A 48,200-nucleotide genomic window follows, 5' to 3' on the forward strand; every position below is an offset into this window, starting at 1 on the left:
AGCTAAATTTTAAAAAAAAATAATTATGATGCTTATATACAAGTACGTGTATGTATATGAATGCATATACAGATTATTTTCAATATATTGTGTATAACGTGCAACGTGTTGCACATTGCACATTGCACATTGCATGTTGTACGTTGGACGCTGGTGCAATATTTATATTTATATGCGGTAAAGATCAAATTTTTATAGGTGGGGGTTTAAGAATATCCCGATAAATCGGGATGCCTGCCTAGCTGAGTTTAGAAAGATAGGAATAGTTGATTTTAAGAGGAAATGGTGGGTCCGCTGGGAATCGAACCCAGGACCCTCGGCTTAAAAGGCCGATGCTCTGCCTAACTGAGCTACGGACCCACAATTTCCCCTCAATATTACTCCCATGGAAGCTTACCGTGTTCTACCAGATATTTCAAAGCGCTTCTACTCCTCAAACTTTTCAAATACTTTTTTTCCTTTGAAGACTACTTGCCTTATTTTAACACAAATCCCCTATAGCTACCAACAATATATTTATTCTTTTGCAAATTTAATCTTTTTTGTTAAGCTATAAAAGCTGTTTGGAATGCTTGATTCAAGGTATAGGTTAGTGATGAGGAGGCGCTATGTCTAAAGCAAGAATTCGGCGCAACACATCTTCCTTTATACCAGCTCCATGGAAGGAAGAAGAGCAAAAAGTTTATGGGACTAAGAATTACACCGGTTGCGGCAACTATTGGACGTATATTCCGAACTCCAAGTATAACCCAGTTAAAGAGAAGGAAAATACACAGCGTAAGAATGCCGTTGTGCTGGTTAGGATTAAGTTACCAAATCTCAATACAAGCTTACGTGCAGCAAGGAACTTAATTCAAAACACATTTCGGCAGCCCAATCTAAGCTTCTTTTGATTTTGCAAAAATGGTGAACATGTGCCAGCAACAATCGGGAGAAGCTTTTTCTCTTGGCTACTGTGCTTCTAGTATGTTAGAATAGGGGTGTGTTGGAGCCATTATTTATGGGGGTATAGCTCAGTTGGCTAGAGCGTTTGCGTGGCACGCAAAAGGCCGCCGGTTCGAGTCCGGCTACCTCCACCACCTATAATTATGGCCCCATCGTCTAGCCCGGTCCAGGACGCCAGGTTTTCATCCTGGTAACACCGGTTCAAATCCGGTTGGGGTCACCAAGTGAGAAAAAATTACAGTGTTTGAATTTCAAAGAATAATATTGTATATTGAGTCTGTATTATTAATAATTGCTTGTAATTAAGGGATATTTCTAAGTGAACAAATTTTTAAGAATTCTTCGTTGGTTTTTCTCTAGTATTCTAGGTATTTTCCTAACACTTCTAATTTTTGTTGGGCTTTTTGCTTCTTCTGTTTCCACCACACTAAAAAATCCAGATAATTTAAAGAATTGGCTTAGTAAGGGCGAGGTTTACCAAAACCTTCCTGCTACTGTAGGTAAATTAATCCAATCTCAGGATGACATGGGAGGAAATGAAATACCTCTGGGAGAAGAGATGGTAGATACTACAACTACTGAGGTCTTAGAACCGCACTGGCTTGAATAAAATGTTGAGAATATTCTTGATGCTTCTTATCTGTTTTTAGAGGGTGAGACCCAAGTTCCAGATTTTGAAATAGATATAGCTGATAGAAAAGATATAATTGTGGAAGCGTTTAGCCAAAATATAAAAAACAACATTCGAAACCTTCCTCAGTGCACTCCTTTACAAGAGGCAGCAATTCAACCACAAACTTTTAATCCAATGGAAGCTGAATGCCGCCCAAGTTTTTTTACCGAGCAGGTATTAGCTCAGATGGATACAGAAATTGAAAGAGGGTTAGAAGCTGAGCTAATGCAAAATGATGTGATGCAAGAAGGCAAACTTAAGTCTAGGAATTTAATAAATATAGATGAAAAAGAAGTTGAGTTAATCCAAAAAAGTTACAAGCATTTTGCAAACGCACCCCTTTATTTTGTTATTGCACTCTTAGTAATCTCCCTAATTATATTTTTACTTGTTCCACAGCTTAAAAATAAACTTCTAACATTGGGTGCTTTTTGGTCGTTTTCTGGTTTAATTGCGTTGATCAGCGTACCAATTGCTAGGACTTTAACTCCAACTTTTTTGCAAAAAATTCTTGAATCTTCAGACTTTGAGAGCCCACAGTTGTTGTTGGAAGTAATAAATAAACCTCTAACATTAGCCATCAATGCTATTACTACTCACCTACTATTGTTTGGCGGTATTATATTAATTCTCGGAATAGCGTTGCTTGTTGGAGGCTTTGTTGTTAAATCTTCGGAGAAACAAACTACCACGTAATTGGTTCAAGTTTAAACTGCTATCCCTCATTAGATTAGAATTTTATATATAATTATAGTTGAATAGCGCCTAAAATACTGTAGAATAAACTGACAGCAATTAAAACCATTCTTATTTTTAGGACAAATAAGCTTGAATAAAAAAGGAAGAAAGGGAAATGAGAAAGATTAAACGGTCAAAAAGGAAAAGCATTGGTCTTGATGCTTTAGAAAAGGAGCAGGCCCAACTCGTACAAATAGTTGGTTACCTGGGTGCTACTTGGATTATAAGCGTTGACGGCGGCCCTCCTGTAAATGATCGTACTGGAAAAGAAGTTAGCAATTTCGAACCAGTTACAGGTGATTATTACTTTATGCTTAATGGTGTTCTCTGGTGTAGTGCACGTCCTTACGATAAACCAACTTAAACTGGTAAGGCTGCCAACTTCGGGTTTGCCTGTGAAAATAAACATTACGTTAAAAAGGGCATTGATTTGCATTATTTCTTAGTTGTTAGGAGGCAAATCATGCCCTCTTTCTTTTCTATAAACCTAGGAAAAGACAACTAGATATGCAGTGGTAAAGTGTTTAAACTTAAACTTACTTGTAGTGTATTATTGAACTATGTACAAGACTGTAATTTTTGATTTTGATGGAACAATTGCAGATACCTTTTCAATTTTTTGCAACACGCTGAGAAAACTTAGTGAAGATTTTGGACAAAAAGAATTAACTGAAGAAGATATAAAAGCGTACCGAGCGAAAGGTGCAAAGGCGCTAATTAAGGATTTTAAAATTTTGCCGTGGCGAATACCCTTTTTGATAAAGAAGGGTCAAGTTTTGTTTCAAGAGAAAATCCAAGAAGCAGAACCGTTTCCCCAAATTCCAGAGATTCTTTACAAACTGGCTGAAAGCAATAATAAGCTTGGGGTTTTAACTACAAATTCAAGGAAGAATGTCCAAATTTTTCTCAAAAAGCATAATTTGGAAGTATTTGCTTTTATTGTATCTGTTCCCAGCCTCTTTAGTAAAAGCAGAACAATAAGAAGTACTTTTAAAAAGTATAATCTTAAGTGCAAGGAAGTTATTTATGTTGGAGATGAATTACGAGATATTGAAAATGCAAAAAAAGCAGGTGTTGATGTAGTAGCTGTAACTTGGGGGTACAATAATAAAGAGCTTCTTGTTCGAGGCAATCCCGATTTTATTATTGAAAAACCAAAAGAGCTGTTAAATATACTTCAAGATTAAATTTAGTTTAAACTAGACCCGACTTTTAATAAACTGTAAAATTACATAAGCCCCAAAAATAATTCCCACTAAGTTTAGAGATAAATTTACAGTTGCATTTAGTAGCACTTCCCTACTTTGATCAGCAACAGCAATTCCCATAATTGCCATTGGCGGGACCAAAGCAACAGAAACAGCAACCCCCGTTAGTTTCTCGGAAACACCAGGCCAAAAAAGACTCAGTGCCGCAGCAGAACCTGCAATTGTTGCCACAAGGAAATAAGAAAGGGGGTTTTGTCCCAAATTTGTTATAAAGTCAATTCCTTGTGTATCAACCCCTAAAACGTACGACAACGCCACACAAAAAACAAAACCAATTATTAGTTCCAAAAATAAGCTCCAGAGGCTGCTAAAGAAGCCTTCTTTATCTTTCCAAACAACAGCTGCCGGTAAAACCAAAATAGAATAAATTAAGGGGGCAATAATCATTGCACTAGAGTTTATAGAAAGGCCTAAAATACAAATGGATAAGCCCGCGAGGGACAGAAAGGCAAAATCAAAATCAAGTTTAGATTTTTCAAACAATTCTTGGTAAGAATTTTCTATTTTTATCTTTCTAACTATTTCAAAATTATCCCAAAACATTTTGTTAAGAATTAAATTAAATGCTTAATACTAAGACCAAAACTAGACAAAGCTATTTATCTGAAATTTATATTAGCAAGAAAAATATACAAAAATCCAGACCCTTAATTGGTGAGTATTGATAAGAAATTTTAACAAATTTTGATTTGTTTAGTAATTTATTTTGGTATAAAATATTGGGTGCCCGTGAAATTTTCTAAATCAGCTCTCTTCAAAAACAAAAAAAATTTTCCTAGTAATTCCTGTTTTTTTATTCTTTTCGGGGTTGGCGTTTTTTAAATTTAAATCTAACAAAAACAGTGAGAACCGATCGGAAAATTCTACAACCGTTGATATTAATTTGACAGATAATAAAGAAGATTCGGACTCTTTCTCACCAATACCCTTTGCAGAATTAACAATTCCCTATTTACGCCAACGCAAGTATGAAAGTGAACTTACAAGTTTGGAAGAAGTTTCACAAGATAGTAGTTACATTACGTATATAACTAGCTATGATTCTGATCAATTGAGGATAAACGCTTTATTAACCAAACCCACAGGCAGAGAGCCGGAAGAGGGGTGGCCGGCTATTGTTTTCATTCACGGTTATATTCCGCCTAGCCAATACCAAACTGGGGAGAGATACAGTGACTATGTGGATTACTTAGCAAGAAATAATTTCGTAGTGTTTAAAATTGATTTGCGGGGTCACGGAGCTTCCGAAGGTGAACCCAGTAGTGCTTATTACTCTTCTGACTATGTCATAGATACATTAAATGCTTATGCAGCATTGCAAAACTTGGATTTTGTAAATCCAAATCAAATTGGATTATGGGGTCACAGTATGGGTGGAAACATTATCTTACGCAGTTTAGTAGTAAAACCAGATATTCCAGTAGCAGTTATTTGGGCTGGATCTGTTTTTACATACCAAGATTTTATTGATTATGGTATTGATGATGATTCTTACCAACCCCCAAGTCCAACTGCTCCCCGACGTCAATATCGCCAAGATTTATTTGATACCTATGGTAGTTTTAGTTTAGATAGTAATTTTTGGAGTTAGGTATCACCGGTTAATTATTTAACAGATATCAAAGCTTCAATCCAACTTCATCACGCTACTAACGATACCGTAGTTGGAGCTGAGTATAGCAAAAACATTAGAAACTATTTGGAGCACGCAGGGGTCCCCGTTGAGCTTTACGAATACCCGCAAGGTGGGCACAATATAAGTAGTACAGATTTTCCGATTGCTATGCAAAGAACAGTAGAGTTTTTCAAACAACAATTCAATTAGGAATCTTTTCCCAGCAAGTTCTTAGTCTAAATTTCAAACAAATGCCTGATATTGATCATCTCATAAAATTGAGGTTTTGGTTAATTTAGTTTATAATCAAGGCGTCCATAGGTTTGTTATGCGAGTGCAGGTAAATTGGTAAGGAGGTAAGGGAAAATGAGAAAGCTAGATTTTTCCGGTGGACATCTGCATGTGAAAAGGGGAAGCTTGACACTTCCTTCTATTATTGGGAGCCTGCTCATCGGAACGCCTATATCCGTGTGGATAGGCAATAAGATGTTTGAATCGCTAGTGAGATTGCAAATTTCCGGAGTCTTTACTAAAGACGAGAGGAAAGCCATGTTTTTCACTGGTGTTATTCAAACAAACGGTAATGAACAAGAAATTTACGGTAAGCTGGATACACTAAGGAGAAAGGGGTGGCTCAAAGAAGGTACGGTTCAGATTGAACAACTCAACATATAAGGCCATTAAAAAGCGGGGCAGGAACTCCACTAAGCAAATCTTTGGGGTTTCACCTCGCTTTACCATTTTATGAAAAAGCCCTGAGGCTTTTGAACAGCGCTCAGGGCTTAGAGGTCAATTTATCAGGTGCCTACTGAAGTTGGATCTCGTATTCATGTCGATGTATAGGGCAATGCGCTCCAAGCAAAAAGCCGTGCGAGCTAAGACGAGGAACTAGCAAACTGCTACACCCTCTTATTTGACAGCGTGGGGCCTGCCCTTTTCGAGTAAAGATAATGGAAAAGTTGCAATCGCTTGCGGTACACCGATAACCAAGAATTTCTCCCTGTTTAATATGCGTACCATCAAGCAATGTCTCATTCCTTTTGGCAAAGGTATAGAAGACGGGCTTATTGCATTTAGGACAGGTTGGCCGCTCCCCGTCAACTCTGCAAGCAATGACTTTCCCACAGTCTGAGCATCTATACCCAATTATTTCTCCCTTTCCAACTCCCAATTTGTACCTAGCACTAAAGGTCCCATTAGGAAAAACAGAAATCGAAAATTTTGCAATATAAGGCTCTAACCCAACTTCACAACAGGGAGAGGTAGGCTGCTCACCATTTCTATTGCAAATTCCCCTTAAATCGCAGGTACTGCAAATGTTCCCACCTTCTTCGTAGTACTCAAGACAAACTAAACAAGACACAATCCTTACTCCTTTTCTCTGTTGTTAGCTTTTTGATATCTGGTTGTTGGAACAGCAAACAGTAAAAGGCTAAGAACGTGTCTACCAAATCAATTTGAGGTGCATTTTTGTGTCTCCTTTCTTTACCTAGCTTTATAGTCTTTCTACTTTCAGTGGAGATTAAGAATAGCTTGTGGGTACAATATCTGTCAAGAGCTAGAAGTCAAAATCACTTTCGGAAAAAGTTTCTGTACTGTAGGTATAAATTTCCGTTTCCGGGTCTTTCCAGGCGTCTTTATAAAGTCCTGCCTTACTAGCACAAAGTTGGCATAAGAAGGTTTCTAAGTCCCAGCTTGTTTCCTTTGCAACCTGAGGAAGAAACGTTCCACTTTTTTGCCCTCTTCTTATCATCACACCGTCTTCACCAAGCTTAATCTGGTTGGGATCTTCTATTTGTTTTGGAGGGGCAATAATAGAAATTTCAATTTCAATATCCGCAAGCTCTTCCGGCTGAACAGGTGGAAAGCGCGGATCTTTTAAAGCTGAGACTTCAGTTTGGTCTTGCACAACATTCCAAAGCGGTTTATTAGGTTCAAATATACCCATACACCCGCGTAGTTGATTATTCTTTTTTAAAGTGACAAAGACTCCTAACTCCTGTTCAAGTAGCGAATCTTCTACTTCAAACAAAGGTTTGTTTCCGGTATTGACTACACTTTCTAAAGTTTCTCTGGCAATAGATAAGAGCTGCTTCTTTTGCACCGTGTTTAGACAAAGGGGATCATTGGTTGTTTCTTTTCTTGAGGTGTTTTCCCCTTTTTCCTCAAAAAAACCGATAGCAGCATAACCAACAACTTTTCTTCTTTCTCCGCTTACATCTCCAGAATTGGCGTATTTTAGGAGGCGAATATCATTGGCACCAACACCTTTTGCTATGTGCATTCCAACAAGAATAGCGTCTTTTCCACAAGCACAGGTAGCAAGATTGGAAATACCCTTGGACATTGACTGGTCTATTGCTCGAGTAACGTCTCGGGGATTACCGGTCAAAATTGCGTCGGTTGTTTTTCTGTCCACTTCCTGAGCAGCTTCGTATGGAGGATAATGAGAAAGGTCGCTACTAACAATTATTAAAGTTTGGGAATCTATTAGTTCAACTAACGACTGGGAAACCTCTGTTACTATCTTGTCTTCTTCAGAACCAATGAGGATTGGCACAATTTTAAAGCTAGGCTTGCCTTTTTTATCTGATATTCCTAATGTTTTTTGGAGAAATGGAAGTTGGACCTCCAGAGAGTGTTCATTTTTGTGAGGCCTGTGGTTTTTTTCAATGAAAGAACTAGTACGGCTTAAGTTCTCAGTAAAACCTTTGTCCAGAGGCACCTCCCCTAGAGGTGTTTTCCAGGCGTCCGAGTCGTCAATGGTAGCTTTTGACAGGGGAACTTGGTGACTAGAACCTAACAATACAACGCGTTTATAATTTTCTGTTTCGAGCTGTTTATAACCTTCCGCAGCGACGGAACCGGAAAATCTGTATCCGGCGTGGGGCACAACAAGCATCCGTAGCTTACCGTCAAGAACTACGGGCTGAGCATTGCTTAAAAAAACATCTATAGTGTGGGACAAATCTTCCGGATTTTGGGGATAAAATGAACCTGCTACAGCAGGAGAACGTGATTTCATTGGGTAATCGGTACCTTTTTGCTTCTTAAAATAAATTTTAACACATTGATAAAAGCAATCTTTAAAAAGCAAAAGTCCTGAGCAGGGGCAAGATACTAAAAACTGCTCAGGACTATGAGAAACTATGCATGGTTATCCTCCTCTTTTTTGGGGAGCAGTATAGATACAGCAGACACAAAAAGGTCTGGTGATACCTTTAGGTCCTTCGCACAGATTCCCAGATAGGAAGATGTAATAGCCAGAGCGAACAAAGCTACGGCTTGTCTAACATCCTCTTCAGGTGTACCCAGTTTTCCAGCTACCCTTTTAAAAGATGGTCGGCAGCTGAACGTTATAGATTCCTGGTCCAGCCAGTGCAATTGAAGCTTCAACATCTCCTTACCGTTGATTAACACTTCTCCTTGGCACATTTGACTCCTCCTTATTTTGTCTTAATCGTTTTTCTAGACTTATCTTCCTTGTGTAATGTTTTTAAACAGCTTAATGTTAGGGCTAGTTATAGAATTAGGGTAAGTTACGGCAACAAGATCAATTCGTAGCGGTTCTTTTTCTTTACTTTGAACTTTCTGGTAAATTTGGGCAGTTCTTTTTAAAACATGGAGCTTTTCGCTAGTAACAGATTCTTGAGGAGTTTGGTAACTGTTAGGTCCCCGTACGCGAACCTCTACAAAAACCAAGGTATCTTTATCTCGCGCAATTATATCTATTTCTCCTCTTCCTTTGTATTGCCAATTCCGTTCTATAATTTGGTACCCGCGTTTTTTTAGGTATTTTTCAGCAAGGTTTTCACCCCTTGCCCCTATCTGAGACTTTTCAAAAGGCATAAGCTACTTTTGTTCTTTAACTTTTAGTGCTCTCTTGCCCACACGTCCACGAAGATAGTAAAGCTTTGAACGACGTGCTTTACCTTTCTTTAATACCTCTAAATCCTTTAATTTAGGTGAAAACAAGGGGAAAATCCTCTCCACACCAATATTGCCAGTACTAATCTTGCGCACCGTAAAGGTTTTGTAATCCTCTTTGCCCTTTATAGCGATAACTACTCCCGTAAAGTCTTGAACCCGAGTTTTGTCATCTTCAGTAATTTCCCAACTTACTTTGACCAGATCCCCGGGACCAAAGGAAGGAATCTCTTTTTTTTCGGGCTTGTTCTCAGACACAGATTTTTTATCTTTCTTCTCTTCGTTTTCCATTGTGGGCGTTATTCTAGCATTAAAAGGGGAATTATGGCAAATGGGATGGCGAATAAGGAATACTGAATAATAAATAAGGAAGAGAAATTAACTAGAGAATTCTTTAAGGTTTCAGAACCGAATCCCTAAAGGTTTCGGTAGAAGGACTAAAGGATAAGAGATGAGAACTTGCTTATTCTATAAAACTTCTTTAAACCAGGAGTATCTAGAGGCAGCCTCTAGATAAACCTGTGATAAAAGCAAATAAGAGTACTGTTTGTGCTACAAATTGGCTACGAATAAATAAACTTTCTTTGCTGTTGCAAAATAGTTGTAAACAGAGTACCCTTTGGGTAGGTTCTAAAATTTTTCCCTAAAGGAAACTAACAAAAAAAGGAGAGCAGTGACCACGGAACCAATCTTTAAGCGTATGCACCCTGCCGAGGACGAAGACACTTTTCAAATTAATTTTGGAAGTGTACAAGAATGTGTCCGTATAATAAAGAAAAGATCAAATCAATGGGAGTTAAAAGATACAGAACTAGCAATACGGAGGACGCTCATCCACTTGGAAGAATATAGCAACTTGACCCTGTGGCGGGAAGTTTACATTCTTGTTTGTTTGTATCCCGAATACCTGGGCCGGGAACTGGATCTCCCAACTCCTGCAACTTTACGTAATGCAATTCGTATAACCTTAGCCCGAGCAATCGCTGCGCAGATGTAAATTACACAGCCGCTAGATCTAAGCGCAACTTAGCCTAGCGGCTATTTTTGTAGAAACCACCAACCCGTTTGACATATATAGGACAGTATTATATAATTAAATTGTAGCTTAGAGAACGCAATTTAGCGGCCGAAAGCCTGTGGGGGAGAGATGACAAGTAGAGGTAGGATACTTGTCTTACAGAGCTTTTTTGCTCAATTCCCCACAGACTTTTGTTCACTAGAAAGTATCTTTAAATTGACTAATATAAGATACTGTGATATACTATAAGTGTGTTGAAGAGAAAAGCACAGAAGAAGGATGATCGCGGGAAAAGAGAAGGTCACAGAACAAAAGGAAGATGATCACGGAAAAGTGTGCACAATTTAAAAACTTAGCTTAATTCTAACCCCTCACCATACAGCGCAGGGTGTACCCTAACTAGGAGAGAGGCGGTTCGCGGACTTCACCGTGAACTTTAGAGCTTAAAGAGGCTCTGCTTTAGAGAAGATGCGACCCCTACCCGTCACGCTTAGCGTGAAGCGTTATCTCCTTTGGAGTGGAGCCTTTTTTGATTGTTTCTTAGGGAGTTTCTGAACGAGCTTAGAAACAATCAATTTCGATCCCGACTATTGGTCGGGAGAGAAATCAGAAAGCTTGAGGTTTCTCGGAAGACCTCGAAACGGGCCTTAACTTAACGGAAAGGATTTGTGCTGATTTGGAAAGGATTTACGCGAAAAAGACATGCACATTTACATTAATTCTTGCCGCAAGCAGATTGGGAACAACAACTTGTTCTCAGCCCGCTTGCGGTGAGGTAGGTAAGCTAAGAAGCATACCTACTTTGGGGAAGACCACAAGGCGGAAACATGCATTGAAAAAAGGGGATGGAAAATTCTGCTCACCACAGGCCATCGTAAGGGCAATAGGGTGAGTGGAGAAGGAGTAAGAAAAATGTTTATGCGGTTCGTGAAAGTCACACTGATAGTTGCGTGGCTTTGCGCCACGTTCCACAGCATTTTGTACCTGGCGGACCCAGTGGAATTGGGTCCGCTAACCGTCGCCCTTATGAGCCTCGGCTCGCCGCTTCTGGCGGCAGCAGCCGCTGCACTGATCGTCCACGACAAGTGGGCGAAAAGGGCTCACAGAGCAGAAGATGCGGTAGCCGCCCTGTTTTGGGATGCGCGCCAGAACGCACTCCTGCGCAATATCTTTTCGCGCAAGAAGCGCGGCATTGATGCGGCGGAGAGGGATTGGTCCCTCCTCCGCCGGATTATTCTGGCGATAAGTGCTCTTCGCGGAGAAGACAGCCCGCTCCGTGAGGAGTTTCAGCGTTGGAAGGAACTCGAACGCGAGTTCCCTCTAGGATAGGACAGCGTTCCGAGGTCCTTCCCCCCTCGGAACCACAAGGTTTAGAAGCTATTTGGGTATATCCCAAATATGTTGTACCTTGCCCAATGGCAAAAACAACAATTCCGATTCACCGGAATGCTTCCTCTCTCCGAGCAACTTTCGGTGTATCAATAATTTAGTTTATTGGTATACCAGAAGAAGGTGGTTCGGATCGGAGGAAGACACAAGCAATAACCAATCTTAAATTATTCGCGTAAATTCGTGTTTATAAAAGACAAAATACCGTATTAATTCGCGTTAATGAGCAATATAAATTTTCGCGTTTTTTCGCGTTATCAAAAGAAGAATACATTATTTTTTCGCGTATTTTAGCGTTTTGCTCTTTAACAACTTAATATCTTTAAGCTCATCATCCTTCGACAAGCTCAGGATGGTGGGTTTGAAGATACTGCTAGTCTTACATTAGCAGTAAATATCTTCGAAGGAGGCAAAATCGGCTATCAGCGTTCGGCACTCCGCTTTCCGCAGGAAAGAAGGAGTAGCGAGCTTCAGCTCGCGCCCCCTAACTGCTGGTAACTGTTTTGCCTTCTTCGAGGGCGAGGTTTCTTCCGCCGAATGGCGGATAATCTCCACCTCTGCGCTTTCCGAGGCCACACCGCCCCCACCATAGGGTTGTGATGTGGATAGGAGGCGCGCAGAGCAAATGGAGAGCTCCTTCTCAGAGCGAAGCTTGCTTTAGCAGATGACAGTTGGGGTGTAAGCAATCCCCATCTGCCCGTTCATCTGTGCTTGAAAGCATAATTCATATGAGAAAAGAAAGCTGACCTCTTAGAAGGTCGAGTTCCGTGCGCGTTAACCACGGATAGGGTGATCAACCTGAATATAATATGAAGCTTGAAGTTGAAGCGGGCAATGTCCAAAAACTTCCGGTGTAAGCTACCGTGATAGCTAGTCCCGAACAGTTCGGGTCGAAAGTCCTTGGCGAAATGCGCCAAGGCCGGGATTGTCATCCTGCTATAACCCTAAGGGAGGTTTTAATAAATGGCAAAAGTGTATCAGTACTTCTATGTTCGCGAACTAGGGTCCGGTGACGCGCACACAGTTACCGGTACGATCGAGGCGGAAGCGGAAGAAGAAGCGCGGGAGCAGATGATGTCGCTCCCGACGCAAAACCGCGCGGGAGACTACGCGCGAGTGTGCTACCGCCCAGAGGGCGGTAGCTGGAAGCAACTCAAGTCAGTGGCTCGGGCGATTGACTTGCCCGAGACAACCCCCGGCCCTTTGGGCCGGTTCTCCCAGATGTGGTGCAACGCAATCTGGGCCAAAGAGATGGGGTACATCCGCACGGTCGTTTGTCCTGAATGCGGTAGCCCCATCGTTCGCGCCAATAAGTACTACTTGAAATGCACAAACTGCGGCAAACGCGGACTGGCGGGGAGATTCGATTTCTCGCCGGCCTTCAAGGATGAAGTCCGGGCCCTCGCACCGGAAGCGCCCGAGTGCGTGATTCCGGGATCGGTGCCTTTGGTCGGGATGCACACCCAAGGTGGGATCATTGGTGTGCAAGTTCTTTGGCCAACGGGGGAGACGTACCGCGGTGGTGAGTACCACAATAAGTGGTACCGCATTCACCTCGGGTTGGAGGCCGAGTTCGATTCCTGCGTCCGTCCGGAGGATCTAGACGCGGAGGATCTCGAATTTGGCGAGAAGGTGACGCGACACGGCATACGCGAGTAAAATTTCCCTGGATTTCCCTGGGTTGCTGACGCCCTGTTCACAAGTTCAGTCAGGTTGATGCTTGCCTGGTCTGCCAGCCGGCGGACGAAGAAGCTCCTCAGCAACGGGTTTTAACCCTTTGAGGGATGGAGGGGCGGCAGAACAGAATATGCCCCGCCCGTTGCGCTAGAAAAGTTCTTCAGAGGAAAGCCAAGATCTTTGGCTTTTGGGGATACTTTCCCCTCCTCTGAATGAACATTGTTTCTCAGCTTCCGGAAAGAGTTAACCCTGATCTAGGGATCACATTTTAATAATGTGATAACTCTTTCCGGAGCTTCTTTGAGTTTTGAACCAAATTGTTCAAGACTGGAAGAAGCTTGCGCCAATTCCCTAAAGCTAAGCTTTGGGACTTGGATTTTTAAAGCTTAGCTTTTTTTCCTTGGCGCAGATACTTCGAAGGGTGGCTTTTTGTTAATTAGTGAGCTAGTTAGCAGAGAGCCTTCTTCGAGGGCGCGGTTTCCAAGAATCCTCTGATTCCGAGACAAAAATCGGAACGCAAAAACAGAGGAGCCCTTTCCAAGGGTGAACGGTGGCGAGCGCCTTGACGAGGATATAAACCCGTCAAGCAACCACGCTCAGCGTGGGGTACGCGAAGACCCACCACCGAGAGGAATGGAAACCCGACCTCTTTGAAGGTCGTTTTCCGTGCACGGTAGTCACGGATAAGGTGATCAACCCGAAAAAATATGGAGCTTGAAGTTGAAGCGGGCTTAGGCCCAATAACTTCCACCGAGCGGGTGTAAAACGTCAGGCCCAGTAGTGGCTGAAAGACCCCGACCAAATGTGTCGAGGGCCCGTCCGCATCGCCACGCGGGACGGTCCGAGAAAAAGGAGAATAAGAATGGCGAAGATGGTAGGAGTTGAACTAATGACCATGAGCAGTGACCCGGGATACGTACCGTCCAGCGGTTGGACGGAGGCCATTTTGGTCTCCGCCGACGCCGTAGCGGACTGCGCCGGAGAAGAGGAAGCCCTTTGGCTGATCGAGGGTGAGAAAATTACACCAGAGGACTTGGAAGATGTAAAGGTCAGCACGCGTCGGCGCGGCGTGTGCAACTACGAGTACTCCAAGGGGATCATGAAAGTCCCTGAGGGGATGGCCGTCGTGCAGAAGGAAATGATTGATATCTGCACGCGTGACCAGGTTTACCGGCGTGCTTGGATTGTCAACGAGGAATCCCTCGTTGAACTTTACCGCCAGCGCGCTAAGAGGTACAAGGAACTCATCAATGAGTTCCTTGAAAAGAAACAAGGGTTCGCTGACCTCCGCAAGGAGGTCCGCTAGAATTAAAAAACCGCAAGGGGGATCTCCGATCCAATCGGAGTGCGGTTGAAAAAAATACCCCCAGATCTCTCAGCATCCGAGAGAAGTCTAAGTCCCGTTCGGGGACAGTTCACTTACCTACCCAGGTATTTGAGCCAGACTTCTCTCGGAGCTTTCTCGGGTTTTTGATTTGATTGCATAGAAATCAAGAATCAGAAAAAGTTCGGACAGCCATGCCCCAAGAATTAAGGAGGTTAAAATGGCACAAGAAAAGGGGCGCTTGGACCGTGCCCAGGAACTGTATGATCATGTACAGGAACTGGGAAAAGAGATTCGGGAGGAGTACGGCTCCTTCCGGCGCCGGGTAAGGGCTACGGTCCTGGCGAAGCAGGAACCCGTAAGGGTCCCGCGCCGCGAAGAATGCCCCGAATGCGGGACCGTGGTGCGATCCCACCCCGCGGGCATGGGCCGCAGGTACGAGTGCCCGTGCGGATGGGAATATTTCAAGCGGGAGACCACTCGACTGAAGCAAACCCACCACACTGCCAGCCCCGACGGCCGGCGACCTGCCGGTTATTCGGAGCGCTTGGTCAGGGAGGACATCTCAACGGGTATGCCCCCTGTAGAAATCCCGGCCCAGCAAAACGCCGCGTCTAAACTGGGCGGCAATCGCTGGGAGTCGGCTTTCCCAGCCCTTAGCTGGGGTTATTTAAAGTCCCCACCAAGAGGTGACTGGGGACTGGACCGCTGGGTTGAAAGAGCTCAGCAGATGGTTGAGGAACTGGAAGCAATTCCAGTGCCTCCGGATGAAATCCCGGAAGGCCTATCTCCGGACGAGCTGCTCGAGTGGGCAGCCAAGTTTCCGGAGAAATAGGGGTCTAACCGGTCAAACGAGGGGACATTGCCCCTAACCCTGTCCCGATTTATCGGGAAGTAAAGGGTTGAAAATAAACGGATTGTGGAACAAATAGCTGACAGCGCCGCAGGGACTAGCGCACAAAAGCTACCGCAATCTAAGGAGCGACTACCGGCTCGGACAAGAAGGTAGAGGGGTAAATTAAATGTTCCAGATGCACAGTTGAGGGGTTTTCTTCCGCAAAGTCCAGGAAGAGTTTAACCCTAAAGGAACTACCCGACGGAGTTCAACTGCCCCCTTCGGGGGTTAAAGCAGGTCTTGAGAGCTTTGCGTTCATGCGAGCTTTCTTGGTGTATTTTGATGAGCCGTCATCAATTTACCTAACACATACCGATGTGTTGCCTTCTCTCTTAGTTCATCAAGAGATTGGTGGATTAAGACAGAAGGTTTTAAGTTCGGCTCCGCCAGCTGGCGAGTCAAAACCAAAAGACTTTTTCGCAGAACATTGCGAACTGGTCACCTCAACCCTACTTCTCTACTCTTAAATTCTTAAATATAAATTCTTAAACACCTTGAGAGCAGAAATGTGGGAACTCTGAAAATGCACAAGTAAGAAATTATACAATGCACTGTGCACTGTATATAGTACATTGAAATGTACTAAATAGGGGTCCGCCTCTTAGCCTTTCGTTAGGGTCCCGATTTTCGCCTCCTCCAGTTGGAGGATGGCGGATTCGGGAGAGAGGTTCAAGGGGCGGACTTCTGAATACGCGAATAAACGCCAATAATAAATGGTCGGAACCTTACGCTAATTTACACAAATAAGAAAGAGAGTATAAATGCAATTGTAGTATTTGTGCAGATGTTTTACGTAGACTCTATCGTCGTTTCGACAAGTCGGCACTACTTCAGAGTGACCTCTATTTTGATTTCTCAAAAGACTTCGAAAAGGGAAAAAAATACATGGTCGGAACTCTACGCTAATTTACGCAGATAAGAAGGATGGTATAAATTCTATTGGTAGGATTTACGCGGACGTTAGAAATAAAATTCCTAAATCGGAAAAGGAAAAAGGAAGATTCTATCGTCACGATATGAATCGTTCCTCCAGAATGACTCCTCTATATGCGGAAAACGGAGTGCAGGTACGGAAAGCGGATAACCTATTTTGATTTTTCTCCTGACCAAGTCGAGATCGAAAAGGTTCCGGCTGAACACTGTCCGCCGGCCGGCAGAGCTGTTAGGTGATATGGAGGGAATTGCCTCTTTTGCCTACTTTAACTGTATCCCCTTCCTCAACTTCTTTGCGAATAATTTTCTCCGAAATAGGATTCTCTATTTCCTTTTGAATAAGGCGCCGTAAGGGGCGCGCACCAAATTCAGGATCAAACCCTTTTTCGGCAAGATAATCTTTAGCTGTGTCAGTAATTTCTAGCTCTACTTCTTGTTCTCGTAAGCGCTCCTCAACTTTACTTACTTCCAGCTCAACAATTTTTCGTAAATCTTCCTTACTAAGAGGATTAAAAATAATAGTTTCATCAATTCGGTTCAAAAACTCGGGTCGAAATGTCTGACGAAGCCGGTTGCTAATTTCTTCCTCAATTTCCTTCCTTTCCATCCCATCTTCAGCATCCTCCACAAAAGAAATACCCTCTTTCATATCTTGGTAAAACAATTCACTACCCACGTTAGAAGTCATAATAATAATCGTATTCTTAAAATCAACAGTCTTCCCTTGCCCGCTGGTCAAACGCCCATCCTCAAATATTTGGAGCAGAATATTAAACACACTTGAGTGTGCTTTTTCTACCTCGTCCAAGAGAATAACTGAAAAAGGCTTACGGCGAACAACTTCTGTCAATTGACCACCTTCCTCATACCCTACATAACCGGGCGGTGCTCCTACCATCCGAGAAACATTGTGCCTTTCTTGATACTCGCTCATGTCTAACCGAACCATTAGATCCTCATTGCCGTAAAGAACATCTGCTAATGCTTTGGTCAGCTCTGTTTTTCCAACCCCGGTTGGTCCTAGGAAAAGAAAGGTTCCAATAGGTCGGCTCGGGTTCTTTAGACCTGCTCTAGAGCGCCTGATTGCCTCGCTAACCGACTTTACCGCATCTTCTTGATCTACAACCCGTTCGTGGATTCTTTCTTCCAAATTAGCCAACTTCTCTTGCTCCTCTTCTGAAAGATCTTCAAGAGGAATTCCTGTCATATTAGAAACAATTTCCGCTACATCTTCCTCATCTACTGTTGGGTGTTCTTCCATTTTGGTTTGCCGCCAAATTTCCACCAATTCTTCGCGCACACCTTTCAACTCATTTAATTTTTTCTCCAGTTTTTCCTTTTCCTCACCTTTGGCATCAACTAACTGTTCCCTTATTTCCTGAATCTCACTTTCAACCTGCTTAAGATTTTCTGGTTCTTCAATTGCTTCCAATCGAACCTTCGCACATGCTTCATCCAAAAGATCAACAGCTTTGTCTGGTAAGAAACGGTCCGAAATATAGCGATCCGATAATTTTGCACAAGCAGCTAATGCCTCAGGTGTAATCTCAACTTGGTGATGCTCTGAGTAATGATCTTTCAATCCTCTTAGTATTTTTATAGTTTCTTCAGTAGTAGATTCACGAACGAAAACAGGTTGGAACCTTCTTTCTAGTGCACCGTCTTTTTCAATATGCTCTCTGTATTCATCCAAGGTGGTAGCACCAATAGCACGCAATTCTCCCCGAGCCAAAGGAGGCTTTAATATATTGGCAGCATCAATTGCACCTCGGGCAGCACCTGCTCCCACAATTGTATGCAACTCATCAATAAACAGTATTATTTGCCCCTCAGCTTTTTGTACCTCTTCAATAGCTTGCTTAAGCCGCTGCTCAAACTGTCCCCGCACACTAGCACCAGCCAACATCAGGGATATATCTAGGGCAACTATTCTTTTACCTTCTAGTGTTTCCGGCACCTTTCCGTTAGCAATTCGTTGAGCCAATCCTTCAACAATAGCAGTTTTCCCCACCCCAGGATCACCAATAAGAACAGGATTGTTCTTTGTCCGTCGGGACAAAATATGAATTACTCGTTCAATTTCTTTATCACGACCAATTACAGGATCTAGCCTTCCTTCCTCAGCTTCTTTAGTAAGGTCGCGGCCAAACTTGTCTAAAGCAGAGGTCTCCTGAGCTCCAGATTGGAGCTTTGCAAAACATTGCTCACAAACATTGACAAACACCGGTCGTCCGTCAACCATTTTTTGAGTTTGAATTTTAGCTGGCCTTTTACCACAGATTTGGCACTGTACCATAGATTTACTAGTTTTCAGTTAATAAATATATTTAGTCGTTTTTAAAGTTAAAGGCCCTTCGGCTTACCGCGCACCGCTTTCCGCACACCGCTTAAGAAAGAAAGATATTATTCGTCAAGATTTCGCATAAATGACCACAAAAGCGCACTTATTCGATCAGCCTTTTCATAAACACTGTTAAAATTTTCTTCGCTGCAGTAGTTAACCCTTTTTGAAAATCGCAACATAAATTTAACTTCGGACAAGGAGGCATACGCAATATTTAAAAAACGCCTCATCTCTTTTTCACTTTTTCGTGCAACACCTTCGACAATATTTGCACCTACTGAAACGACACCTCGTTGGAGCTGGCTTACTAAACCATATCTCTCAAATTTTGGGTATGTAGCAACTAATTTATAGACATCAACAGCTAAATCTTCTGAAAGCCTTATTAACTTGTCCTTTAAAGTTTCCTTCATCTTTTCATTTCCGAAGCGGAGGGCCGTACGCGGGTTGCGGTACGCGGAAAAGCGCCTTCGGCGCTTAATGCTCCCATATATCCGAAACCATTGCGTCTGCCTTCATGGGAACTTCTTTTATCATTAATTCCCCTGCTCTTTCCATTTCTTCCTTCACCACTGCTTTTACCCTTTCTGCATCTTCTTCAGTAGTTTCTACTACAACTTCGTCGTGCACTGTATGTACCAAAAAGGCGTTCAAACCTTCTTCTTGCAACCTTCGGTACACAAACACTATTGCATATTTTATCATATCTGCACTCGTTCCTTGAATTGGGGTGTTCTTTCCCTTGCGCTTAATTGCTGAAATAGCTCGTTCATAGTTAGGATCGTCGGGATCCGGTTTCTTGTGATATCTCTTCCTTCCAATTACAGTTTCTGAATAACCTTTTTCAATAGCTTGCTTTGCTACTTTTTCCAACCACTTTTCAACTTTCTTGTATTGCTTAAAATACTTCTGCAAAAGTTCCTCACCCTCTTCGACTGAAACTTCCAACTGAGTAGCTAGTGAACGAACACCACGCCCATACATGAGACCAAAATTAATAGACTTTGCCTGAAATCTCTCTATATCGTGGCAAACCTTATCCTCGGGAATGCCAAACATTAAACTAGCAGTGTAAGTGTGGAGATCCTTACCCTCCTTATAAGCAGAAACTAGAGCAGGGTCTTTGCTAAGTTCTGCTAAAATACGAAGCTCTGCCTGCGAGTAGTCAGCAGTAACTAACTTTCTACCCTCACCAACCCGAAAGCAACTACGAAACTCTGAATCGGTTGGGATTTGCTGAAGATTAGGATTAGAACATGCAAACCTTCCTGTATCTGCTCCTATTTGCATGTAATCTGGGTGCAATCTACCTGTCTTTGGGTTTACATGATCTAATAAATTTTCTCCAAAAGCAGTTATCAACTTCTCATATCCTCTATACTCCAAAAGCATTCGAGCTAAGGCATGATCGATTTTCTTTAGCACTTGCTCGCCAGTAGATGGAATATCAATTCCTACTTTTGCGAAAGCTTCTATGAGCTGGGAAGGGCTGTTCAAATTAACCACATCCACATGATTCCCAAACAAATCTCTCTGAGTTGTTTTGTAAAGCGGACGGAGCTCAGCTTGAATTTTATCGTGAATTTCATCTCGCTTCTCTTTTATTTCTCGAATATTCTTTTTCCATCTCTTCTGATCAATTGGTGTTCCTTTTACTTCCATTTCTGCAACCGGAGCCACGCAAGCAAACTCTAGTTTAGCTACCTCCATTAAATCTTGCTTTTTAAGCTGTTGAAACTGTTTCCTAAAAATAGGAAAAAGGGTAAGAACATCTAAAGCTGCGTACTCAAAATGCTTTTTCTTCAAATTCCCTGTCCTTACTGTTCTGTCCCAGTTATAGTGATCATATTCTTTGTCTAATTCTAGGTCTAAATATTTTTTTGCCAAAGCACCTAAATTACTTTGCCCGCGCTGTAATCCACAAGTTATAAGTCTTTCTGCAAGAAAAGTGTCATATATATTTTCCAACTCCAAGCCAGCCTGAACTTTTAGTAATTTATAATCAAACTTTGCATTCTGGAGGATTTTTAATGGTTTTTTTCTTTCCAAAACCTTTTTTAAAGGCGAAAAATCATCTAATTCAAATGCGTTAAATATATATGCTTTTTCCGGAGTTCCAATTTGAATAAAAATGAGGTTGGCAAAATATGGATCCAGTTTATCTGCTTCTGTATCAACTGCAACCGTATCTTGTTTTGCAAGCTTGTTGGCAACCTCTCTCAACCGCTCTTCGCTTTCTATTTGTTCATATTTGGGGTTTTTGTAATTGGGCATAGTTATTATTAGTTACCAGCTGTGTGCACACGCCTTTCAGCATTTGAACCAAGTTAAAAAAGTAAAAAGCAATGAAAAAATCCCAAAACAATTACCATAAGGTAAGATTTGGGGCAGTGGTTTGGTTTGCAATCTCTATCCTATTCTAGCAGAAAGAAAAATTGTGGTGAAGCATCTCTTCCACAGCTTACACCAATTTAGAGATATCCTTTTCTATAGCTAAGAGCCTAACAATTTATCTAAAATCCTAGCAGCAGCTTTTGGATCAGCTTTCCCTTGCGTTTTCTGCATAACTTTACCAATCAAAAATTGAAGTGCGTTCTTATTTTCCTCTTGATAATCCTGCACAGGCTGGGGGTTTCCCTCAATGACCTCTTTTGCTATCTTTTCCAGTTTTTCTTTGCTAGAGATAGTCTCTTCTTCCTTTTTCTCCAAATTTCTTGCAACTTTCTCAGGATCTTCTTCCATAACCTCTGGTTCGTTTATTACCAATTTTGCTGCATCCTTCACGTCTATGTACTCTTTTAATTCAAGAAAATACTCTTCCCGTTTTTCATCTCTTGCCAATAATTCTGCTTGGGAGGGTTTGAGTCCCATTTCTCTGTATCTCTTCCTTTTTGCTGCCGGAAGCTTTTTTAAGTCTACTTCCAGCTTTATTGCTTCTGTTTGAATAACAACATCCTTTCCGATTGGCGGCAGGTCAGGCTCTGGAAAATACCGGTAATCGTGTGCTTCCTCCTTAGTTCTTTGCACAAATGTTTTTCCTCTTGTTGAATCCCAACCACGTGTTTCTTGTTCTGGTTCTTTGCTATTTTCAATAAGTTTGGTTTGCCTTTCAATTTCGTAAGCTACAGCATCGCGTAAATATTTGAAAGAATTTAAATTTTTAATTTCCACTCGGTAGGGAGAAATCAGCACACCGCGTTCCGCCGTCCGCTCTCTGTCTTCGGAAATAATCTGCTTCCCCGCGAAGCTCGGCAATTCCCCAGAACCAGGTTCTAAGACCGATCCCGGAACCTGGTTCTTTTCCTTGCCGAGCTCTTTTAATTCCTGCGGATCACGGATCGACACATTTGCTTCAAAGCGCATCTCCCCTTTTTCCATGTCACAATTTGAAATTCCCAAAGCTATGGCAATCTCCCGAATTTCTTTAGCAAATTGATTAAGAGTCTCCACAGAATCTATCTCTGGTGCTGAAACTATTTCTAAAAGCGGTAACCCAGATTTATTAAAATCCAAAAGAGTCGTACCCTCTTCATGTATAGATTTAGCTGTATCCTCCTCCAAATGAATCTCCCAAATATGAATTCTCTTACCTGATGGTATTTCTACCCACCCCCTTTCTCCCAAAGGCGCGCGCTTTTGTGAAATCTGGTACCCCTTGGGCAGGTCGGGGTAAAAATAATTTTTCCTTTCAAAGTAAGTCCTCTTATTTATGGTGCAGTTTAGAGCCTGTGCCATTTTTACTGCCGATAAAAGTGCACTCCTATTTAAAACAGGTAATGCTCCGGGAAGACCAAGACACACAGGACATGTATGTGTATTTGGTTTAGCTTCCCAGATATCAGCACTACAATCACAAAAAACTTTGGATTTGGTGTTAAGTTGTAGATGGATTTCGAGTCCAATAATAGGTTTAAGCTCACTCATAATATTTTAAAAAGTAGTAAAGCACCAAATAACAAGCACCAAGTTCCAAAAAATTACAAATACAAAACTACAAATTACAAACGTCTGGAACTTGGAATTTTGAATTTGTGATTTGCAGCTATTCTATAGCTACCCCCAAATCTTCCAACGCCCTTCTTATCTTTTCCAATGCGTCTTTGACCATATAGTGCGGGGGTTCAAACCCTGCCTCGTGAACCATTTTGTTGCGAATTTTGTGGGCTTTCCACAAACCGTCATATATTTCCCAATCTGAAAATGAATCTTGTGCATTCTTCAAGCGCTCTCCAAGAGTATTTCCGCTTGTTATTCTTTTTAAAGCCAAATCAAGAATTTTATCCGCGCGAATTAGTGCCTGGTTTCGAGCGCTGGGTTTGTCTAGATCCACTAACTGTTCAACTTCCGCCCACTGAGCTTTTATAAATTCCCGATCAGCACCCGTAATACGCCTCCTATCTTTACACACATCTTTAATTTTAAATATATCTAAAATCCCCATAGGAACAGGGCTATCAAAGGTAATACCTTTGATAGCGTTTATTTTATGGCAAAAGCGATTCAATCTTGTTAGTAACAGCTAACAAGCCAAAATCGGATCCCGTTGGTCCCAGCAGCTGTAGCCCTGTTGGTAATCCGTTAGCTTCTCCACACGGCAAACTAATTCCACAGATCCCAGCTAAGTTAGTTGGAATTGTAAAAGTATCTGCAGCATACATAGCCAAGGGATCCTGTTTTTCACCTAGTTTAAAAGCGACCGTTGGTGTGGTTGGGCAAGCAATAAAATCTACTTGTTCAAAAGCCTGGTCAAAATCCTGCTTTATTAGAGCTCTGACTTTAGCTGCTTTAAGATAATAGGCATCGTAGTAACCAGCAGAGAGTGCGTAGGTCCCAAGCATTATTCTCCTCTTAACCTCATCTCCAAAACCAGCACTACGAGTCTTTCTATATTCTTCAAGCATTGTTTTTCCTTGTTCACGTATACCATAACGAACCCCATCATAACGTGCCAGGTTGGAAGATGCTTCTGCAGGGTTAATTAGATAATAAGTGGCAAGAGCGTATTCTGTGTGAGGTAAGCTTATTTGTTCAACAGTCAATCCACTTTTTTCCAACATACTTATAGCCTTCCGAACAACAGCTGCTACCTGTTCATCTATACCTTTCCCAAAATACTCCTGCGGAACCCCAATCACAACCCTATCAAGATTCTTCTGCTCATAATTCTCATTAGTTACCTCAATAGTAGTAGCATCACATGCATCCTTCCCAGCAATAGCTTCAAATACTATCCGCGCATCTTCTACTGTTTTAGCCAAGGGACCAATTTGATCCAAACTAGAAGTAAGTGCAATTAATCCATAGCGGGAAACCCCACCATAAGTAGGTTTATAGCCCACAACCCCACAAAAAGAAGCGGGTTGGCGAATAGAACCACCTGTATCAGATCCCAGAGCAGCTAAACACATTCCAGAAGCAACTGCCGCAGCTGATCCTCCAGAAGAACCACCAGGAACACGCTGCATATCCCTTGGATTTTTTGTTGGTCCAAAAGCAGAATGCTCAGTGGAGCTGCCCATTGCAAATTCATCTAAATTAGTTTTTCCTAAAATCACAGCACTATTCTTTTGCAATTTGCTAACAACAGTGGCATTGTAAGGAGAAATAAAATTTTTCAGTATATTGGAGCCTGCTGTGGTTTTGCCCTTCTTAACGCAAATATTATCTTTTAGAGCAATCGGAATACCAGCAAGAGATGGAAGATCTTTTCCAGCAGCAATTTCCTTATCCACCTTGTCAGCTTGGTTTAAGGCATTTTCTGCTGTCACAGTTATAAATGCGTTTATCTCTGAATCTAAATCTTCAATTCTTTTTAAGCAAGATTCTGTTAACTCTCGAGCAGAAAAGTCTTTCTTTCTTAATCCTTCTTGAGCTTGAGGAATTGTTAGTTCTTTTAAATCCATATTTTTATCTACAAAACGGGTTTAACTTCAATGTAATCGTCATCTTTCTTGGGAGCATTTTTTAAAACATCTTCTTGAGCAAGCTCCCGGTCTTGATCAACAACATCTTCACGACCTGTACTTGTAATACCGCTGGGATGACTTAGTGGTTCAATATCACCAGTATCAACACTATCCAATTTACCAATATAATCCAAAATTGCTGAAAGCTCCTCCTTAAACTTCTCAACTTCCTCCTTACTCAACTGTAATTTAGATAACTCAGCAATATGTTTCACCTTTTGTTTGGAAATAGGCATAGTTAGGAAAAGTATAAAATACTTACTGTAACTTTTCGAGCAGTTCAAAAAAATATTGCTACCAGCATGGGGCAGTTGACACTAAAAAATTGCACCTTAACACTTTTTCGCACGCACACAAAAGAGAAGCGCCTTTACTTATTGAGCAACTTCGGAGAGGTATAGACTACAACATCTCTACCAAAACGTTATTCTTTGGAAAAAACGCGGCTCTCTTAGAAGGACTAGCTTAAAGAGAGTATTTACTAAGATATTCTGTTTGCCACTAGAATGGGAAGAGATCAGCAGCAAACTGCAAAAAGAAGATTTAGCAAAAATAACGCCATAACCACTTAACGGAGCCCTAATAATTTACAACCTAGCTAGTAGGGTTCCAACTACCTTTTTGTTCGAATTTTTTCAAGAATACCCACACCTAAGTAAACAAGCTTGGAAACTACCCATGGGTATTTATCCTTATAGTGTTTTTTGTAAAAAAGCCGCATTGCTCGAGTAGTTTCTGGCAGCAAGCGCTTTCTAGTTTCTTCAGAAGCTGTTGTTACATTTTTTGACTCCTCACGAAGACCGCTAGAAGCCCCTTTGTAATGGATAATTTTCACATGAGGATAAAATACAACCTTATAACCAGCCTCTTTTATTCTCCAACAAAGATCCAGATCTTCTCCGTAAAAGAAAAAATCCTCATTCCACCAGACTGGTCGTGCCCCACGACTAGAAGCACCAAATTCAAAATTCGAAGTTCCAAACGCAGCGGGGTCGCCGCATTCCCCAACCTCTGGGGTTTCTGCGGATCTAACCCCAGAGGTTTCTCCTGCGGCGATTTTTCTCAAATCAATCTCCTCGCCTACTGCGCGGGGCATGAGGAGGAAGGCTCCAGCACAGGCATCTATTTCATGAGTTTTAGTTAGATCTTTGTAAAACTGATGATATTGACCAAACAACTTTGATTGCGGAAAAAGTTTCTCCAATCCCAAAAAATAAGTTAATGAAGCCCAAGGAGTAGGAAATCCGCGGTGGCAATCAGGATCCATACCCCCTGTTAAAAGCTCAACATAACAAGTTGCAGCACCTACATCTTGATTTGTCTCCATAAAATTAAGCATTTCGGGGAGTGTTCCTTCCGGAACTGTAGTGTCAGAGTTGAGAAAAAGAACATAACGACCGGATGCTTCTTTTAAACCGATATTATTATTACCGGAAAATCCAAGGTTACGGGTATCAATAATTTGATTGACCCGGGAATAATTTTCTTCCACCATTTCTTTTGACCCGTCATCCGGCGTTACATTAACCAAAATAACTTCAAAATCTAGCTCTTCTTGATTGCGCACATTTTCAAGGGAATTAAGAAGATCACCGAGGAGTTTCGGAGTCTCATAATTAATAACAATTATTGAAAGTTCCATAATTCTATCAAAATAGTAAACAAGCTTAAAAATTAAACAAAGACAAAAAGATTACTACAAATTTCTTAATTTTTTTATCCGTTCCTCTACTGGAGGGTGAGTTGAAAACAATTTTGCAAGGCTTGTACCACGAAAAGGGTTAGCAATAAAAAGATGTGCAGTTGCTTCAGAAGCAGTACCTAAACGGTTTGAATCTTTTGAAATTTCTTCTAACGCGCTAGCAAGTCCTTCTGGATATCTTGTTAAATAAGCACTAGAAGCATCTGCTAAAAATTCTCGCCTCCTAGAAATTGCTAATTTTATAAGTGTGCCCACAATAGGAGCAACAACAAGCAAAATTAAACCAATCAAAGTTAAAAGACTGTGGCTACCCTGCTTATCTCGTCTTCTCTTAGAACCCCAAAATAAGGTGCGGCGAAACCAACTAGAGAGAATGCTTACAGCGCCAACTAAAACCACTACAATAGTCATTAGCCTAATATCATAATTTTTGATATGGGAAAGCTCGTGTGCAATTACCCCCTCTAGTTCCTGATCACTCAGCCGCCGCAAAAGACCTGAAGTTACAGCAACAGCAGCATGTTTAGGATCACGTCCAGTAGCAAATGCATTTAAGGCTGGGCTATTAATCACATACAAATCTGGCATTGGCAACCCCGCACCAATGCACAAATTTTCTGTAATGCGAAAATAGCGCGGTGCCTGATTTTTTTCTATTTTTTTAGCGCCAGAGGTAGCTAAAGCAATCTTGTCTGAAGCAAAATATGAGAATGCTGCTGACGCGATAGAAAAACCCAAAGCACCAAACAACCCAAAATAGCCTGATCCGCTTTGTTGTCCCCAAAACCAACCAATAACAGTAACTACAGCAATAAAAATTGCCATTAAGAGCCATGTTCGGCGCTTATTTTGTACAATCTCCGTGTAAATAGACATAACCGCCTAATTGCAGGATAAGGAAACAAAACCGTTAACAGTGTTATTCCTTAGAACTAAAATCAACTTCCGGAGTCTTTCGTTCCTCTTCTTCTGTCTCAAAAAAGTCTCCCTTTGTAAAGCCCAAAGCAGGAGCTAAGAGCACATTAGGAAAAGTCTGAATCTTAATATTGTATTCCATTACATTGGTATTGTAGAACTGCCGAGCATAGGCAATTTTATCCTCAGTATCTGACAGTTCCTCCTGTAGCTTTTGAAAGTTTTCTGATGCTCTGAGTTCAGGATTATCCTCAGCAATTGCAAAAAGGCGATCCAGTACCGAACGCAGTTGTCGATCTGCCTGTTCTGCTTCTGAAGCATTTCCTGCTTCTTGCAACCCCCTCCTCGCTTCTGCTAACTTGTCAAAAATTTCCTGCTCGTGCTTAGCATAACCTTTAACAGTTTCAATTAAATTGGGAATTAAATCTGCTCTACGTTTTAGCTGCACTTCAATTTGCGACCAAGATTCATCTACCCTTTGTTTGGCAGTAACTAGAGAATTATAAAGACCCCAAACAAAGACCCCTATCAACCCAACCAAAGCTAGCAAAATTAGCACTGCTGTCATTTTTAATCACCTCCGTTCAGTAAAAGTACAATTTGCAAAGTATATCTATTTTATCATCTCCTGGCTAGGTGCAACAACAGCTAAATCCCTACCAAAATAAGAGTCCATATGTTGACTATTAGGTCAAGTTTTGATAGTCTTGAGGTGCTAAGAGTACTGTTAACATTTAATTGTTGAGCCCCGTACCACATAGGGACATACCATGTCGGGTACACCCTTTCAGGTGCAGGGCCTAATTCCGACCAATCCCGACGTGTCGGGAGGTCTCATTAAGCCCCGAACCAGATTTCCTGCAGACAGGAACACGGTTCAGGGCACAGTTCAATTGGCCAAAAACTAGAAGTTTTTGGATTTACACTGTGGGGCTGTGGCGCAGCGGTTAGCGCGCTTCTCTGTCAAGGAAGAGGTCGCGGGTTCGAATCCCGTCAGCCCCGCCACCATGAGATCTTAACGAGTTCGTCTCGCAATCTGCCAACCGGCAGGTGCGGATGTAGAAGAGTTTAGAACTCATGAGTGCCCTGAGCCTGTCGAAAGGCCATCCTTCAAAAGTTAAATGCAACGTTTAGAATTTCATATTCTTAACTTGCTGCAAAGACGAAGAAACACCAAAACTGCCTGTCTAGAAATAGATACTACACATACATTTTGCTTTGTACGGACGGGAGCTATTATACTGGTTACAGCAGCGAACCTTTTGATCGTTTTGTTAGCCATCTCAAAGGTCACGGCGCAACCCATACAAAAAAGCACAAACCGCTAAAGCTCGTCTGGAAAACAGCCTTTTGAAACGAAGAAGGAGGGCAAGAAAAGAGAAAAACAAATAAAAGGATGGTCAAGAGAAAAGAAGAAAAGACTAATTGAAGGAGAGTGGGATTAATTGTCCCCGAACACTGGTACCAACATTCGAGTGGCTATCGGATCTGACTGCTGGCAAAACAGATTCCAAGCACTCACACAATGTGAAAACAATATATTTAAAGGATCCTTCGATGCGGTGTTGAGGACAACACCTTACTCAGGACTCAATTCCGACCATCCAAGTTCTCAGAAGAATTTGAGGTCTTATTGGGGACAGACGCGCAAAAGAGTTGTGAGAGAGATTATCCGAATTTATAAGTTGTGTACTGCCCAGAAAGGGACTCATTACTATGGAAGTTGACGATGTACTCGCTAACGAAGAGCTTAAAAGCAGGTTAGCAGCGGTTGGCGCGGGAATCCTTGTTATTATTGCCGGTTTCCTAGTCTATAACTATTTTTCCAGAATTGGTGAAGAACAAGTTCTTGACGAAGGTGCACAGGTTAACCAGACAAAAGAGCAAGAGGAACAATTAGGAGAAGAAGAAATAGTAGAGGAGGAAGAAGAAACCGTGAGTGAAGTGAGCGAGGGTGAAGTTGAGGGAACTGCGGAAACTGGCGCAGAAACCTGGGTAGCTAACGACTACAAAGAGGGTGATATTACGGGGGATGAATACACTGTACAAGCTGGCGATACGCTGTGGGAAATTGCCGAGGCTCGCTATGGCTCCGGTTTTGAATGGACTAAGATTCGTGACGCTAACAGTGATCAAATCGGAACCCTACCTGATGGTACACAAGCATTAATTGAGGTGGGACAAACACTTACACTACCTTAATTCGCTTTCGGCTTACCGCAACCCGCGTTCCGCCAGAGCGGAAAAAGGAAGACTCTATCGACCTTGGCAGACCAAGGTCTTCAGAGTGACTCTTTATACATAAAACCCCCGGATAAGCACTAATTCCAATTTATCGGAACGGGGGTTTGTGCGGGATTAGTATAGTGGTAATACATCACCTTCCCAAGGTGAAGCGACGGGTTCAATTCCCGTATCCCGCTCCAAAAAGCAGTAGTAAGTAGTAAGTAGTAAGTAGCTAGTAGTAAGTAAAAAGCATTTAGCATTTAATAATAAGTAAATAGAAACTTGAAACTGGTAACACGTAATTTGTTACGCGTTCTTTGTATTCCGTATCCCACTATCAACAATTAACTATAAACAATCAACAATAAGCAATCATTTTCTATCTTTCTCCATTGACAAAGCCAACATTATAAGTTAAAATTCAGCCAGAGTCGTGAGGCTCTAGAAGCTTTGCTTTAGGTGTGAAATATGCTAACTAGTGGGCTGGGTCCGGCCAGTTGGTGGTCATTCGACATAGACCATCCTTGTGCTCTTCACTAGTTGCAAAGCTATGATTCCTAGAAAAGGTTCTCCCCAATAAGGGAATCAGAAAAAGACGGGGCGTAGGGGAGGGTGTCTCCAGATATAATGGGTTGGAGATTCACACTAAAAAAAAGACCGGCACCGGAACAGCAGGCTTGGCTGCTCGGCTGGGAAAAATAAAAAAATGCTAAAAAGTTAGAAAAAGAGGTCAATTTGCTTGGCCAAGCACTTGCAGACTTGACTCGCCCCCTTTTGTGATCATTCGTTGCGCAAGCACATGAAAGCTGCGTAGATCACAGGAGGGGGATCTTTTTTTTAAAGCTCGTGGTCTTCGGCAAATTTAGTAAAGGAGCGGTCATAGGTTTTCTCTGCTTGCTTAGAAAAAGCACAAGCAGGAAGTTCATTGCGAGATAGGTGGTACTCAAGACACTCACAACACTTGCCTTTGCGGGGGCAAGAGTGATATGTGCAAGGACAACGGTTTAAATTTTGTTGAATATTTGGACACCCCATCTTAATAAATTACAAATTTCAAATTACAAAACCCAAACATCCCTTTGTTTGGAACTTGGTGCTTTGAATTTGTGATTTTTGCAATTAGGTTAGTTCTTCTACCTCTCTTTTCCCCTCTTCCATCTTCTCTCCCAATTCCTTATCACGGGCTAGAAGTAGCGTTTGGAATTCTCCAATATGCTCCTTTTCCTCATCTGCAATATCCAACAAGATAGCCCGAATTTCCTCATCATTGGTCATTTCGGCCATCTGTTCATAAAGGCTTACCGCATCATACTCAGCAATAATTCCCAAGCGTAAAATTTCTTTGTCAATATTTTCTTGTTTAACTTTGGAAAGATCAATTGGTGTTTTAGATAACATTTTGTATCACCACCTTTGGAAGAATTTTAAATTTAAAATTTTAGATTTTCAATCCAACAAAAGTAGGGTAGCACTTTTTGGAAAGGATTTAAATACACTACTTACAGAAGCTTCAAAGGTTGATCAGAAAGAGCTTTGCCAGCTTGCTCACGGTATTGGCAATATTCACATTCAGAATTAGGTTCTGGAATCTCATCTACTTCTAGGCATTTCTTAATTTCAAAAATTGTATCTTCTACCCAAGAATCATCACCTTTATGAGGAATTATTGACATTTCAAATTCAAGCCGCCCATCAAACTTAGGTCGGTTCCGCCCCGCATTTGCATAAACAAAGTATGCAGTATCTGAAACAGCAAAGCCCTTTTGCCTAAATATCCATTGGTAAATTTCTGCCTGTTTCTTAAACGTCTTTTTGTATTTATCATCAAGATCAATTTCTTTATTTGTACTAGTAGATTTATAGTCAACAATCACCAATTGCTCTTCTGGTGTAATCCAAAGGTCATCAATAGCTCCGTATATTTCTAGATTTGTAGACTGATGTACCACCCGAGCCCCAGTAAAATTATCTCGCCATTCATCAAGTTGCGAATGTTGATAAGGAAGTGCTTCAATTTGGTACTTTTTCATTAATTCGTGCTGTTCCCCATTTTTACGCAAAAGATCAAATTCATTTTTAAGAAGAGCATCAACAGCAGAATTGAGAGTAAACGCAGGCCAACCTGGGCGTTTGACCCACAAGCGGCGATCAAGATAAAAACAACGAGGACATTCTAAAAACAAATCAATTTTGGAGCGACTCAAAGCATAGGTTTCTTTTCGTTGGGGATCATAGGGGCGCCACCCTTTTTGGTATTTACTCTTATTCATAACAACAACCTAATTGTAACATTTCCCTTACCCCAAACCAACTTAAGAAGAGACTGCCAATTGTCCACATGCTGCTTGGATATCCTGACCGTAAGATTTTCTTAGTGCTACAGTTATTCCATTTTTCTCTAAGACTTGCTTAAAAGTTTCAATCTGGCGTGCTGACGGCACACTGAAGTTGTTGCTAGTGGGATTATAAGCAATAAGGTTAACCATACACAACCGGCGGCTTAGAAGCTGGCTCAGCTTCTCTGCCTGCTCCTCAGAATCATTTATACCAGCCAAAAGCAAATACTCAAACATAACTTTACGATTGGTCTTTTCAATATAATAATCCACAGCATTCATAATTACCTGAATTGGGTATTTTTTATTAGCAGAAACTAGTCTGCTTCGAATCTTATTTGTAGGCGCATGTAAAGAAACAGCTAAATTAACCTGGAGAGGCTCCTTTGCTAATGACCTTATACCTTCTGGTATCCCGATAGTAGAAATAGATATCTTCCGTGCACCAATGTTAAAGCCTTCCCTATCATTAAAAATTAGAACAGCTCTAATAACATTGTCAAAATTTAAAAATGGCTCTCCCATTCCCATAAAAACAAGATTAGTAACCAATGATTTAGAATCACGTTGCTTTAGATACCGTCCCCACAATAAAACTTGGTTCAAAATTTCCGAAATTGTAAGGTTACGAACAAATTCCATTTGCCCAGTTTGACAAAAAGTACACCCAATTGGACACCCAATTTGAGCTGAAACACACACCGTATTCCGTGTTGGAGCATGTTGCATAAGAACAGTTTCTATTTTTTCTCTGTCATCCAAAGTCAACAACCCTTTTGCAGTTCTTTTATCCTTAGATTCTAAAATATCCGCTTTTATACCTAAAGGAAATTTCCTCCTTAACTCTGTTCTTAATTCTTGGGGTAGAGTAGTAACCTCATCCCAACCTGACACATAGTTTTGAAATAACGCCTTTTTAACTTGCTCCCAGCGATAATCAGGTTCACTTTTCAAAAATTCTTTTACTGCAAAGTAATCAAACATTTCTGCATTTATCTTAACAAACGAACTTAAAACTGTCTTGGTAGTTAAATAACTACTTTCTTCCCCACTAATAAGAACATCGCAGCTTCTAAATTTGCGCTATTTAGCTTTTCCAAAATTTTTTGCTACAATAACCTTAAATCATATGGCAAGGAAATCCTACAAAAAAGGTTCTAGTTACAAATCAAGTTACCTATCTAAACAAGACTGGAGAAATCTCCGTATTCTCCTTTTTTCCTTAATTGGAACCGGCGCTGTCCTGACTTTATTTTATCTGTTCCTTACCCGTATAGCACCAAACATTGATGTGTTTTGGAGTGCAATCCGGCCGGGCAGTCCAGCACCTGCAGAAACCCAAGACCGCATCCCACCAGCCCCACCACAACTTTTAACCCTACCAGAAGCTACAGACCAAGACACTTTAAACATTTCTGGTTATGCTGAACCAGGTGCCAAAGTTGTACTCCACCTTAACGAGTCAAAAACCAGTGAGGTGGTAGTGGATAAGGAAGGAAGTTTTACTTTTGAAAGCATTACCCTCTTTGACGGGGAAAATAGGATTGAAGTAGAAACAATTGATGAAGCTGGAAATGTTTGTCGACAACCTGCTACCCACACTATTATTTTTGACGAGGAAGAACCTGAACTTACAGTTGACCAACCAAAAGAAGGAGAAGAGTTCGAAGGAAAAGACAAGGAAACAATCACAATCAAGGGCATGACTGAACCAGATACCAAAATAACAATAAATGGTCAGTGGGTAAGAGTAGGGGAGGAGGGTAATTTTGAACACTCGCTTAAGTTAGAAGAGGGGGACAACCAGATTGAAATAATTGCTGAAAATAAAGCAGGAAATGAAACTAAACAAGAAATTACTGTAAAATACGAGGCTCCAGAAGAAGACTAAATCGTCAATTCTAAATTTTAAATTTAAAATTTTAAACTAAAAATTACTTTCGTAGGGAAGGAGTAAAATTTTTTTAGCCCCCCTACTCTTGTTAGAAAAAACGCGTGAAAAAACAAACACTTCCTTGAAACATGCTAATTTAAATTTTAATTTTGGCTGGGATGGTAATAATTAGATTGAATTGGAGAAAAAAACCAATATCTACCTGTTATTTGAAACAATTTTTAGTACTAATTTTCCAAGAATTACGTAACTACAAAAAGACCACAGTCCCCTACCCTATTTCCCAACTTAAAAGTCGCCAAAGCCTAATCTGTTAGTGCTACAGCTATTGATAACCATAGGCAAATAACAACTGGTGAGTAGAATAAAGAATTAATAAAGTTAGATTCCATAAATAAACCTCCTAAACTTGCTAGTAAGCTAAGAGAGAAATAGCTATTTCTCCTTTTGCTACCCGTTACCTCTTCAAGTGACTGCCAAGCAACGCTCCCATACAACCAAAGATACGAAATTAACCCCAAAAGCCCGGTTGTTACCCAAACAAGAAGAATACTGGAATCAGACCCGGCACCGGCATGGCCACTATCTACTGGAACACCCCGTTCGGTACGAAAATAGCCTGCTCGCTCTTGTGCGTAACGAAAGGCATTGAATCCTACCCCCAAGACCGGATACTTCCTTATAATTTCGAAAGTCCTCTGCCACGAAATGAGCCGAAAATGCGCCGAATCCGCCGGGTCCGTAATCCCCGAAATTCGGGTTTGAACGCGGGGAATAAAAAAATAAGCCGAGAAGAACATCAACACCATAAGAAATAGGAGTTTGCGCGACTTTAGAATCCCAAAAACTCCCAAAACTACGGCAAACATACCCCAAGCACTACGCGAGAACGTAAGTAACAAAGCAATTACAAGTATTATGGAAAGTACAGTTAAACCAGCAAGGGAAGTGGTAAAAAAATCCCAAATTCCAAAAACCAAGTTCCAAACATTTGAAATTTGAAATTTGTTATTTGGTGCTTCTTTTGGGGAATGGTCAAAAAGGAAAAATAATCTAGACAGCAATAAACATAGGCAGAGTACAAAATACGCCCCCAAAAAGTTCGGGTCGAGCCAGGTCGATACCATTCTATTTTTGTGCGGGTCCCACCCCAACTCTGGATCAAGTTGAGACAAATCAGGGAAAATTGCAAGCTGCACAAATCCCAGCATAGCTAACACCACGCCTGCAGCAATTAAAGTGTTTATTACTTGGTACCTAATACTTGAATCTTTTCCAAACAAATCAGAAGCAACAAAGTAAACACCGGAATAAACAACCCAACGTACCCAATAACCGGCGGCAACAATACCTTCACGCGCATCAACCCAACGGAAGCCGTTAACAAGCGATATAAAAGCAATAAAGGAAAAAACAAAAATAGGGAGCCACAGCGGCGGAAGTTTCATTTTTTTCTCAATCCCCAATTTATAAACCATCCAACCCCCAACTAAACCAACCGCTAAAAAATCCCAAATATAGATATTGACATTTCCACCAAAAAAAGACAACCTCCCAAACTGCCCCAAACAAAACGAAAATATCAAACTATAAATCAACAATTTATCAAGTCTCATAAAATTTTAAGCCCCCGGGGCTTAGAAATTGGTCATGCCTTGGTTATAATAATAACGGCAGACAAGCCAGAATATTGGGGGGCAATATAGTCGTGTTTCCAGATATTTTGCCAGAGGGTCCAGCAATTTCATAGTTAATCTATTAACAAGAGGCTTTGTCAATTTATATTTCAAATCGTCACGGAAATAATTTTCTATTTCGGGATGTTTTTCTCTAAATTTGGCAATTGCCTTTCCGTACACATGCCGGCGCGCACAGACGTTTTCTAACATCTTAAAGTCTTTGTGGTATCCAAGTGCTTCTTCACTATAAAATAGGCGCATGCCAGCTTTCTGGAGCCTTAAGCCCAGTTTTGTATCTTCATATGCAAGTGATCCGCCCGCCGAAAAGGTTTCGTCGAAGCCACCGTTTTCAAGAAAGAACGCCTTTTTCAGCGAAACATTACCTGTATAAAAATTTAGAAAGTTAGTTTCCATATCATGTTCCAAACCGGTAAAATCAACCATGGGCCCACCGCGTTCCAACCAACGCATAAAGGGCGTCACCTCCAAGTCCGCGTGCCATGAAGTTTTACCCACCAGAGCAATTTCTTTCCCAGGGTGCTTTTGATGCCAATCATAGTGCTTTTCTAACAGCTTTGGCACAGCAATGATATCCACATCTAAAAACAAAATTACACTGCCCTGGGCCTGCTTGACCCCAAAATTACGGGCAGCGGCGGGGCCTTTGTTACGATTGTTTCGAAAAAGCCTAATTGGATACTTACTCTCAAGCTCTTTGAAAATTTTATATGTATTGTCCGTAGAAGCATCATCAATAACAATTATCTCGTAGCGCTCTTTGTCTAAGCTTTGACTGAAAAGAGAATCTATAACTTCCTCCACAACACCTTCGCGATTATAGGCAGGAATTACTATACTAAGGCTTAGTTTTTTCATTACTTCTCTACAAATTACCTGCGATCTCCTTGGCGCAGGTTAAAACAGGCTACTTTATCCAGTGTAGCGGATTCGGCGCCGCGTACACTACATAGTACTGCATTTAGTCTACGCCTCGCAAAGTGCGAACTAAAGTTCGCTACTACAAGACACTAAAAGCGATTTCCTCAAAGCAACTACCAGCAATACCAAAACAAAGACTTCCGTTACGCCAGTAATCACTGCTGCTGCCGTATAAGTATAGCGGGGGATATAAATCATATTTAAAACAATATTTAGAACCGTAGCCGCGCCGTAGATCCAAGGCAGTACTTTTTGCTTTTCCAACACCAAAACAGTACGGCTAAGAAGTGAAGTGAGAAAAAACACAGGAAGTGAATAAAGAAGTGTTCTTAAAACTTTAACCGAAGCTCCAAAACCCGACCCCGCAACAAAATAAATTAGATGTGGCGCTAAAGGAATTCCCACAACCACTCCTAAAATAGAAACTGCCAACAAAAAACTAACTGACTTCCCAAGTACAGGGAAAAGCTTTTCCCCCTCGTTTACCTTTTCCACCATAAAAGGATAAACAGAATTCATAAAAAAGAAAGGCAAAGTCAAAATAACTTCAAATATTTTGAAAGCAGAGCTGTAAAAACCAACCGCAGAATTATTAGAAACAGTTGTTTTCAAAGGTAAGGCCGAAAGCATTAAACTATCAATCTTAAAGTCAAAAATATTAAAAATCAGGGCTAAACCAACGGGGAGAGCCATTTTAAACAGCTTCTTAGCTCTAGCGGGGCACCACTCTAGCTTCTTGAAGCTAACAAACCGGGAAACCAAAAGGGAAGCAGAAAAAGCCATTGTACTGTAACCAATCAAGGAACCAAGGGCGACCCAAAGAACCGGCTTGCCCAAAAAAATCATTGCAATTGAAAATGCCAAGCCCCCCAAAGAGCCTATGACTTGCGATATCAGCTGTAAATTATAAGCAAGTTTAGCTTGGAAGAGAACTTGAGCCGTAGAATAAAAGCTCATCACAAACAGTGTGACCAAGTTTAAGGTAGCACCAAGTTTTACGTCCGCATCATAAGGAAGAACTGCAAAAAGAGTAAAAAGCGCAACTGCTGTGAAAAAAACCGCAAGAATCAACCGAAGGACGAGTAAATTGGAAAAAAGAACTTGAGTCTTTTCTTCTCTCTTCTTAATCTCTCGCACAACAATTTCATTAAACCCAAACTGAACCATAATCCAAAACAACGCGGGGAAGGTAGTCATAATCATGAATTGGCCAAAACCTTCAGGGCCAAACCTACGCGTCACTAACATAGTAACCGCAAGCGTTGAAAATGCAGTAATAATTTTGCCAACCACCTGCATTGCGGTGTTTTTAGCAACAACTCGGCGAGTAGACATGAAGGTATAATAGCACACGAGGGTAACCAAAATATGTTAAATTTTAGACCTTAGAGGTGAAGAGCAAAATAAGGAAAAACAAAAACAGGGAGGCGTTGACTGCTGCTTATTGATTGCTAATTGTTAATTGTTAGTTAGTAGCTGAAACTGAAAAATGAAGTTTGTAAGATACAAGCTGATCGCTGATTGACTGGTGGTTGCGCCTGGATTCGAACCAGGGACCTCCACAATGTGAGTGTGGCGCTCTAACCAACTGAGCTACGCAACCTTATTCTCATCCGCAAAGAATCTTTTCTACAAATCTACGATAATCATATCATACCAGGAAGGTGCTTGCAGCCCAAATTTAAGAGAGTTAACATAATCACATGCTAAAAAACTTTCTTAAATCACTGGGAAATCTAATTCTAGATACGATAGAGGTCCTTGTTATGGCACTTGCTCTATTTGCAGTCGCCTATTTATTCCTTTTCCAACCTCACCAAATTAATGGAAATTCAATGTTTCCAAATTTCCGGGACAAAGAAATGTTAATTACAGAAAAAGTTTCTTTTTACCTTCGTAAACCACAACGGGGAGAGATAATTGTGTTTAAGTACCCCAAAGCTCATGAATATGACTATATTAAAAGAGTAGTTGGATTACCGGGAGAAACAATTCAAATAAAGAACAGGAAGGTGTTTATTTACAATGACGAGCATCCGCAAGGAGTTGCTTTGGAAGAACCTTATCTTTACAACCCAGAAACTGAAGGAGGTACTTTTCTCAAAGAAGGAGAAAAATTTCAAATCCCAGAAGGAGAGTACTTTTTAATGGGTGACAATAGAGCACGAAGTTCGGATTCTCGCGATTGGGGTACTGTACAAGAAGGAGAAATTGTTGGCAAAGCTTGGTTTAGGTATTGGCCACCGCAAACTTTTGCAGTTATTGATCAGCCACAATACTAACCTTTTTCTTTCCCTTCCGAACATTGCTAAATTCTACCTGACCTGGCTTTTCAGCATACAAGGTGTAATCCTTACCCATACCTACATTAATACCAGGATGATACGTAGAACCACGTTGACGTACCAAGATCTGACCAGCTTTGACAGCTTGCCCGTGATTTACTTTTAACCCCAATCTTTTTCCTCTTGGAGTTGTTTTTTGTCTTGCGCCTGCACCAGCAGCTTTTCTTTTAGCCATAGGAATACAGATCTTTGCGGATTAATAGCTGATTTTTGCTAATCTCAACCCACTAAAACCATCAATAAACAGTATCTCAATGTTATTTTAATTTCGTAATTATCTCATCTGCGCCTTTTTCACCAATTCCTTTTATTTCCATTAGTTCCTTTTTATTCATCTCACTCAGCTTCGAAAGATCTGTTTTACCCGCATCCTTGAGCGCATTTTCTGTCCTTGTTGACAGACCCAAAGAATCTATATCTACTTTCTCTTCTCTAATAGGTTCCTTTTCTTCAGCCTTAAGCTCCTTCGTTTTTTTCCCTTTTCCTGTTATTTCCAAAACTTCCAAAACAGAAATTGGCTGTCGATGACCTTTTTTGCGGCGGTAACGTGATTTTGATCGAAACCTGCGAACATAAATTTTTTCATCTTTCCCATGTTCTACTACTTTCAAAGCTACATTAAAATTCTTTACTTCCGGAAGCCCAATTTCTAGATTTTTACCCTTCGAAATAAGAAAGGGTGTAACTTCAAAGGTATCACCTTCTTTATAAGGCACACGATTAACTTTTAATTTATCCCCTGGCGAAACAAGAAACTGACTCCCTGCCAAAGGAATTACCGCATAATCCATCGCCATGTGATTTTACACCAAAAAGCCTGTAAACTCAAGTATTAGAAATATTAACAGTGGAAAGCGAAATCGAACCTCCGGAAGTCTCGATAACTAAATAACAGATTTCAAATTACAAGTTACGCGTTACCAGTTACTAATCTCTAATTACTAAATACTAATTGCAAAGTATTGTCTGCAGCAGGGTCGGAAGGCGGGGTTCAATTTTCGGTATGAATAAAAACACTGTGTGCCAATCCCAAAGAAGCTAAAGTTGTAATAAGAGAACTACCCCCAGCTGAAATAAGTGGTAAGGGCAAACCAGTTACAGGCATAATACCCACATTCATTCCCACATTAATAATTATCTGGGTAAAAATAACTGCAAAAACCCCAGTAGTAACTAGTGCACCAAACCCAGTCTCGGAACTGCTTGCAATCTTCCACAGCCTAGCCAGAAGCAAGAAAAACAAACCCAAAAGTACACAAGCACCTAAAAGACCCCATTCCTCAGCCAAGGAGGCAAAGGCAAAATCAGTTGTTCTTTCCGGAAGAAACCGAAGCTGAGATTGGGGACCTCTACCCAAACCTCTCCCAAAAAACATGCCAGAACCAACCGCAATTACAGCTTGAAGCACATTGTAGCCTGAACCAAGCGGGTCAGAACGAGGACTTATAAAAGCATAGATTCGCTCTTGCTGATAAGGCGCCAAAATAGACCAAGCAATAGGAAGCATTAAAACAGTCACAAGAACAGAATAAATAAAGTAAATAAGTGGTATCTTAGCTACAAAAGAAACAAATACCCATAGAGCAATAAGAACAACTGCGGTGCCTAAATCAGGCTGAATAGCAACAAGCCCTGCTGTAAAAATTGCAATTAGTAAACTTACTAGAAACTTATGTAACGAGTCTAAAGAACTTACACAGTAGAACCATGAAAGTACAAGGATCAAGGCTAATTTTGCAAGTTCTGATGGCTGAAAGGTAAGCGGACCTAGACTAAGCCAACGACCAGTTCCTCTTACACGCGCTCCAACTATCGGAGTTAGAACCAAAAAAATTACAACCAAGAAAAACAAATATGGCGATATACGTGCCAAATTACGATAATCAAAAACGGATAAGGTAAAAAACAAAACTAAACCAAAAAGAACAAAATAGAACTGCTTTTGAGCAAGCACCGGATTAGTACTCCAGATCACCACCATTCCAAAACCTAGTAAGAGTAGAATTGCAAGAATTAGATAGACATCAACTTTTATATTTATATCTATATTTTTGAGAAAAGAAATAACTTTACTTAACATAATTCACTAAATTATACTCACACCTAAAACAAAAAAAAAAGATCAAAATCTCTGGTACAACTCGACTTCCCTACTCTCCAAAATCAACTCTTGCGGACGTTGTTCCAAAAGAGGATCTGCTTCTACTGCAGGAGCAAATTCAATTTGATAATTTACAACTTCATGTTTTTTAAAGTCCCGCTGGAACAAGTGCTCCAAAAATTCTTCTGCATTTTCTTCAAAGTGCTGTTCCTCTTCTTCAGAAAGCTCTTTAATAACCCGTTTCTCTTCATCTTCAAAGTAAACCAAAACCTTTGTTGTTTCCCCACACTCTACTGGTTCTGTACCCATAATAAAATATTCAATTCTACTACTACCCTCTCCGCAAGCTTTTTTTCCTGTCACTGTACTTACTTCCATAGGAATAACATTTTCGGGTTTTTCATACCACTGGCTACCTCTTGTCTCTAGCAACTTATCTGTTACCTTTCTCCAAATAGAAGAAGCACCAGTAATTCCAGAAGCTAAAAAAGGATGCATAGGTGAATTATCATTGTTTCCAACCCAAGCTACCACAACAAAATTTGGATTATAACCAACTGCCCAATTATCCCGTTTTCTATTAGATGTACCAGTTTTTACTGCAACTTTTGTTCCACCAAAATACAACAAACTATCAGAACCAAAAGCCGGGGCTCTCGCTTGATTGTCAGCTAAAATGTCAGAAATTAAAAAAGTTACTTCCGGGCTCAAAACCCTTGTTCTTTCCGGAGTAGCTCTGTACAAGGTATTGCCTTTGCTATCTTTTACTTCAAGCAACGGATGGGGAGTTACCCGTTCACCACTATTTGCAAAAACACCGTATACTTCTGCCAGATCAAGAGGGCGAACAGCCTCTCCTCCCAATGCCAAGGATAAATCAGCCCCTCTGTCACCATAATAGGGAATACCTACTTTATCTGCTTGCTCTTTTATCTTCTCCACACCCATTGCTGCCAGCATTCTCGTTGCCGGAACATTATAAGAGCTAGCCAACGCTCTCCTTATAGTAACTGGTCCGTGAAACCGACCGTCATAATTTACAGGTGTGTAATTTCCCCAAGATCGCTGATATGTTGTTGGAATATCAAACAAAATTGTAGCTGGAGAATAACCTTCTTCAAAAGCTTTTGAATACAAAACAGGCTTAATAGCTGAACCAGGCTGCCGGTAAGCCAAAATAACATTATAAGCACCACCAATTTCGTCATTAAAATAATTTTTTGAGCCAACCATTGCTAAAATATCGCCACCACCTGGATCAGTTACTACTATGGCACCGTTAGAAACCTTTAAACGCTCTAACTTTTCTACCTCCTCCCTTACCTGCTCAAAAGCAAAATCTTGTAATTCCAGGTCTAAGGTAGTATAAACCTGCAACCCTTCCTTAAAAACTGCGTCCTCGCCAAAAGTCTCTACCAGTACTTGACGAACATACATTGAAAAGTGAGGAGCACGAAAAGCAGAGGACTGGTAAACAAAGTCAATATCTTCTTCAATAGCATTTTCTTGCTCTTCCGCAGTAATATATCCAAACTCCACCATCTTCTGCAAAACCTTACTCTGCCGTTTTTTTATTGTCTCCTTCCCATGTAAATAAGGTGAAAGCGCTGTCGGAGCTCTTGTAAGTGCAACCAGAGCAGCAGACTCTCCCAATGTAAGCTCTTCTACACTTTTACCAAAATAAAACTGAGAAGCAGTTCCAACTCCATGGTAAACACCACCATAAGAAACCTCATTTAAATACGCTTCTAGTATTTCATCTTTCGAGTAGCGTAATTCCAAAAGGGTAGCAATAATAACTTCTTTAACCTTTCGGCTAACAGTTTGCTCTGAGGTAAGAAAAGCATTTTTCGCAAACTGCTGGGTTAAAGTGGAGGCGCCTTGTAAGTTTTTTTTAAAAATAATAGAATGTAAGGCGCGCCCGATTGCCACAGGATCAAACCCCACGTGGTTGTAAAAGCGGGCATCTTCCATAGCAATAACAGCATTTCGCAAATTCTCCGGAATTTTTTCAAGCGGAACCCACACCCGATTTTCCTCACGGAAAATTTCATATATTAGTTCCCCATTCCGATCATAAACTAGCGTCGTTAAATCAGGCTCATACTTCAGAGAAATATCTTTAAAAAGAAGAACCAAACCTCCCAAACTAATTACAAAAATGAAAATACCAACAAATATAAACTTTTGTAAACACTTCAAAAATTCTTTCTTTTCAATCATCCTCATCTGTAACTATATCTTACCGCATAAACAACATCATCTACCACCAGCAAAGAGAACACAGGCAAAAAATAGTCCTGACCCGCAGGGTTCAGGACTCAAAAAGGCACCATGATACTTGCTAGCTCCAACTGCCATGTGTAACAGTTACGACTTGTGGGGTGTCAGCCTTCTACAACCTCAACCTTAAAATCTTCACCCGGTTGAAGTTGGTCAGAAAGTGTCTGTTGTTTAATATAATCTCCAAAGGATTCAACAGCAGCGTTATTTTCCTTATTGGCAGGATAGGTAGCAATGATCTGATCATCCCATTCACAGCCTGCTTTCTTACGTGCTTTTTGTATATTTCTAACCAATTCTCTAGCCACACCTTCTAAACGCAGCTCTTCCGTAATTTCTGTATCCAGCTTTACTTCCAATTCTCCCTTGCCTTCCTTAAATTCTATATCTTTGATGTTCAATTCATCTTTGATGATTTGGGTATACTGGTCCGCTGCCGCATTCCCCAGCAGAAAAGAAGCCCCAGGGGCTTCTCCTGCGGCAGCCTTCATCTCTACAGTCATCTTGTCTAACGGCTGGCGGACCTTGATCCCCGCATCGCGGCGAGCGGCGTGGCCCTTCTCCACAATTTCGCGGACAATCTTCATATTTTTAAGAACATCGTTGTCCGTCAAATACTCATGGTACTTGGGCCAACTGGTTAAATGAACTGAATCCAACTTACCTAAAACATCGGTTTCCTCTCCTTCTATATTTTGTGGTTCCGTCAAAACCTGATACATTATCTCAGTTGTAAAGGGGATAAATGGAGCAAGAACTTTAGTCAAGCGCAACAATACCCCATACAATGTTTGGTAAGCGCAAAACTTATCATTATTATTATTGGGAGCAGTCGGACCAACCCGATTACGAATTCTTCGAATATACCAAGTAGAGAGATCTTTAACCACAAAACCCTCCAAAATCTGTGCTGCTTTATGGTGTTCATATTTTTCCAAATACTCTTTGGCCTCCTTAAACGTTTCATTTGATTTAGAAATAATCCACTTATCCATTACATTTAATTGGTAAGTATCCAAAGTAAACTTTTCCTCCCCCTCCGGCAACTTCATTGCCTCTGCCGGATCAAAATTGTCCAAACGAGCATAAGTTACAAAATATTTAAAAGAATTCCAAAGAATAAAAAGAAACCGTCTTTTTACTTCCCTAGCCGGGCCGTAACCAAATTTTAAATTGTGGGAAGGATCTTGTGTTACATACAACCAACGCATAGGATCTACTCCCATTTTTTCGGCAGCGTCATCAAACCAAATTGCATTACCCTTAGATTTGTGCATCTCTTCTCCGTGCTCATCCTTAACTAAACCGTGCCCCAACAAAGTCTTAAAAGGCGCTCTTTTTTCCAACACAGTACTCATCGCCAAGAGAGAATAAAACCAATTTTTAAACTGCCCGGGAAAACACTCCAAAACCAAGTCAGCTGGAAACCATTTCTCCCAATAATCACGATCTTCGAAATAATTGAGGGTAGAATAAGCAACAATTCCCGCATCCAACCACGGATTACCAACACCTTCAACCCTACTTGCTACGCCCCCACATTTTGAACATTCAATCTTTACAGCGTCCACATAAGGGCGGTGGGGAGTATGCGCCTCAAACTCTTCCCAACCGCTTATCGCCCGCTCCCCAAGTTCTTCCCTAGAACCAATCACTTCAAAATGACCACAATCACTACATTCCCAAATGGGCAAGCAAAGCCCCCAATAACGCTTTTTGGAAATTAACCAATCTTCCATATTATTAAGCCAATCCAACTCCCGCTTGTACCCAAACTCCGGTATCCACTCTACATCCTTTATATTTTCCTTTAGCTCAGCGCGATAATTACGGGCACCTTCCATTTTTTCATCATCCATGGCAATGTACCACTCGTCTACCACTCGCCACACCAACTCGGTTTTACAACGCCAACAAGTAGGGTAGCGGTGAGTGTAAGGCACAATCTCAAAGAAAAATCTACCATCTTCCCTACTCTTAAGATCATCCAAAATAATATCAGGATAGTTCTTGGCATTTTGATCCGAAAAATCACCAAATCCCTCCAAGTAATTACCTGACTCATCAATAACAGGTAAAACTGGTATATCTTCTTGTTTACCCAACCGAAAATCTTCTGTCCCACAACCGGGAGCAATGTGAACAATCCCCGTACCTTGAAAAGGGTCGACAGAGAGAATAAGAGGGTCAGCAGCAACTACTTTGTATTTATTCTCCCCCACAACACTCTTTGTAGCTTCAAAATCAGCATACGGCGCTGTGTAAGATAAACCAATCAGATCAGAACCTTTAAATTCCCGAACCTTTTCTCCCGACTTCACAACATCCAAAGCATTTAGGGTTTCTATCTCTTCCTCGCTCTCCTTTTTGGAGGTAGATTTACCCGTCTCCTGATCCGGGTCGGCAAAAATGAGATATTCCCCCGAAGCTGTTTTCCACAACCAATAGGTTAATTCTGGATCTACAGCTAAAGCCATATTTCCAGGAATAGTCCAAGGCGTAGTTGTCCAAACTAACAACTTGACAGTTGCCGCAGGATAAGCCCCTGGGGCTTCTTGTCCGCAGCCCCAAAGGCTGGAGAACCTGCCTTGCCGGCAGGCAGGTGCGGAAGCATCTTCAACCAAAGGAAGTTTAAAGAAAATAGAATCGTGAGTTAATTCCTGATATTCTTCGGTGAGAATTTCGTGTTGAGATATAGCTGTACCACAACGGGGACACCACGGAACACTATCCCGACCTTGGTAAAGATTACCGTCTTGCCAAACTTTCTTAAGAAAGTGCCAAATCGCATAATTATTTTCCGCACTCATTGTGTAATAATCATTACCCCAATCCATAAAATAACCCAAGCGTTTTGATTGCTCGGTTTGGACTTGGGCAAAATGCTTAGTATGTTCCTTACATTTTTCTACAAACTTTCCAACTCCATACTCTTCAATATCTTTCTTATTTTCAAACCCCAGTTTCTTTTCCACCTCTACCTCCACCCACAAACCCTGATTATCAAAACCGTTTTGAAACCGCTCCTTAAAGCCGCACATATTGTTAAACCGCTGATACATATCCTTAAGAGTTCTCCCCCAGGCATGGTGGACACCCATTGGGTTATTAGCAGTAATGGGACCATCTAAAAAGGAAAAGCGCTTCTCTGCCTTCTTATTTTTTTGCAAATACTTCTGCAATATTCTATTATCCTCCCAAAAACTGAGGATCTCATGTTCCAATTTAGCAAAATCTATTTTTGACGAAACTTTTCTAAACATAATTTGTAAAGACTAAAGATTATTAAACCAATCCTATCATACACATCTAAAACAAAAAAATCCCGACTGTCGTCGGGACAACCGTAAACTAAAGCTGCTCTAAACAGCCCTAGCTACGCAATTGCATAATAATTTTCTTTAACTGAGAACACTGCATCCTCTTCATTTTATTAGGATAACGCGTTTTCGTCAAGCCTAGCAGCTTCTTCAAAAACATACAGCCACCTAAGCAACGTCTTAATAAATTCTAAGTAAGGGGTAAATACTTCCTCTTATTTACTCCTCTGGTTCTACCACCGGTTCGCTGTTTTCAGTAGGCCCCCGTGGTTCACTTGGGAGTTCGCCCTCTTTAGGCGAAGGCTCTTCCTGAGCTTGCTGTTGGGGTTTTTGTTCTGAAGTCTCTGATTCAGGTTCCTGCTCGGCTTCTGGTTCTATCTCTTTTTCTTCTTCTTCCTGTTCTTCTTCCTTAACTTCGTGGGAACTTTCTTCCTGAGCAGCATTTTCTGAAGCATCTGGAACCGTACTCCAGCTTTCCATACCAGCAGCTGTCTCATCCTCACTCTCTTTTTCTTTAACTTCTTCAAGCCCACCCGCATCCTCGCTTACCCTAACCTGTTCCGCTTCCTCCAGATCCCCTTCTTTCATATCTTTCCCTTTACGCTCTTCCACTACTTTAGAAATCTCTTCCAACTTTTCTTCTGCTTCCACCTCTATATCAGAGCCATCCCCTGCTTTTACACGTGACTCTTCTCCTTCTTCTTCAAAATTACTTTCCCCTGCAGCCTTATCTAACTGTGCTTTAAGCGTAGAAATATCTCCAGAGCCGCTTTTTTTCTGAATCAATACCAAAACTAGCCAAGCAAATAAGAAAACACCACCAAGAATTAAAAAAATTAAGTAAACTGGCACTAACTATCACCTCCTTAGGCTAAACATAACAATAAGTAATTTGTGTGTCATAAACAGAATCATATTTCCTCACCCGTTCTTCAAAATTGCGCGCCCGTCCAATAAGAATAATAGTAAGTATTATTCCCAAAAGAGTTAAAATTGTTAAAGATAAATAAGCAAAATTCTTCCCCATCTCAGAAAATAATAACACACTTGCCATCTAAATCCAGCAAATTTATTATCTACACTCCTAATCAAAAGTTAGCGGATTATCTTGTTTGTAATTTAAGTTATTTTTTACTGCTATCTCTGCTTTAACCAGCTCACGTCCTAAATCCGCTGCGTGGTTTAAATCAGAAATTGCTAACTCCCCAACAATTTCTCCACACAACTTAACTGCAGCTTTTGGTCCATTCCCATCAATTGAAAACTCTTGCAGTTTCTTTCCTTCCGGAGAAAGATGAATAGCTATAATCTGGCTGTCATTGACCTCAATTACAAAATTACCGCGAGGATCCCAAACACACTGCTGCTTATAATACTTATCAACAACTTTCTGAGCCTGTGAAAGATCGTTCTTAGATACCCAAGCAAACTGAGAAAAAACAGTAAGTGTTCCCAGCTCATAACCTATGTCCTTTGCTAACCGGGTTTGAAGCTCTCTTAATGCAAATAGATTGCGGGGCCAGGCATTAAAAATATCGTGAGCGCGGAAATATGCGGTAAGAAAAAGTTTCTCATTATATATTTGCCCCTGAACCAGATTCAGGCAGGGAACGTTCCATTTTTCAGTTTTTCCTAACTGCTCAGAGTCGCTTCTGTTTGGAGGAAAATTATCTTTCACAGGATCCCAAAGCACAGCTAAAGCACCCTCCTCTCCTTCAAACCGGTTTAATTTTTCTTTCATCACTTTA

43 protein-coding genes and 6 tRNA genes are annotated in these 48,200 nt (G+C 41.1%); 18 read left to right on the forward strand and 31 right to left on the reverse strand.

All coding sequences use genetic code 11. From position 1 onward, the window contains the following. Nucleotides 1-283: 283 nt before the first annotated feature. Nucleotides 284-360, reverse strand: a tRNA-Lys gene (locus U9M98_03200). Between the two features lie 642 nt (nt 361-1,002). Here U9M98_03200 and U9M98_03205 point away from each other — a divergent pair. From U9M98_03205 to U9M98_03230, 6 genes are all read left to right on the forward strand, one after another. Next, nucleotides 1,003-1,079, forward strand: a tRNA-Ala gene (locus U9M98_03205). Between the two features lie 11 nt (nt 1,080-1,090). After that, nucleotides 1,091-1,168: transfer RNA gene (locus U9M98_03210), tRNA-Glu, on the forward strand. 96 nt (nt 1,169-1,264) lie between these two features. Then, a complete protein-coding gene (locus tag U9M98_03215) occupies nt 1,265-1,555 on the forward strand; it encodes a hypothetical protein (protein MEA2020692.1) in 291 nt (96 codons plus the stop codon). 99 nt (nt 1,556-1,654) lie between these two features. Further along, on the forward strand, nt 1,655-2,314 hold the full coding sequence (locus tag U9M98_03220) for a hypothetical protein (protein ID MEA2020693.1): 660 nt from the start codon (nt 1,655-1,657) through the stop codon (nt 2,312-2,314). Nucleotides 2,315-2,471: 157 nt separating this feature from the next. After that, nucleotides 2,472-2,720 carry a hypothetical protein gene (locus tag U9M98_03225; protein MEA2020694.1) on the forward strand — a complete coding sequence of 83 codons (249 nt, stop codon included), beginning with the start codon at nt 2,472-2,474 and terminating at the stop codon, nt 2,718-2,720. Nucleotides 2,721-2,916: 196 nt separating this feature from the next. Then, complete coding sequence (locus tag U9M98_03230) at nt 2,917-3,543, forward strand: HAD-IA family hydrolase (GenBank protein MEA2020695.1); 627 nt, start codon at nt 2,917-2,919, stop codon at nt 3,541-3,543. A 12-nt stretch (nt 3,544-3,555) separates the two neighbouring features. Here the strand turns inward: U9M98_03230 and U9M98_03235 are convergent, their stop codons facing one another. Then, nucleotides 3,556-4,167 carry a DUF389 domain-containing protein gene (locus U9M98_03235; GenBank protein MEA2020696.1) on the reverse strand — a complete coding sequence of 204 codons (612 nt, stop codon included), beginning with the start codon at nt 4,165-4,167 and terminating at the stop codon, nt 3,556-3,558. A gap of 340 nt (nt 4,168-4,507) precedes the next feature. On the opposite strand from U9M98_03235, the gene U9M98_03240 reads away from it, so the two are divergent. Next, entirely contained in the window at nt 4,508-5,215 is a 708-nt protein-coding gene (locus tag U9M98_03240) for an alpha/beta fold hydrolase (protein MEA2020697.1), read from the forward strand. 390 nt (nt 5,216-5,605) lie between these two features. Continuing rightward, nucleotides 5,606-5,914, forward strand: coding sequence for a hypothetical protein (locus U9M98_03245; GenBank protein ID MEA2020698.1), 309 nt, complete (start codon nt 5,606-5,608; stop codon nt 5,912-5,914). An 883-nt stretch (nt 5,915-6,797) separates the two neighbouring features. Here the strand turns inward: U9M98_03245 and amrB are convergent. The 3 genes from amrB to rplS all read right to left on the reverse strand — a co-directional run bounded on the left by amrB (nt 6,798) and on the right by rplS (nt 9,457). Beyond that, nucleotides 6,798-8,264, reverse strand: coding sequence for an AmmeMemoRadiSam system protein B (gene amrB / locus U9M98_03250; protein MEA2020699.1), 1,467 nt, complete (start codon nt 8,262-8,264; stop codon nt 6,798-6,800). Nucleotides 8,265-8,713: 449 nt separating this feature from the next. Next, the gene (locus tag U9M98_03255) at nt 8,714-9,088 is read right to left on the reverse strand and encodes a YraN family protein (GenBank protein MEA2020700.1); all 375 of its coding nucleotides are present in this window, start codon (nt 9,086-9,088) and stop codon (nt 8,714-8,716) included. A 3-nt stretch (nt 9,089-9,091) separates the two neighbouring features. Then, nucleotides 9,092-9,457 carry a 50S ribosomal protein L19 gene (rplS, locus tag U9M98_03260; GenBank protein MEA2020701.1) on the reverse strand — a complete coding sequence of 122 codons (366 nt, stop codon included), beginning with the start codon at nt 9,455-9,457 and terminating at the stop codon, nt 9,092-9,094. A gap of 382 nt (nt 9,458-9,839) precedes the next feature. On the opposite strand from rplS, the gene U9M98_03265 reads away from it, so the two are divergent. From U9M98_03265 to U9M98_03285, 5 genes are all read left to right on the forward strand, one after another. Beyond that, nucleotides 9,840-10,163 (forward strand): hypothetical protein, encoded by a 324-nt coding sequence (locus U9M98_03265; GenBank protein MEA2020702.1) that lies wholly within the window; start codon nt 9,840-9,842, stop codon nt 10,161-10,163. Between the two features lie 909 nt (nt 10,164-11,072). Then, nucleotides 11,073-11,513 (forward strand): hypothetical protein, encoded by a 441-nt coding sequence (locus U9M98_03270; protein MEA2020703.1) that lies wholly within the window; start codon nt 11,073-11,075, stop codon nt 11,511-11,513. Between the two features lie 1,515 nt (nt 11,514-13,028). After that, complete coding sequence (locus U9M98_03275; GenBank protein MEA2020704.1) at nt 13,029-13,232, forward strand: hypothetical protein; 204 nt, start codon at nt 13,029-13,031, stop codon at nt 13,230-13,232. Nucleotides 13,233-14,112: 880 nt separating this feature from the next. Beyond that, on the forward strand, nt 14,113-14,556 hold the full coding sequence (locus tag U9M98_03280) for a hypothetical protein (protein MEA2020705.1): 444 nt from the start codon (nt 14,113-14,115) through the stop codon (nt 14,554-14,556). 592 nt (nt 14,557-15,148) lie between these two features. Then, a complete protein-coding gene (locus U9M98_03285; protein ID MEA2020706.1) occupies nt 15,149-15,409 on the forward strand; it encodes a hypothetical protein in 261 nt (86 codons plus the stop codon). A 1,222-nt stretch (nt 15,410-16,631) separates the two neighbouring features. Here the strand turns inward: U9M98_03285 and U9M98_03290 are convergent. The 10 genes from U9M98_03290 to U9M98_03335 all read right to left on the reverse strand — a co-directional run bounded on the left by U9M98_03290 (nt 16,632) and on the right by U9M98_03335 (nt 27,897). After that, the gene (locus U9M98_03290) at nt 16,632-18,644 is read right to left on the reverse strand and encodes an ATP-dependent Clp protease ATP-binding subunit (protein ID MEA2020707.1); all 2,013 of its coding nucleotides are present in this window, start codon (nt 18,642-18,644) and stop codon (nt 16,632-16,634) included. A gap of 161 nt (nt 18,645-18,805) precedes the next feature. Further along, nucleotides 18,806-19,159, reverse strand: coding sequence for a four helix bundle protein (locus U9M98_03295; GenBank protein MEA2020708.1), 354 nt, complete (start codon nt 19,157-19,159; stop codon nt 18,806-18,808). Nucleotides 19,160-19,223: 64 nt separating this feature from the next. Next, nucleotides 19,224-21,020, reverse strand: coding sequence for a DNA polymerase (locus U9M98_03300; GenBank protein ID MEA2020709.1), 1,797 nt, complete (start codon nt 21,018-21,020; stop codon nt 19,224-19,226). Between the two features lie 219 nt (nt 21,021-21,239). Further along, nucleotides 21,240-22,670, reverse strand: a complete 1,431-nt coding sequence (locus U9M98_03305; GenBank protein ID MEA2020710.1) for an Asp-tRNA(Asn)/Glu-tRNA(Gln) amidotransferase subunit GatB — start codon at nt 22,668-22,670, stop codon at nt 21,240-21,242. A gap of 118 nt (nt 22,671-22,788) precedes the next feature. Beyond that, complete coding sequence (locus U9M98_03310) at nt 22,789-23,187, reverse strand: hypothetical protein (protein MEA2020711.1); 399 nt, start codon at nt 23,185-23,187, stop codon at nt 22,789-22,791. A 43-nt stretch (nt 23,188-23,230) separates the two neighbouring features. Further along, nucleotides 23,231-24,649, reverse strand: coding sequence for an Asp-tRNA(Asn)/Glu-tRNA(Gln) amidotransferase subunit GatA (gatA, locus tag U9M98_03315; GenBank protein MEA2020712.1), 1,419 nt, complete (start codon nt 24,647-24,649; stop codon nt 23,231-23,233). Between the two features lie 8 nt (nt 24,650-24,657). Next, complete coding sequence (gene gatC, locus U9M98_03320; protein ID MEA2020713.1) at nt 24,658-24,948, reverse strand: Asp-tRNA(Asn)/Glu-tRNA(Gln) amidotransferase subunit GatC; 291 nt, start codon at nt 24,946-24,948, stop codon at nt 24,658-24,660. 377 nt (nt 24,949-25,325) lie between these two features. After that, complete coding sequence (locus tag U9M98_03325) at nt 25,326-26,354, reverse strand: glycosyltransferase family 2 protein (GenBank protein ID MEA2020714.1); 1,029 nt, start codon at nt 26,352-26,354, stop codon at nt 25,326-25,328. A gap of 54 nt (nt 26,355-26,408) precedes the next feature. Continuing rightward, nucleotides 26,409-27,290, reverse strand: coding sequence for a M48 family metalloprotease (locus U9M98_03330; GenBank protein MEA2020715.1), 882 nt, complete (start codon nt 27,288-27,290; stop codon nt 26,409-26,411). Nucleotides 27,291-27,333: 43 nt separating this feature from the next. Then, the gene (locus tag U9M98_03335; protein MEA2020716.1) at nt 27,334-27,897 is read right to left on the reverse strand and encodes a LemA family protein; all 564 of its coding nucleotides are present in this window, start codon (nt 27,895-27,897) and stop codon (nt 27,334-27,336) included. A 361-nt stretch (nt 27,898-28,258) separates the two neighbouring features. On the opposite strand from U9M98_03335, the gene U9M98_03340 reads away from it, so the two are divergent. From U9M98_03340 to U9M98_03350, 3 genes are all read left to right on the forward strand, one after another. Further along, nucleotides 28,259-28,334: transfer RNA gene (locus tag U9M98_03340), tRNA-Asp, on the forward strand. 711 nt (nt 28,335-29,045) lie between these two features. After that, a complete protein-coding gene (locus tag U9M98_03345) occupies nt 29,046-29,531 on the forward strand; it encodes a LysM peptidoglycan-binding domain-containing protein (protein ID MEA2020717.1) in 486 nt (161 codons plus the stop codon). Between the two features lie 150 nt (nt 29,532-29,681). Then, nucleotides 29,682-29,755: transfer RNA gene (locus tag U9M98_03350), tRNA-Gly, on the forward strand. A 637-nt stretch (nt 29,756-30,392) separates the two neighbouring features. On the opposite strand, the gene U9M98_03355 is transcribed toward U9M98_03350, so the two are convergent. The 4 genes from U9M98_03355 to rlmN form a co-directional block, all read right to left on the reverse strand. Beyond that, a complete protein-coding gene (locus tag U9M98_03355; protein ID MEA2020718.1) occupies nt 30,393-30,590 on the reverse strand; it encodes a DUF6485 family protein in 198 nt (65 codons plus the stop codon). Nucleotides 30,591-30,674: 84 nt separating this feature from the next. Beyond that, nucleotides 30,675-30,953 carry a ferritin family protein gene (locus U9M98_03360; protein ID MEA2020719.1) on the reverse strand — a complete coding sequence of 93 codons (279 nt, stop codon included), beginning with the start codon at nt 30,951-30,953 and terminating at the stop codon, nt 30,675-30,677. Nucleotides 30,954-31,054: 101 nt separating this feature from the next. Beyond that, on the reverse strand, nt 31,055-31,825 hold the full coding sequence (locus U9M98_03365; protein MEA2020720.1) for a PD-(D/E)XK nuclease family protein: 771 nt from the start codon (nt 31,823-31,825) through the stop codon (nt 31,055-31,057). 42 nt (nt 31,826-31,867) lie between these two features. Next, a complete protein-coding gene (gene rlmN / locus U9M98_03370; GenBank protein ID MEA2020721.1) occupies nt 31,868-32,875 on the reverse strand; it encodes a 23S rRNA (adenine(2503)-C(2))-methyltransferase RlmN in 1,008 nt (335 codons plus the stop codon). Nucleotides 32,876-33,020: 145 nt separating this feature from the next. Here rlmN and U9M98_03375 point away from each other — a divergent pair, with 145 nt between their 5' ends. Then, the gene (locus tag U9M98_03375; GenBank protein MEA2020722.1) at nt 33,021-33,782 is read left to right on the forward strand and encodes an Ig-like domain-containing protein; all 762 of its coding nucleotides are present in this window, start codon (nt 33,021-33,023) and stop codon (nt 33,780-33,782) included. Nucleotides 33,783-34,090: 308 nt separating this feature from the next. Here U9M98_03375 and U9M98_03380 read toward each other — a convergent pair whose 3' ends face one another. The 4 genes from U9M98_03380 to U9M98_03395 form a co-directional block, all read right to left on the reverse strand. Continuing rightward, entirely contained in the window at nt 34,091-35,401 is a 1,311-nt protein-coding gene (locus U9M98_03380) for an O-antigen ligase family protein (protein MEA2020723.1), read from the reverse strand. A gap of 21 nt (nt 35,402-35,422) precedes the next feature. After that, entirely contained in the window at nt 35,423-36,340 is a 918-nt protein-coding gene (locus U9M98_03385; protein ID MEA2020724.1) for a glycosyltransferase, read from the reverse strand. Nucleotides 36,341-36,469: 129 nt separating this feature from the next. Continuing rightward, a complete protein-coding gene (locus U9M98_03390) occupies nt 36,470-37,738 on the reverse strand; it encodes a flippase (protein MEA2020725.1) in 1,269 nt (422 codons plus the stop codon). A 191-nt stretch (nt 37,739-37,929) separates the two neighbouring features. Beyond that, a tRNA-Val gene (locus U9M98_03395) sits at nt 37,930-38,006 on the reverse strand. 100 nt (nt 38,007-38,106) lie between these two features. Here U9M98_03395 and lepB point away from each other — a divergent pair. Next, complete coding sequence (gene lepB, locus U9M98_03400) at nt 38,107-38,685, forward strand: signal peptidase I (GenBank protein MEA2020726.1); 579 nt, start codon at nt 38,107-38,109, stop codon at nt 38,683-38,685. Here the strand turns inward: lepB and U9M98_03405 are convergent. The 8 genes from U9M98_03405 to U9M98_03440 form a co-directional block, all read right to left on the reverse strand. After that, on the reverse strand, nt 38,663-38,923 hold the full coding sequence (locus U9M98_03405; protein MEA2020727.1) for a 50S ribosomal protein L27: 261 nt from the start codon (nt 38,921-38,923) through the stop codon (nt 38,663-38,665). The two genes, lepB and U9M98_03405, sit on opposite strands and share 23 nt — an antisense overlap. A gap of 82 nt (nt 38,924-39,005) precedes the next feature. Next, nucleotides 39,006-39,545: a 50S ribosomal protein L21 gene (rplU, locus tag U9M98_03410; protein ID MEA2020728.1), complete on the reverse strand. Its 540-nt coding sequence runs from the start codon at nt 39,543-39,545 to the stop codon at nt 39,006-39,008. A 194-nt stretch (nt 39,546-39,739) separates the two neighbouring features. Beyond that, nucleotides 39,740-40,828, reverse strand: coding sequence for a rod shape-determining protein RodA (rodA, locus tag U9M98_03415; GenBank protein ID MEA2020729.1), 1,089 nt, complete (start codon nt 40,826-40,828; stop codon nt 39,740-39,742). Between the two features lie 42 nt (nt 40,829-40,870). Then, nucleotides 40,871-43,078 (reverse strand): transglycosylase domain-containing protein, encoded by a 2,208-nt coding sequence (locus U9M98_03420; protein MEA2020730.1) that lies wholly within the window; start codon nt 43,076-43,078, stop codon nt 40,871-40,873. A gap of 158 nt (nt 43,079-43,236) precedes the next feature. Further along, nucleotides 43,237-46,395, reverse strand: coding sequence for an isoleucine--tRNA ligase (ileS, locus tag U9M98_03425; protein ID MEA2020731.1), 3,159 nt, complete (start codon nt 46,393-46,395; stop codon nt 43,237-43,239). Nucleotides 46,396-46,671: 276 nt separating this feature from the next. Next, nucleotides 46,672-47,304, reverse strand: coding sequence for a hypothetical protein (locus tag U9M98_03430; GenBank protein ID MEA2020732.1), 633 nt, complete (start codon nt 47,302-47,304; stop codon nt 46,672-46,674). Between the two features lie 19 nt (nt 47,305-47,323). Beyond that, nucleotides 47,324-47,506 carry a hypothetical protein gene (locus U9M98_03435; GenBank protein ID MEA2020733.1) on the reverse strand — a complete coding sequence of 61 codons (183 nt, stop codon included), beginning with the start codon at nt 47,504-47,506 and terminating at the stop codon, nt 47,324-47,326. Nucleotides 47,507-47,536: 30 nt separating this feature from the next. Further along, the coding region (locus U9M98_03440; protein ID MEA2020734.1) for a hypothetical protein at nt 47,537-48,200 on the reverse strand (664 nt) is incomplete at its 5' end.

Source organism: Patescibacteria group bacterium (assembly GCA_034659915.1).
Classification (GTDB): Bacteria; Patescibacteriota; WWE3; order JAUXAW01; family JAYEID01; genus JAYEID01.

Excerpts from the sequence above, each read along its gene's own strand:
- U9M98_03225 (MEA2020694.1), top strand. The coding sequence starts at position 2,472 with ATGAGAAAGATTAAACGGTCAAAAAGGAAAAGCATTGGTCTTGATGCT.
- U9M98_03230 (MEA2020695.1), top strand. The coding sequence starts at position 2,917 with ATGTACAAGACTGTAATTTTTGATTTTGATGGAACAATTGCAGATACC.
- U9M98_03235 (MEA2020696.1), bottom strand. The coding sequence starts at position 4,167 with ATGTTTTGGGATAATTTTGAAATAGTTAGAAAGATAAAAATAGAAAAT.
- U9M98_03245 (MEA2020698.1), top strand. The coding sequence starts at position 5,606 with ATGAGAAAGCTAGATTTTTCCGGTGGACATCTGCATGTGAAAAGGGGA.
- amrB (MEA2020699.1), bottom strand. The coding sequence starts at position 8,264 with ATGAAATCACGTTCTCCTGCTGTAGCAGGTTCATTTTATCCCCAAAAT.
- U9M98_03255 (MEA2020700.1), bottom strand. The coding sequence starts at position 9,088 with ATGCCTTTTGAAAAGTCTCAGATAGGGGCAAGGGGTGAAAACCTTGCT.
- rplS (MEA2020701.1), bottom strand. The coding sequence starts at position 9,457 with ATGGAAAACGAAGAGAAGAAAGATAAAAAATCTGTGTCTGAGAACAAG.
- U9M98_03275 (MEA2020704.1), top strand. The coding sequence starts at position 13,029 with ATGCACACCCAAGGTGGGATCATTGGTGTGCAAGTTCTTTGGCCAACG.
- U9M98_03280 (MEA2020705.1), top strand. The coding sequence starts at position 14,113 with ATGGCGAAGATGGTAGGAGTTGAACTAATGACCATGAGCAGTGACCCG.
- U9M98_03285 (MEA2020706.1), top strand. The coding sequence starts at position 15,149 with ATGCCCCCTGTAGAAATCCCGGCCCAGCAAAACGCCGCGTCTAAACTG.
- U9M98_03290 (MEA2020707.1), bottom strand. The coding sequence starts at position 18,644 with ATGGTTGACGGACGACCGGTGTTTGTCAATGTTTGTGAGCAATGTTTT.
- U9M98_03295 (MEA2020708.1), bottom strand. The coding sequence starts at position 19,159 with ATGAAGGAAACTTTAAAGGACAAGTTAATAAGGCTTTCAGAAGATTTA.
- U9M98_03300 (MEA2020709.1), bottom strand. The coding sequence starts at position 21,020 with ATGCCCAATTACAAAAACCCCAAATATGAACAAATAGAAAGCGAAGAG.
- U9M98_03305 (MEA2020710.1), bottom strand. The coding sequence starts at position 22,670 with ATGAGTGAGCTTAAACCTATTATTGGACTCGAAATCCATCTACAACTT.
- U9M98_03310 (MEA2020711.1), bottom strand. The coding sequence starts at position 23,187 with ATGGGGATTTTAGATATATTTAAAATTAAAGATGTGTGTAAAGATAGG.
- gatA (MEA2020712.1), bottom strand. The coding sequence starts at position 24,649 with ATGGATTTAAAAGAACTAACAATTCCTCAAGCTCAAGAAGGATTAAGA.
- gatC (MEA2020713.1), bottom strand. The coding sequence starts at position 24,948 with ATGCCTATTTCCAAACAAAAGGTGAAACATATTGCTGAGTTATCTAAA.
- U9M98_03325 (MEA2020714.1), bottom strand. The coding sequence starts at position 26,354 with ATGGAACTTTCAATAATTGTTATTAATTATGAGACTCCGAAACTCCTC.
- U9M98_03330 (MEA2020715.1), bottom strand. The coding sequence starts at position 27,290 with ATGTCTATTTACACGGAGATTGTACAAAATAAGCGCCGAACATGGCTC.
- U9M98_03335 (MEA2020716.1), bottom strand. The coding sequence starts at position 27,897 with ATGACAGCAGTGCTAATTTTGCTAGCTTTGGTTGGGTTGATAGGGGTC.
- U9M98_03345 (MEA2020717.1), top strand. The coding sequence starts at position 29,046 with ATGGAAGTTGACGATGTACTCGCTAACGAAGAGCTTAAAAGCAGGTTA.
- U9M98_03355 (MEA2020718.1), bottom strand. The coding sequence starts at position 30,590 with ATGGGGTGTCCAAATATTCAACAAAATTTAAACCGTTGTCCTTGCACA.
- U9M98_03360 (MEA2020719.1), bottom strand. The coding sequence starts at position 30,953 with ATGTTATCTAAAACACCAATTGATCTTTCCAAAGTTAAACAAGAAAAT.
- U9M98_03365 (MEA2020720.1), bottom strand. The coding sequence starts at position 31,825 with ATGAATAAGAGTAAATACCAAAAAGGGTGGCGCCCCTATGATCCCCAA.
- rlmN (MEA2020721.1), bottom strand. The coding sequence starts at position 32,875 with ATGTTTGATTACTTTGCAGTAAAAGAATTTTTGAAAAGTGAACCTGAT.
- U9M98_03375 (MEA2020722.1), top strand. The coding sequence starts at position 33,021 with ATGGCAAGGAAATCCTACAAAAAAGGTTCTAGTTACAAATCAAGTTAC.
- U9M98_03380 (MEA2020723.1), bottom strand. The coding sequence starts at position 35,401 with ATGAGACTTGATAAATTGTTGATTTATAGTTTGATATTTTCGTTTTGT.
- U9M98_03385 (MEA2020724.1), bottom strand. The coding sequence starts at position 36,340 with ATGAAAAAACTAAGCCTTAGTATAGTAATTCCTGCCTATAATCGCGAA.
- U9M98_03390 (MEA2020725.1), bottom strand. The coding sequence starts at position 37,738 with ATGTCTACTCGCCGAGTTGTTGCTAAAAACACCGCAATGCAGGTGGTT.
- lepB (MEA2020726.1), top strand. The coding sequence starts at position 38,107 with ATGCTAAAAAACTTTCTTAAATCACTGGGAAATCTAATTCTAGATACG.
- U9M98_03405 (MEA2020727.1), bottom strand. The coding sequence starts at position 38,923 with ATGGCTAAAAGAAAAGCTGCTGGTGCAGGCGCAAGACAAAAAACAACT.
- rplU (MEA2020728.1), bottom strand. The coding sequence starts at position 39,545 with ATGGCGATGGATTATGCGGTAATTCCTTTGGCAGGGAGTCAGTTTCTT.
- rodA (MEA2020729.1), bottom strand. The coding sequence starts at position 40,828 with ATGTTAAGTAAAGTTATTTCTTTTCTCAAAAATATAGATATAAATATA.
- U9M98_03420 (MEA2020730.1), bottom strand. The coding sequence starts at position 43,078 with ATGAGGATGATTGAAAAGAAAGAATTTTTGAAGTGTTTACAAAAGTTT.
- ileS (MEA2020731.1), bottom strand. The coding sequence starts at position 46,395 with ATGTTTAGAAAAGTTTCGTCAAAAATAGATTTTGCTAAATTGGAACAT.
- U9M98_03435 (MEA2020733.1), bottom strand. The coding sequence starts at position 47,506 with ATGGCAAGTGTGTTATTATTTTCTGAGATGGGGAAGAATTTTGCTTAT.